Origin of the sequence: Inconstantimicrobium porci (assembly GCF_009696465.1) — a bacterium.
Lineage (GTDB): Bacteria > Bacillota > Clostridia > Clostridiales > Clostridiaceae > Inconstantimicrobium > Inconstantimicrobium porci.
On the sequence record NZ_VULX01000002.1, the window covers coordinates 115,344 to 173,014 of the forward strand.

71 protein-coding genes (2 of these 71 cut by a window edge) are annotated in these 57,671 nt (G+C 32.0%); 8 read left to right on the forward strand and 63 right to left on the reverse strand.

Annotated elements, in window-relative coordinates:
* The 3 genes in view from FYJ33_RS02870 to cdaA are tightly spaced (at most 26 nt apart) and all read right to left on the reverse strand, a layout consistent with a single transcriptional unit that may run on beyond the window.
* Positions 1–91, reverse strand: the start of a protein-coding gene (locus FYJ33_RS02870) for an NAD(P)/FAD-dependent oxidoreductase (protein ID WP_154530268.1). It extends 1,511 nt beyond the left edge of the window; 91 of the gene's 1,602 nt are visible here — the first part of the coding sequence; it begins with the start codon at positions 89–91; the stop codon falls past the left edge of the window.
* A gap of 26 nt (positions 92–117) precedes the next feature.
* A complete protein-coding gene (locus FYJ33_RS02875) occupies positions 118–1,329 on the reverse strand; it encodes a CdaR family protein (RefSeq protein WP_154530269.1) in 1,212 nt (403 codons plus the stop codon).
* Positions 1,299–2,138: a diadenylate cyclase CdaA gene (gene cdaA / locus FYJ33_RS02880; RefSeq protein WP_154530394.1), complete on the reverse strand. Its 840-nt coding sequence runs from the start codon at positions 2,136–2,138 to the stop codon at positions 1,299–1,301. Before cdaA ends, FYJ33_RS02875 begins: the two co-directional genes overlap by 31 nt.
* 192 nt (positions 2,139–2,330) lie before the next feature.
* On the opposite strand from cdaA, the gene FYJ33_RS02885 reads away from it, so the two are divergent.
* Together FYJ33_RS02885 and FYJ33_RS02890 are read left to right on the forward strand one after the other, a co-directional pair.
* On the forward strand, positions 2,331–3,281 hold the full coding sequence (locus FYJ33_RS02885; protein ID WP_154530270.1) for a hypothetical protein: 951 nt from the start codon (positions 2,331–2,333) through the stop codon (positions 3,279–3,281).
* A gap of 66 nt (positions 3,282–3,347) precedes the next feature.
* Complete coding sequence (locus FYJ33_RS02890) at positions 3,348–3,908, forward strand: cell wall hydrolase (protein WP_154530271.1); 561 nt, start codon at positions 3,348–3,350, stop codon at positions 3,906–3,908.
* 44 nt (positions 3,909–3,952) lie between these two features.
* Here the strand turns inward: FYJ33_RS02890 and iadA are convergent, their stop codons facing one another.
* The 9 genes from iadA to ptsP all read right to left on the reverse strand — a co-directional run bounded on the left by iadA (position 3,953) and on the right by ptsP (position 14,680).
* On the reverse strand, positions 3,953–5,131 hold the full coding sequence (gene iadA / locus FYJ33_RS02895) for a beta-aspartyl-peptidase (RefSeq protein ID WP_154530272.1): 1,179 nt from the start codon (positions 5,129–5,131) through the stop codon (positions 3,953–3,955).
* Between the two features lie 15 nt (positions 5,132–5,146).
* Positions 5,147–6,427: a tetratricopeptide repeat protein gene (locus tag FYJ33_RS02900; RefSeq protein ID WP_154530273.1), complete on the reverse strand. Its 1,281-nt coding sequence runs from the start codon at positions 6,425–6,427 to the stop codon at positions 5,147–5,149.
* A gap of 157 nt (positions 6,428–6,584) precedes the next feature.
* Positions 6,585–7,781, reverse strand: coding sequence for a DUF4652 domain-containing protein (locus FYJ33_RS02905; protein ID WP_154530274.1), 1,197 nt, complete (start codon positions 7,779–7,781; stop codon positions 6,585–6,587).
* Positions 7,782–8,016: 235 nt separating this feature from the next.
* A complete protein-coding gene (locus FYJ33_RS02910) occupies positions 8,017–8,538 on the reverse strand; it encodes a chromate transporter (RefSeq protein ID WP_154530275.1) in 522 nt (173 codons plus the stop codon).
* The gene (locus FYJ33_RS02915; RefSeq protein ID WP_154530276.1) at positions 8,538–9,074 is read right to left on the reverse strand and encodes a chromate transporter; all 537 of its coding nucleotides are present in this window, start codon (positions 9,072–9,074) and stop codon (positions 8,538–8,540) included. The genes FYJ33_RS02910 and FYJ33_RS02915 overlap by 1 nt, the downstream gene beginning before the upstream one ends.
* A gap of 69 nt (positions 9,075–9,143) precedes the next feature.
* Positions 9,144–9,308, reverse strand: a complete 165-nt coding sequence (locus FYJ33_RS02920) for a hypothetical protein (RefSeq protein WP_154530277.1) — start codon at positions 9,306–9,308, stop codon at positions 9,144–9,146.
* 242 nt (positions 9,309–9,550) lie between these two features.
* A complete protein-coding gene (locus FYJ33_RS02925; protein ID WP_154530278.1) occupies positions 9,551–10,255 on the reverse strand; it encodes an ABC transporter ATP-binding protein in 705 nt (234 codons plus the stop codon).
* Positions 10,256–10,267: 12 nt separating this feature from the next.
* Positions 10,268–12,763 carry an ABC transporter permease gene (locus FYJ33_RS02930; protein ID WP_206046597.1) on the reverse strand — a complete coding sequence of 832 codons (2,496 nt, stop codon included), beginning with the start codon at positions 12,761–12,763 and terminating at the stop codon, positions 10,268–10,270.
* A 300-nt stretch (positions 12,764–13,063) separates the two neighbouring features.
* A complete protein-coding gene (gene ptsP / locus FYJ33_RS02935) occupies positions 13,064–14,680 on the reverse strand; it encodes a phosphoenolpyruvate--protein phosphotransferase (RefSeq protein WP_154530280.1) in 1,617 nt (538 codons plus the stop codon).
* 329 nt (positions 14,681–15,009) lie between these two features.
* Here ptsP and FYJ33_RS02940 point away from each other — a divergent pair, with 329 nt between their 5' ends.
* The 3 genes from FYJ33_RS02940 to FYJ33_RS02950 all read left to right on the forward strand — a co-directional run bounded on the left by FYJ33_RS02940 (position 15,010) and on the right by FYJ33_RS02950 (position 17,555).
* Positions 15,010–17,034 carry a sigma 54-interacting transcriptional regulator gene (locus FYJ33_RS02940; protein ID WP_154530281.1) on the forward strand — a complete coding sequence of 675 codons (2,025 nt, stop codon included), beginning with the start codon at positions 15,010–15,012 and terminating at the stop codon, positions 17,032–17,034.
* 103 nt (positions 17,035–17,137) lie between these two features.
* Positions 17,138–17,326 (forward strand): hypothetical protein, encoded by a 189-nt coding sequence (locus tag FYJ33_RS02945; RefSeq protein ID WP_154530282.1) that lies wholly within the window; start codon positions 17,138–17,140, stop codon positions 17,324–17,326.
* On the forward strand, positions 17,319–17,555 hold the full coding sequence (locus FYJ33_RS02950) for a hypothetical protein (RefSeq protein WP_206046598.1): 237 nt from the start codon (positions 17,319–17,321) through the stop codon (positions 17,553–17,555). The genes FYJ33_RS02945 and FYJ33_RS02950 overlap by 8 nt, the downstream gene beginning before the upstream one ends.
* 51 nt (positions 17,556–17,606) lie before the next feature.
* On the opposite strand, the gene FYJ33_RS02955 is transcribed toward FYJ33_RS02950, so the two are convergent.
* Both FYJ33_RS02955 and FYJ33_RS02960 read right to left on the reverse strand, forming a co-directional pair.
* The gene (locus FYJ33_RS02955) at positions 17,607–17,825 is read right to left on the reverse strand and encodes a hypothetical protein (protein ID WP_154530284.1); all 219 of its coding nucleotides are present in this window, start codon (positions 17,823–17,825) and stop codon (positions 17,607–17,609) included.
* Positions 17,826–17,982: 157 nt separating this feature from the next.
* A complete protein-coding gene (locus tag FYJ33_RS02960) occupies positions 17,983–18,222 on the reverse strand; it encodes a hypothetical protein (protein ID WP_154530285.1) in 240 nt (79 codons plus the stop codon).
* A gap of 140 nt (positions 18,223–18,362) precedes the next feature.
* Between FYJ33_RS02960 and FYJ33_RS02965 the strand changes: the two genes are divergently transcribed.
* Entirely contained in the window at positions 18,363–18,758 is a 396-nt protein-coding gene (locus tag FYJ33_RS02965) for a PH domain-containing protein (RefSeq protein ID WP_154530286.1), read from the forward strand.
* A 327-nt stretch (positions 18,759–19,085) separates the two neighbouring features.
* Here FYJ33_RS02965 and FYJ33_RS02970 read toward each other — a convergent pair whose 3' ends face one another.
* From FYJ33_RS02970 to FYJ33_RS02990, 5 genes are all read right to left on the reverse strand, one after another.
* Entirely contained in the window at positions 19,086–20,120 is a 1,035-nt protein-coding gene (locus FYJ33_RS02970; RefSeq protein WP_154530287.1) for a ribonucleotide-diphosphate reductase subunit beta, read from the reverse strand.
* A 22-nt stretch (positions 20,121–20,142) separates the two neighbouring features.
* The gene (locus tag FYJ33_RS02975; protein WP_154530288.1) at positions 20,143–22,374 is read right to left on the reverse strand and encodes a ribonucleoside-diphosphate reductase subunit alpha; all 2,232 of its coding nucleotides are present in this window, start codon (positions 22,372–22,374) and stop codon (positions 20,143–20,145) included.
* A gap of 231 nt (positions 22,375–22,605) precedes the next feature.
* Complete coding sequence (locus FYJ33_RS02980; protein WP_235900754.1) at positions 22,606–24,450, reverse strand: sensor histidine kinase; 1,845 nt, start codon at positions 24,448–24,450, stop codon at positions 22,606–22,608.
* Entirely contained in the window at positions 24,428–25,111 is a 684-nt protein-coding gene (locus FYJ33_RS02985) for a response regulator transcription factor (RefSeq protein WP_154530289.1), read from the reverse strand. Before FYJ33_RS02985 ends, FYJ33_RS02980 begins: the two co-directional genes overlap by 23 nt.
* 103 nt (positions 25,112–25,214) lie before the next feature.
* Complete coding sequence (locus FYJ33_RS02990; RefSeq protein ID WP_154530290.1) at positions 25,215–25,913, reverse strand: tetratricopeptide repeat protein; 699 nt, start codon at positions 25,911–25,913, stop codon at positions 25,215–25,217.
* Positions 25,914–26,188: 275 nt separating this feature from the next.
* Here FYJ33_RS02990 and FYJ33_RS02995 point away from each other — a divergent pair, with 275 nt between their 5' ends.
* Together FYJ33_RS02995 and FYJ33_RS03000 are read left to right on the forward strand one after the other, a co-directional pair.
* Positions 26,189–27,049 (forward strand): YitT family protein, encoded by an 861-nt coding sequence (locus tag FYJ33_RS02995; protein WP_154530291.1) that lies wholly within the window; start codon positions 26,189–26,191, stop codon positions 27,047–27,049.
* A gap of 239 nt (positions 27,050–27,288) precedes the next feature.
* Complete coding sequence (locus tag FYJ33_RS03000) at positions 27,289–28,035, forward strand: hypothetical protein (protein WP_154530292.1); 747 nt, start codon at positions 27,289–27,291, stop codon at positions 28,033–28,035.
* 26 nt (positions 28,036–28,061) lie between these two features.
* Here the strand turns inward: FYJ33_RS03000 and cwlD are convergent, their stop codons facing one another.
* The 44 genes from cwlD to rplX all read right to left on the reverse strand — a co-directional run.
* Positions 28,062–28,757 (reverse strand): N-acetylmuramoyl-L-alanine amidase CwlD, encoded by a 696-nt coding sequence (cwlD, locus tag FYJ33_RS03005; RefSeq protein WP_154530293.1) that lies wholly within the window; start codon positions 28,755–28,757, stop codon positions 28,062–28,064.
* Between the two features lie 139 nt (positions 28,758–28,896).
* Positions 28,897–30,519, reverse strand: a complete 1,623-nt coding sequence (locus FYJ33_RS03010; RefSeq protein ID WP_154530294.1) for a Na/Pi cotransporter family protein — start codon at positions 30,517–30,519, stop codon at positions 28,897–28,899.
* A gap of 432 nt (positions 30,520–30,951) precedes the next feature.
* Positions 30,952–31,086, reverse strand: a complete 135-nt coding sequence (locus FYJ33_RS16605; protein ID WP_268891437.1) for a hypothetical protein — start codon at positions 31,084–31,086, stop codon at positions 30,952–30,954.
* Between the two features lie 12 nt (positions 31,087–31,098).
* On the reverse strand, positions 31,099–31,977 hold the full coding sequence (locus FYJ33_RS03015; RefSeq protein WP_328598644.1) for an aminoglycoside 6-adenylyltransferase: 879 nt from the start codon (positions 31,975–31,977) through the stop codon (positions 31,099–31,101).
* A 265-nt stretch (positions 31,978–32,242) separates the two neighbouring features.
* Positions 32,243–32,740, reverse strand: a complete 498-nt coding sequence (locus tag FYJ33_RS03020) for a GNAT family N-acetyltransferase (protein ID WP_154530295.1) — start codon at positions 32,738–32,740, stop codon at positions 32,243–32,245.
* A gap of 71 nt (positions 32,741–32,811) precedes the next feature.
* Positions 32,812–33,708, reverse strand: a complete 897-nt coding sequence (locus FYJ33_RS03025; protein ID WP_154530296.1) for a GNAT family N-acetyltransferase — start codon at positions 33,706–33,708, stop codon at positions 32,812–32,814.
* Positions 33,709–33,740: 32 nt separating this feature from the next.
* Positions 33,741–34,394, reverse strand: coding sequence for a class I SAM-dependent DNA methyltransferase (locus FYJ33_RS03030; protein ID WP_154530297.1), 654 nt, complete (start codon positions 34,392–34,394; stop codon positions 33,741–33,743).
* A gap of 21 nt (positions 34,395–34,415) precedes the next feature.
* Positions 34,416–35,324 carry a carbohydrate kinase family protein gene (locus FYJ33_RS03035; RefSeq protein WP_154530298.1) on the reverse strand — a complete coding sequence of 303 codons (909 nt, stop codon included), beginning with the start codon at positions 35,322–35,324 and terminating at the stop codon, positions 34,416–34,418.
* 452 nt (positions 35,325–35,776) lie between these two features.
* Complete coding sequence (locus FYJ33_RS16185; protein ID WP_235900755.1) at positions 35,777–36,871, reverse strand: GNAT family N-acetyltransferase; 1,095 nt, start codon at positions 36,869–36,871, stop codon at positions 35,777–35,779.
* A gap of 354 nt (positions 36,872–37,225) precedes the next feature.
* Positions 37,226–38,785, reverse strand: a complete 1,560-nt coding sequence (locus tag FYJ33_RS03045) for a glycosyltransferase family protein (protein ID WP_154530299.1) — start codon at positions 38,783–38,785, stop codon at positions 37,226–37,228.
* Positions 38,786–38,877: 92 nt separating this feature from the next.
* Positions 38,878–39,366, reverse strand: a complete 489-nt coding sequence (locus FYJ33_RS03050; protein ID WP_154530300.1) for an acyltransferase domain-containing protein — start codon at positions 39,364–39,366, stop codon at positions 38,878–38,880.
* 59 nt (positions 39,367–39,425) lie between these two features.
* Positions 39,426–39,794, reverse strand: coding sequence for a VOC family protein (locus FYJ33_RS03055; protein WP_154530301.1), 369 nt, complete (start codon positions 39,792–39,794; stop codon positions 39,426–39,428).
* A gap of 27 nt (positions 39,795–39,821) precedes the next feature.
* Positions 39,822–40,157 carry a hypothetical protein gene (locus FYJ33_RS16190; RefSeq protein ID WP_154530302.1) on the reverse strand — a complete coding sequence of 112 codons (336 nt, stop codon included), beginning with the start codon at positions 40,155–40,157 and terminating at the stop codon, positions 39,822–39,824.
* A 287-nt stretch (positions 40,158–40,444) separates the two neighbouring features.
* Positions 40,445–40,672, reverse strand: coding sequence for a carboxymuconolactone decarboxylase family protein (locus FYJ33_RS03065; RefSeq protein ID WP_154530303.1), 228 nt, complete (start codon positions 40,670–40,672; stop codon positions 40,445–40,447).
* Positions 40,641–41,075, reverse strand: a complete 435-nt coding sequence (locus tag FYJ33_RS03070) for an RNA polymerase sigma factor (RefSeq protein WP_154530304.1) — start codon at positions 41,073–41,075, stop codon at positions 40,641–40,643. Before FYJ33_RS03070 ends, FYJ33_RS03065 begins: the two co-directional genes overlap by 32 nt.
* 138 nt (positions 41,076–41,213) lie before the next feature.
* Positions 41,214–41,435 (reverse strand): GNAT family N-acetyltransferase, encoded by a 222-nt coding sequence (locus tag FYJ33_RS16610; RefSeq protein WP_268891438.1) that lies wholly within the window; start codon positions 41,433–41,435, stop codon positions 41,214–41,216.
* The gene (locus FYJ33_RS16615; RefSeq protein WP_268891439.1) at positions 41,425–41,592 is read right to left on the reverse strand and encodes a hypothetical protein; all 168 of its coding nucleotides are present in this window, start codon (positions 41,590–41,592) and stop codon (positions 41,425–41,427) included. Before FYJ33_RS16615 ends, FYJ33_RS16610 begins: the two co-directional genes overlap by 11 nt.
* Before the next feature lie 153 nt (positions 41,593–41,745).
* Positions 41,746–42,795, reverse strand: a complete 1,050-nt coding sequence (locus FYJ33_RS03080) for a nucleotidyltransferase domain-containing protein (protein WP_154530305.1) — start codon at positions 42,793–42,795, stop codon at positions 41,746–41,748.
* A gap of 421 nt (positions 42,796–43,216) precedes the next feature.
* Complete coding sequence (gene rpsI, locus FYJ33_RS03085; RefSeq protein ID WP_154530306.1) at positions 43,217–43,609, reverse strand: 30S ribosomal protein S9; 393 nt, start codon at positions 43,607–43,609, stop codon at positions 43,217–43,219.
* A 27-nt stretch (positions 43,610–43,636) separates the two neighbouring features.
* Complete coding sequence (rplM, locus tag FYJ33_RS03090) at positions 43,637–44,071, reverse strand: 50S ribosomal protein L13 (RefSeq protein WP_154530307.1); 435 nt, start codon at positions 44,069–44,071, stop codon at positions 43,637–43,639.
* Between the two features lie 162 nt (positions 44,072–44,233).
* Complete coding sequence (gene truA, locus FYJ33_RS03095; RefSeq protein WP_154530308.1) at positions 44,234–44,968, reverse strand: tRNA pseudouridine(38-40) synthase TruA; 735 nt, start codon at positions 44,966–44,968, stop codon at positions 44,234–44,236.
* Between the two features lie 17 nt (positions 44,969–44,985).
* Positions 44,986–45,798, reverse strand: coding sequence for an energy-coupling factor transporter transmembrane component T family protein (locus tag FYJ33_RS03100; protein ID WP_154530309.1), 813 nt, complete (start codon positions 45,796–45,798; stop codon positions 44,986–44,988).
* Positions 45,798–46,667: an energy-coupling factor transporter ATPase gene (locus FYJ33_RS03105; RefSeq protein WP_154530310.1), complete on the reverse strand. Its 870-nt coding sequence runs from the start codon at positions 46,665–46,667 to the stop codon at positions 45,798–45,800. Before FYJ33_RS03105 ends, FYJ33_RS03100 begins: the two co-directional genes overlap by 1 nt.
* Positions 46,652–47,497: an energy-coupling factor transporter ATPase gene (locus FYJ33_RS03110; RefSeq protein ID WP_154530311.1), complete on the reverse strand. Its 846-nt coding sequence runs from the start codon at positions 47,495–47,497 to the stop codon at positions 46,652–46,654. Before FYJ33_RS03110 ends, FYJ33_RS03105 begins: the two co-directional genes overlap by 16 nt.
* Positions 47,498–47,689: 192 nt before the next feature.
* On the reverse strand, positions 47,690–48,031 hold the full coding sequence (rplQ, locus tag FYJ33_RS03115; protein ID WP_154530312.1) for a 50S ribosomal protein L17: 342 nt from the start codon (positions 48,029–48,031) through the stop codon (positions 47,690–47,692).
* A gap of 15 nt (positions 48,032–48,046) precedes the next feature.
* Positions 48,047–48,994 (reverse strand): DNA-directed RNA polymerase subunit alpha, encoded by a 948-nt coding sequence (locus tag FYJ33_RS03120; protein WP_154530313.1) that lies wholly within the window; start codon positions 48,992–48,994, stop codon positions 48,047–48,049.
* Positions 48,995–49,095: 101 nt separating this feature from the next.
* Entirely contained in the window at positions 49,096–49,716 is a 621-nt protein-coding gene (gene rpsD / locus FYJ33_RS03125) for a 30S ribosomal protein S4 (RefSeq protein ID WP_154530314.1), read from the reverse strand.
* A 24-nt stretch (positions 49,717–49,740) separates the two neighbouring features.
* Positions 49,741–50,133, reverse strand: coding sequence for a 30S ribosomal protein S11 (rpsK, locus tag FYJ33_RS03130; protein ID WP_154530315.1), 393 nt, complete (start codon positions 50,131–50,133; stop codon positions 49,741–49,743).
* Positions 50,134–50,148: 15 nt separating this feature from the next.
* Positions 50,149–50,517, reverse strand: a complete 369-nt coding sequence (gene rpsM / locus FYJ33_RS03135; protein ID WP_154530316.1) for a 30S ribosomal protein S13 — start codon at positions 50,515–50,517, stop codon at positions 50,149–50,151.
* Positions 50,518–50,719: 202 nt separating this feature from the next.
* Complete coding sequence (gene rpmJ / locus FYJ33_RS03140; RefSeq protein WP_154530317.1) at positions 50,720–50,833, reverse strand: 50S ribosomal protein L36; 114 nt, start codon at positions 50,831–50,833, stop codon at positions 50,720–50,722.
* A gap of 40 nt (positions 50,834–50,873) precedes the next feature.
* Positions 50,874–51,092 carry a translation initiation factor IF-1 gene (gene infA, locus FYJ33_RS03145; protein ID WP_154530318.1) on the reverse strand — a complete coding sequence of 73 codons (219 nt, stop codon included), beginning with the start codon at positions 51,090–51,092 and terminating at the stop codon, positions 50,874–50,876.
* A 7-nt stretch (positions 51,093–51,099) separates the two neighbouring features.
* Complete coding sequence (locus FYJ33_RS03150) at positions 51,100–51,411, reverse strand: KOW domain-containing RNA-binding protein (protein WP_154530319.1); 312 nt, start codon at positions 51,409–51,411, stop codon at positions 51,100–51,102.
* A gap of 54 nt (positions 51,412–51,465) precedes the next feature.
* Positions 51,466–52,212 (reverse strand): type I methionyl aminopeptidase, encoded by a 747-nt coding sequence (map, locus tag FYJ33_RS03155; protein ID WP_277643279.1) that lies wholly within the window; start codon positions 52,210–52,212, stop codon positions 51,466–51,468.
* Positions 52,212–52,862 (reverse strand): adenylate kinase, encoded by a 651-nt coding sequence (locus FYJ33_RS03160; protein WP_154530320.1) that lies wholly within the window; start codon positions 52,860–52,862, stop codon positions 52,212–52,214. Before FYJ33_RS03160 ends, map begins: the two co-directional genes overlap by 1 nt.
* Positions 52,863–52,892: 30 nt before the next feature.
* A complete protein-coding gene (gene secY / locus FYJ33_RS03165) occupies positions 52,893–54,176 on the reverse strand; it encodes a preprotein translocase subunit SecY (RefSeq protein ID WP_154530321.1) in 1,284 nt (427 codons plus the stop codon).
* Between the two features lie 2 nt (positions 54,177–54,178).
* Entirely contained in the window at positions 54,179–54,619 is a 441-nt protein-coding gene (gene rplO / locus FYJ33_RS03170; RefSeq protein WP_154530322.1) for a 50S ribosomal protein L15, read from the reverse strand.
* A gap of 21 nt (positions 54,620–54,640) precedes the next feature.
* Positions 54,641–54,820, reverse strand: a complete 180-nt coding sequence (gene rpmD, locus FYJ33_RS03175; protein ID WP_154530323.1) for a 50S ribosomal protein L30 — start codon at positions 54,818–54,820, stop codon at positions 54,641–54,643.
* 12 nt (positions 54,821–54,832) lie between these two features.
* Positions 54,833–55,330: a 30S ribosomal protein S5 gene (gene rpsE, locus FYJ33_RS03180; protein WP_154530324.1), complete on the reverse strand. Its 498-nt coding sequence runs from the start codon at positions 55,328–55,330 to the stop codon at positions 54,833–54,835.
* Positions 55,331–55,347: 17 nt separating this feature from the next.
* Complete coding sequence (rplR, locus tag FYJ33_RS03185) at positions 55,348–55,710, reverse strand: 50S ribosomal protein L18 (protein ID WP_154530325.1); 363 nt, start codon at positions 55,708–55,710, stop codon at positions 55,348–55,350.
* Positions 55,711–55,740: 30 nt separating this feature from the next.
* On the reverse strand, positions 55,741–56,283 hold the full coding sequence (gene rplF / locus FYJ33_RS03190; RefSeq protein WP_154530326.1) for a 50S ribosomal protein L6: 543 nt from the start codon (positions 56,281–56,283) through the stop codon (positions 55,741–55,743).
* Between the two features lie 91 nt (positions 56,284–56,374).
* The gene (rpsH, locus tag FYJ33_RS03195; RefSeq protein WP_154530327.1) at positions 56,375–56,773 is read right to left on the reverse strand and encodes a 30S ribosomal protein S8; all 399 of its coding nucleotides are present in this window, start codon (positions 56,771–56,773) and stop codon (positions 56,375–56,377) included.
* A 33-nt stretch (positions 56,774–56,806) separates the two neighbouring features.
* The gene (locus FYJ33_RS03200; RefSeq protein WP_154530328.1) at positions 56,807–56,992 is read right to left on the reverse strand and encodes a type Z 30S ribosomal protein S14; all 186 of its coding nucleotides are present in this window, start codon (positions 56,990–56,992) and stop codon (positions 56,807–56,809) included.
* A 12-nt stretch (positions 56,993–57,004) separates the two neighbouring features.
* Entirely contained in the window at positions 57,005–57,547 is a 543-nt protein-coding gene (gene rplE, locus FYJ33_RS03205) for a 50S ribosomal protein L5 (RefSeq protein ID WP_154530399.1), read from the reverse strand.
* Positions 57,548–57,573: 26 nt separating this feature from the next.
* Positions 57,574–57,671 carry the end of a 50S ribosomal protein L24 gene (gene rplX, locus FYJ33_RS03210; protein ID WP_154530329.1) on the reverse strand. It continues 217 nt past the right edge of the window, so the window shows 98 of its 315 coding nt (coding positions 218–315); its start codon lies beyond the right edge, outside the window — the gene reads right to left on this strand; the stop codon is at positions 57,574–57,576.

Here is a 57,671-nt window from a genome sequence, read left to right on the forward strand (position 1 = left end):
CGCTTATTCTAAGCTTTTTAGCAGCCTTCTTCTTTAGAAGATCCACCTCTTCATTTATATTTAAGTGTAAATTGTTTATTCTTATTGACATCTTGTCCTCCATTAAGTTCTTTTGTTTTATGGTTTTTTTACTGCTGTAACAGAAATTTTATCAGGATTCTTTGTTTTAACTGTTATTCCTGATGGTACCCCTGTAATTGTATAATCAATAGAATTCTGTCCTTCCTTAACTGCTGAAAGATCAATTGACGCTTTTATAGTTCCATCCTTAATTGCTGAAACAGCACTTTCCTCACCATTTAAGACTATCGAAACACTCTTATCATAAGTAAGATCAAGTCCATCCGGAGCTTTACTTTCTGTAAGAGTAAGATTTATATTTTTAGTTATATACTTTTCTACAGTAACTGTAACTTCTACAGTTCTATCATTATTACTTACAGTAACCCCCTGCGGTATATGAACGTTCACTGACACATTCTTTGTGGAAGTTATCTGGGATAAATCTATAGCTTCAGTTTCAAGCTGTGAAATCTTTTCTAAAGTACTCTTTTCGCCAAGTACCTCTATCTCTTTTGATGTTGTTATTTCTTTAAGCTTAACATTATCAGGAAGCGTTCCCTTAGTATTAACCTTTATTTTAACCATTTTTCCCTTTGTAATACTAATATTTAAAGATGCAGTTGAAGGTGACAGTGATACTTTTGTAACTTCTGTACCGTTAGCGTTATATGCCTTTAATAATACAAGCTTGCTTATGTCACTTGATATATCTGTAAAGCTATCGGTAATTCTTACTTCTGTTACAGTGTTTACATAATCAGCTGCACCTGATACTTTTACTGTTGTTGGAGTTATTTCTGTAGTTCCTTTATAGAATCCCCTCTTCATATCTACAGATGAATAATTCTTTACAGGAACACTTTTCTCAACATAATCATCAAGAACAACAGAAACCCTCAAGTATTCATTATTTTTAATGCTGACTCCTGCTGGATAATTCACTATCTCTACAGGTATCTTATTTTCACCTTTTTTCAGTGCATATCCTTCTAAATTAACCCTAATCTTTATATCATCTTTCTTCACTTTATATACTTCATTTGCAGGTCCTTCAATTGTTACGTTAATCTTTAATTCCTCATCTGGCAGCATTGTAAGCTTAAGATCTTTAAGTATATCTTCATTAGCTATTTCAACTGGTACATTGTTTATCTTATATTCCCTTACCGGGTTCTCTATATTATTTATGTAGAGCCACAAACAAAATGAAGCAATTATACAGACAACTCTGATTATTATACTTTTCTTCTTACTGTCTTTATCCATGTCTTCACCCGCTCTTCCACTGATTTAACCTTCTTTTCTCTTCTCTTCTGCATAATCTTGATAAGTATATTCTTAAGTTTATCCTTATCAAAGTTTCTTGTAAGTCTTCCGTTAACAGCTAATGATATAGTGCCAGTTTCTTCTGAAACAACTATAATAAGCGCATCAGAGTTTTCTGAAAGTCCTAAAGCCGCTCTATGACGTGTTCCAAGCTTCTTATTTATTGATGTATTGTTTGTAAGGGGAAGAACACATCCTGATGCTAATATCCTGTCATTTCTAATTATTGTTGCACCATCATGAAGCGGTGTGTTAACAACAAATATATTTTCAAGTAGCCCTGATGTAACTTTCGCATCAAGAATTGTTCCATTATTTGATATGACTTCTCCAAGTCTTGTGCTCTGCTCTATTACTATAAGTGCACCAGTTTTTGTCTCTGACAGATTTTCTACAGCATTGGTTACTTCTGTTATTACACGTTCAAGAATCTTATCATCCTCTATAAGATGAACATCATCAAAAGCACTCCTGCCAATATGCTCAAGAGCTCTTCTTATTTCAGGCTGAAAAATAATTATGATAGACAAAACTCCTATTGTAATTGTCTTGCTGAGAATAAAATATAGCATATCAAGCTTCAATATATAACTTATAGGAATAAGTGCAAATATTAAAAGTATACCTCTAAAAAGCTGTTCAGCCCTTGTTTCGCGCATCAGCATATATGCTTTATAAAATATATATGATACTACTAAAATATCTACTACTGACCATAAAGATATGTTACTTATAGAATGTATAATCATATTCAAAATATCCAGCACAATATACACCACCTAACTTTACCTATATTAAAATTATACACTATTAAACTGTCAGTTAATATGGAGATTATTACTTTTTTTTTAATTTTACTTAAATGTAAAATTATCTTTTTTCCTTCTGTCATATATTCTTAACTTAATAAATATATTTAAATACAAAAGGAGGAGATTTTTTTGCCTGATACAATTTTAAAAACAATTAAAAAATACTGGTTTGTCATTTTAATCTTTATCGCTACACTAACATTTATATCCTATAAATATTTTTTTAATCCCGAAAAAAAATCACTCAATAATGTCTGCTGTGCAGTTAATGCTATAAACTCCGCTTCACTAAAAGATATGAAAGGTAGTATTATCAATGCATCGCCGTCAATATCTACACTTACAGATATTCAAACAAAACTTATAACTCAGAAGAATACACTAGACTCATTATCAATTTCTAAAAACTATCTAGCGCAGAAACAAACTCTGCAGCTTGCACTTTCAGAAAACATAAAGATATGCGAACAGACAATTGCAATATTGAAAAATCAGAACTCAAATGACCTTGCAACTTCACTTACCAATCTTCAAACAACATATACAATGTGTAGCAAGCACTATAGTACATGTATGAATCAAGGCTTTGACTGTGGATTCAATAATAACTTTGCAAAATTCTATAAAAATGCCTGCACGTATATAAACGAGATTATAAAGATCAAAAGAGATAATGATATAACAAGCAGCCAGAACAAAACATTTTTTAATACAATGTCAGATTATTTATCAAAGTTTAAGCCACTTACTGAAGATTTAAATCCAGCTATTAATCGTGTAAAAAGCGACCAAAGAACTCTTAATGTAATTATAAATGATGTATATGAAAAAGAGTCTTCACTGAGAGATATCAAGGATTCTTTTGCAACTATGTCATATCCTAAAGATTGTGCTTCATGCTATAACCTATTTAGCTCAACATTGGATAAATATACTGATTATATTTCATGTTTATTGGACACATTAAAGAAAGATATAAAAACTAATTCTGAGAGTTACGATACTGCAAATCAAAAATATTCTGATATGATGCAGGAATATAATAAGCTGAATGATAATATTAATAATTTTTCTAAGTAATGTATTAATTTAAATTCTTTGGTTATACTACCTTGAGTACAGGGTTAATCCCAAAGGAGGTTTTTTATGAGAAAAATCAAACTTACTTTATTCTTAATATTAACCTTTTTCAGCTTAAACTGTTTTGTAGCTTTTGCTAATGAATTGAAAAATAACAACATTAATATAAGAAAACTTACTTCTGACTCCGTAGATTTATATCACGAAAAAGATTCTGTTGTAGAAGTTATGAATTATAACAGTAAAAAAATATATTTATCAGAAGATGATATTTACTTAATGTCACAAATTGTATATGCAGAAAGTAAAGGTGAGCCATACGAAGGAAAGGTCGCTGTGGCCTCTGTAATTTTAAACAGACTTAATGATCCTAAATTTCCAAACAGTATCCAAGGTGTTGTTAAACAAAAAAATGCTTTTTCTTGTGTTCACAATGGAAATATAACTGTAATCCCAAATGAAGAATCGCGAAAAGCTGTTATAGAGGCAGTACACGGATCAGATCCTACTTCTCAGGCTGTATTTTTTTATAACCCTGAAACAGCCACATGTTCTTGGATGAAAAACGTAAAAAAGACCAACGTAAAAGCTATAGGACATCATGTGTTTTTTCAAGTAAAATATTAAAAATAAGGTCACCCATTTTAGGATGACCTTATTTTTATCTTTATTTATATTTTTTCAAATGTTCCATATTTAAGGACTTTTCCATCTCTCATCAGAATCTTACCTCTGCAAATCACAGTCCTTATCTCAAGAGTTTTTTTATCAACAAATACTAAATCAGCATCCTTACCCTCTTCAATTCTTCCTTTATGATTAAGTTTAAAGATATCAGCAGTATTGCTTGTTATAACCTTAATTGCATCTTCAAGTGGGATATCTTCATTAAACACTGCATTTTTTACTTCATCAAACAATGATTTTACTGAACAGATTCCAAGCCCTATTAACTGTCTCTTCTCGTTAAACAAAGGCATACTGCCGTTGCCATCAGATGAAAAAGTTATATGTGTAATATCAAACCCCTTTTTATAATACAAAGAAAGTGCCATTGATGCAGTAAGCTCATCCTCTTCTAAGTATTTAGGATCACTGCTTGTTGTAGCATCAATATATCCTCCTATATCAGCATAATTCATAGCCTCATCAAACAATTTCCTACTTCTGTTAACATGCGTAGGCAGAAGCTGACTGACTGGAATTTCTGTTTGCTTTATCACTTTATAAAGGTACTCCATTCCCCTTTCACCGCTGCCAAGATGCACATTTACCACACCAGCTTTGCCCGAAAGAAGTCCTCCTACTCTTGATTTTGCAACAGTCTTAACAAAATCCTCATAAGTAGGCTGAGAACTCCTATTATCAGATAAGGCAACCTCACCAACACCAATTATTTCGCTTATAAGCATTAAATCACTTTTAGGTGTGCCCGTAATAGTATTAACAGGAATCTCATAAGATCCTGTATAACAAAATGCCGTAATCCCTTCTTCATTAAGAGCTTTTGTCTTTGCTACAAGACTTGGCATATCACGACATATATTATCAGTTCCAAGGCAGCCAATGACTGTAGTTATTCCAGCCTTAACAAATTCACTAAAAGCAAGTTCAGGAGTCCTAGTATTGAATCCTCCTTCTCCGCCACCACCAATAATATGCACATGTGAATCTATAAATCCTGGCAGTACACATAATCCTTCTGCATCTATATTCGCAATTTCTATATCATTACTAGTTATATTAATGCTTGGAGAAATCTTTCCTATTTTATTACCTGCAATAAAAATATCCTTTTTTCCACACTTTTGTGGTGAAAAAATTTCTGCATTTCTTATTATAGTTAGCAAACTATCACATCCTTTTTATTTTAGGATGTCCTTTATGTTAGTATTAATATACATTGAATCTGGATATTTATCACAAAGCTCCTCTGCATATTTTTTAGATTTTTCTGCATTTGTAGATTTATAATATACTGCTAATTTATAAAGAACTTCTTCCATATAATTAGCTTCTTCCTTTGTTTTATCTTTGTTTTCCTTTTCGTATTCTTCGAAATACTTTACCGCTTCCTCTATATTGTTCATTTTTTCATAGTTATTAGCAATTATAAACTGTATATGTGGTTTAAGATAACTGCTGTTACTATATTTATATGCATTCAAAAGTACAGCTTCAGCCTTATTGTATTTTCCAGCTTTAAAAAGTTTTGTTCCATCTTCATAAAGCTTCACAACACCTTTATCATTCATATATGCTTCTGCCTTATCATAAGCATTTCTTTCAGTAATTCCTAAGAAATTCTTATCCACATCTGTTATTGATTTTTCCACATATTTATAGTCACCATCATCTATAGCTGTTAATAACTTTGAAGCATCTATAGTTTTAGCTCCTTTTTTTGACTCTTCCTTAACTTCTTCTTTTTTAGCTTGTTCCTGTTTCTTTGCTGCTTCCTGTTTTTTAGCTTCTTCTACTTTCCTTTTAGCTTCCTCTGCTGCCTTTGCTGTCTGATCAACTTTTCTTGCAGCTGTGTAATTCTTAATCTTAGGTACTGTAAAAGCAAATGCTCCAATGACTGCTATAATAACAGCTACAGGTATACATAGCTTCTTTATGAAAGAATAATTTCTGTTTCCACCATATTCATTAAGTATCTTCTTATTTTCAAGTGCTGTTTTATTATTTTTATCCACAAACATAACCTTCTCAAGATATTCCTGTGCCTTTTCAAAATCTCCAGTCTTTATTGCACATAAGCATAGTGAATTATAGACATTTATCATGTTAAAATCACTTTCTGCGCAATAATTTAGTTTATTTATTGCCTCATGAATGTTAAGCTTTTTTATTTCCACAATAGCTTCTTTATATGCTTCCATTCTAAACTTATCTTCTCTAGAATCATTTATGTACATCTCTGATATATCGTCTCCGTTTAATGATACATTAACTTTCCATATGTTAAGCGCCGAAGTAAGATTTCCTTTTTCATAATAAATAATACCTTTTAGGTTATAAGCTGCAGAATTTTTTTCACTTCTATTAATTGCTTTATCACATGCCATCAATGCTCTATTTATGTAACCTGTACTATATAATTTCATCGCTTTATCATATAATTGCTTATCTTTTTTATCCAAAATAACACCCCATCATAATTTATAACAAAACTATTATACAATATACTAAATTGAATATGAAACAAAAATACATAATAATGATCATACATGCATTGATCATTGATCACCGATCCTTGAGAATTTTTCTTAGAATTCACTTATAGAAATATAGACATCTTTATAATGCTATCATCTTTATTGTTTCCTTGTATTCATTCATAGTCTCATCTGTATATTGTGCTATTGTTATTTGGAGTTTTTTGTTTCCTTTTGATTGAATCTTTTTTATTCGCTCTCTTTTTGAAGATGGCTGGAATTCCAGTTTTGTCATATCTGTATTTATATTGATTGAATATATTTGCTGTCCTGTTACAAGAGTTCCATATGCTGAGCCAGTTACTACAAGAATCCTATCATTATCAAGCCATTCTGTCTGAAGTATTGTAGTCTGACTTTCCTTTTCATTCTTCAGCTTATATTCAGTAAAAGCTCCCTTAGGATTTTTAATAATAAGACTTGCGTATCCTTCCTCTTCAGCATATTCCCCTTTTCCTAGCACGCATGCAGAATACTTATTTTCTTTGTTAACTTCCCATGGAGTCTGACTCTCACTATTCATGCTTTTGATAACACTGTCTGATGGTACATCTTTAGAAAATATATCTACTGTTTTTTCTGTACCTTTTTCACTATCTTCAGGTTGGCTACCTTTATTTTCTTGTTTTTTTAGCTCTACACCTTTATCTTTCTCTGATGACTTATTTGCTTCTTCCTTCTTATCATCAATAGCTTCTGATTTTTCATTAACAGATGCTTCTGCTGATACACTTGCATTCTTATTTACTGCTGATTGCTGCATATTAATAATCTTAGGAATAGCTATAACAGATGATGATAGTGTTATAACTGCAATTAATGCAGCTACTGCAATCCATCTGTTCTTTTTCAATTTATAACCTGCTTTTTCTGTTAAAGACATAGGATATTTTTTCTTATCTATCTTTGACATAATACTCCTCCTTGAACTTACAAATCCAGGATTGTAATCATGCAGAATACTTTTAAAATCATCATTTATCTTTTTTTCGTAATTATATTTTTTTCTGCACGAATCACAATCTTTGATATGCTTAATCATTTCTTCTCTTTGCTCTCTAGTAAGATTGTTATCAAAAAATTTATAATTAGATTTATACATATAAAGCTTGTTATAAGCAGTTATAAATGTTTCCTGTGTGAGATCTTCAGCTGCTTCCTTATCCTTGATCATGTTGTATATAATATGAAGTATTGTAAGTTCGTATTTGTTAATTATGATGTTAAACTGCTCTACTTTTAATACTTCATTTATTAGTTCCTTATCTCCATCCACCATAAGACCGCCCTTTTTAATTTTTTAAATATGCCTTTATCTTATATACGAATTATTCTTATTGTAGTTTACATTTATTGATATTTTTAGATATTTTTTATTTAGTTTCAAAAAAAGAATAGGTAATAATGAATTTTATCCAATTCTATTCGTTATTATCTATTCGCTATTTACTAGTATAATTTATTTATTTTTATAAGTATTTCAAACAATATAACAGACTCGTAATTTTGATATATTAATAAAATATTAGCCCTAATAACGCCGCAATTACTATTGTTAATATAGGATGGACTTTCTTGGACACAAGCATTGCTCCTGTAATAAGAGTTATAATTATGGCCTGATAATTAACATATGCATCTTTGGCAAGTGAAATAAATGAGTTAAGTATTAGAGCTATTATGGCAGGCTTCATTCCTAACAGCGCTGCCTTAATAACCTTTGAATCTTTAAATTTACTTACTGCCTTCTGTAAAATTGAAACAAGAATAAATGATGTAATACTTATTCCTATTGTCGCAACAATACTTCCCAGAACACCATTAACTTTATATCCTGCAAAAGTTGCTGCATTAATGGCTATTGGTCCTGGAGTCATCTGTGATATTCCGATAATATCCACAAAATCTGTTTTGCTTATCCACTTATTCACATCTACTATTTCTCTTTCTATAAAAGGCAGCATAGCATATCCGCCGCCAAAGCTGAATGCACCTATCTTAAAAAACACAAAGAACAGTTTAATTAATACTGGCATTACTCTACCTTCTTTCTAAGAAAAATTAATCCATAAAGAGCTGATCCAATTATTATGTAGATAGGATTAACTTTAAAATAAAGAAGTATAAACAATGCAACAGCAATTATGATAAAATTTCTTGAATTTTTGTCTATAGCTTTTGAAAGACTTGCCACAGCTATAAGTACAAGCATTGGTACTGCTGCACTTATCCCCATGAACGCTTTGTTTACATAATAATTATTTCTAAACTGCATGAAGTATGCTGCCACAAGAAGTATTATCGAAAATGATGGTAGTACAGCACCTAAAAATGAAAGTAATCCGCCTATAACTCCAGCAATCTTATATCCTACAAATATAGATGCATTTACTGCAAATGGCCCCGGAAGACTTTGCGAAAGTACTATAATGTCCATAAATTCATCTTTATCAAGCCACTTTTTCTTATTTATCATCTCCTCTTCAATAAGTGGAATCATGGCAAATCCACCACCAAAAGTGAAAAGTCCAATTTTAAAGAAGGTTGCAAAAATCCCAAAAAGTTTTTTCATTAAATGAATCACCTCTTATCTTTTGTTTTAACTATACTCTTCCTTTATTATGGACATATTAACTTCAATTTATTTGCTATTATCTTCAAAAAAAGACAGCATAAGCTGTCCATTTTTCATAACATATATGCAGTCACATTTATCTAGTACATCATCATCAAGCTGATGTGTGATTATGATACAGCTCGTTCCCTTTAAGTTAAAGATACTATCAAAGATAGCTTTGGCTGTCATATTATCAAGACTTGATGTTGCTTCATCAAGAATCAGAAAATCTGATCCGCGTTCAGTACAGAAACATATGATGCACTGTTTTCGCTATTGAAGCTTTGTACATCTCTGCCTATGATACTTAAAAAAATATCTTCAAGTTCTTTAAGTTAAAGTGTTTTGAAGAGAGATGTGCTCTCTTTTTGGAACTCCTCAAGGGAGTTCAATCCTTAACTCTTCGTCCTTCGCTCTTAGTTCTTAACTTTCTAGATTGCTTCTTCTTCCTGTTCTAGCACTTCTTTTGATACTATCTGTCCATCAAGAAGTCTGATAATTGAAGTTCCATATTCTGCTGACTTTTCTGAGTGTGTAACCTGCACAAGTGTTTTGCCATATTCCTTATTTATCTTTCTGAAAAGCTCCATTATTTCTGCACCAGTCTTTGAATCAAGGTTTCCGATTGGTTCATCAAGGAAGATTATTTCTGGTTCAAAAATAAGAGCTCTTGCTATTGCTACTCTCTGCTGCTGTCCACCTGAAAGTTCTCTTGGTGTCATCTTTCTCTTTGCTTTCATTCCTATGATATCAAGGATTTCATCAAGCTTCCCTTTATAATCCTTAAGCTTCTTTCCATCAAGTATAAGTGGAAGCATAATATTATCTTCAACTGATAAATTAGGTACAAGATTATAAAATTGAAATACAAATCCTATTTTATTTCTTCTAAGTTTACTCATTTCTTTTTCTTTTACTTTACTAAGATCTTTTCCGTTAATCTCAACTGAACCTGATGTAGGCTTATCTAGTCCTCCTAGAAGATAAAGTAATGTTGACTTTCCACCACCTGAAGGCCCCATTATAGAGACGAACTCGCCCTTTTCGACAGTAAAACTTATATTTTTTAAAACTTCAACGCTTTCCTTTCCAACTTTGAAACTCTTTTTTAAATTAGTAACTCTTATTGCATCCATATTCTTTTCCTCCTACTCATATCTTATTTCCTGAATTATTGATAACTTTCTATTCTTAATTAATGCTGGTATTGTCGCAATGAGGATTATTACTAATGATGCAATAAAATACTGTGGCACTACCTTAAAGTTCATTTCAATATCAAGCGGCATATTTAAAACATTTAAGAATCTTGATAAAAGTGATAATCCTAAAGTCACATAAGACACTGATATAATTACTGCCCAGACAACTGATAATATTGATTCAATAATTATCATTTCTGTTATTTTCCATCTGCTCATTCCTACTGATTTAAGTACTGCTATCTCTTTCTTTCTCTGCATAAAGCCAATGCTTATATTATTAAAGATTCCAATGGCAGCTATAAATATTGCCATGTAGCTGAATATGCTTAAAACGATAAGCATTTGATTATTTGCTTCTGTATTAGCTTTTTGATCTTCTTCAACTGTACTTACAGTAGCCCCATATTTCTTAACCACACTCTTTAATTCTTTCTTTGCTTCATCATGTTTTTCATCTGTATATAAATATAACTGATCTGCTTCCTTTAGCTTATAAATGTCTTTAAGGACATTGTTCCTTACAAGTGCAATTTGTCCCATATTATAAAGTTTTCCGTTGATGATACCTGCAACTGTAAGCTTTTTACTAATTCCATTTATATTAACACTTACCTTATCCCCTACCTTTACCTTAAAGACTTTATTCATTGCTGTTGTAATCATTATTGAATCATCTGACTGCAAAAACTTCTGGTACTCTTCTTTATACTTTGTATTAAGATCAAAATATTTGTTATAAGTTTCATAATTATCATCAATACCTTCTACAACATAATTACTGTTATTTATAACAGCTCTAGTCTGTATCTGGTGGATGATAGTGCTCTTTATATTATCATTTTTCTTAATATCTTCTATTATTTTCTCTGTATTTGTTGTCTTTTCAGCAGAATCTGATGGCTGTATTTTACTGATACACAAGTCATATCTCATATCCTTATAAGCACCTGTAACTGCCTTTTCTACTGAAGAAGAAACTGAAGTCATCATAAATACTGAAAGAAGTGAAATTATTATAAGTGTAACATTACTCATTAAAACCTTTGATGTCCTAAGATTATTTAGTGCAAATACTGCTGCCTTACTTTTACCCTTAGCTACCTTATATAATAATGATGAAATAACATCTATTATCTTAGGGTACATCAGTACGAGTCCTATTACAGATAAAATTACGAATACTCCACACAAAGCATCTGCAGCTTCTGATTTTATATTGTAAACTATAACTGAAACAATAATGATTGTAAGTCCCGCTATAAACCTCTTATAACCAATCCTATTTGTAACGCTGACTTCATTTAGTATTATGTCTTTAACCTGCATTTTTCTTATCTTCTTTACTGGAATTATTGCAGAAATGAATGATAATACTACTGCAAATATCATGCCTGCTGCTAGATATTTAGGCTCAACAGATAACTTTGATATTATTCCGTACTGCTTTAATGGAGAAGTCAAATAATTTACAAGATAAAGTCCAAGAACTCCAAATAAGTCACCAACTATTCCCCCAACTATTCCATAGCCAACACTTTCTAAAAATAATATCTTCTCAACCTTTCCTCTTGTTGCTCCCTGGCTAAGGAATGTACCTATAACTGAAAGCCTTTCTGTTACTATAAGCTTAAATGATCCATAAATTATTATGCCACTCATAAATGCTACTATAATCAACATTACATAAAGTACATTTGTGAATGATGACATCTGATCCTTAACTGCATCTTCATTAAACAATTCTTTTGCAGTATACTTTGTATTATTTTTATTAAATTCTTTTACGCTGTCTTTAATATTATCTTTATCTGCTTTAGCTGAAATAAAATTATATTTTCCTTCTGCTTTAAACTCTTTTACTAGAGTTTTATAAGGAACTATTATCGAATATCCTGTACTTTTATCAGGATAAAATACACCTTCATTTGAGCTTATTGCTTTTACTGTATATTCTTGTTCCTTTCCATTCATAAAAATTTTAACTTTATCATTTATCTTTAATTTATTATCTGAACTTATTCTTTTAGAAATGATACAGCTGTTACCGTCAAAGTCATTGATATTTCCTTCAACAAGCTGTTTATCATTTATATTTTCTTTTTCTCTTGCACGTATTGTAACAAATTTAGTATCTTTGCTGTCATCCTTACTATCTTCAACAGCTGAAGCAACTATTTCTGCTTTTAAATTTTTTATCCCTTTTAATTTAATATCATTTTTATCGATAAAAAGCTGATTTTTATCATTTGAAGAAATGACTATCTGCTGATCTTCAAATTGTGCTAGTTGCGGCTTTACTATACTGTTTATACCAACATTAACTGCTCCCATGCTGGCAACAAACATGCCTGTACTTAATGAAATTGCAATGATCAAAAGAACAAACCTTAATTTCTTTTCCATCATGCATCTTGTTATATACTTGAAAAATATCTTCATTTCGTCCCCTCCCATGTTAATTATTGTATCAACATTATATTTATATTTCATTAAGCAAATCTTAATTTTTCCTTAATTACCCACAGAGTGTTTCTTGTCACAATCTAACATAATTTATATTTATAAATAATACAAATTAATATCAAAAAAGCTCCCGCTTATAAAAGCGGAAGCTTTTTCATTAAATATAATTTGGGATTATATTCGTGTTATCAGGTATTTTAAATCTATGTTAAAATATCTTCATTAAAATTTGTTAGTATTTTATGTTAAATTGTTAGTTTATTTATATCTTTGTAATTAGTTTTCCATTATAAGCTTCTTAGCGTTTAATATTGATGTTGCACTCATTGAGAATTCATCTAATCCGTATTCTACAAGAGTTGGTATAGCAGTTTCGTCTCCTGCCATTTCTCCACACATTCCACACCATTTTCCTTGTGAATGAGCTCCATCTATAGTCATCTTTATTAATCTTAATACAGCTGGATGCATTGGGTTGTATAGGTAAGATACCTTTTCACTCATTCTATCTGCAGCTAATGTGTATTGGATTAAATCGTTAGTTCCGATTGAGAAGAAGTCAACATGCTTAGCAAGTTCATCAGCCATAACTGCTGCTGCTGGAATTTCAACCATGATACCCCATTGGATAGTATCTGAGAATTTCTTTCCTTCTGCAGTTAATTCTGCCTTACATTCTTCTACTACAGCTTTAGCCTGTTCAAATTCCTGTATTCCAGAAATCATTGGGAACATTACTCTTAAATCTCCATAAACTGAAGCTCTAAGTAAAGCTCTTAATTGAACCTTGAATATTTCTTTTCTATCTAAGCAAAGTCTGATTGCTCTGTATCCTAAGAATGGGTTCATTTCTTGTGGTAATGGTAAGTATGGAAGAGTCTTATCTCCACCGATATCTAAAGTTCTTATAACAACTGGTCCGCTGATTTTTTCAAGAACGTGCTTGTATGCTTCATACTGTTCTTCTTCTGTTGGCGCCTGATCTCTGTCCATGTATAAGAATTCAGTTCTGAATAGACCTATACCGTCTCCACCGTTAGCTATAACCTGATCAACGTCAGAAGCCTTACCGATATTTCCGCAAACTTCTACTCTCTTACCTGCTTTAGTTACAGTTTTAACTTCGATAAGTTTCTTTAATTCTTCTTGTTCTGCCTGGAATTTAGCTTTTTTAGCTTCGTATTCAGCAATAACTTCTTCTGATGGGTTGATTATAACATCACCAGTTAAACCATCAACAATTATCTTGTCTCCATTTTTAACACATTCAGTTATATCTCCAAGACCAAGTACAGCTGGAATTTCAAGAGTTCTAGCCATGATAGCTGCATGTGAAGTTCTTCCACCTATGTTAGTTATGAATCCTGAAACCTTAGTTCTATCAAGTTGTGCTGTATCTGATGGAGTTAAATCGTGAGCAACTACTACTGTGTTTTCTTCAGTGATTGCGAAATCATCTCCACCTCTTCCTGCAAGGTTAGAGATTATTCTCTTAGAAACGTCCTTTATGTCAGCTGCTCTTTCTCTCATGTAGGCATCTTCCATAGATTCGAAGATCATTACAAATGTATTAGTAACATTTTCAACTGCCTTCATAGCGTTGATTGAATTGTTTTCTATTTCTAAAGACATAGCTCCAGTGAATTCTGGGTCATCTAATAATGTGATGTGTGCTTCAAAAACTGCTGCCTTATCTGCTCCCATTGATTCTTCAGCTTTAGCCTTTACAGCTTCTAATTGCGTATGAGATGCTTTTAATGCCGCATCTAATTTAGCCTTTTCAGCTTCTATGTCATTAACTTTAGCGTCTGTTATTACTATTTCTTCGTGAGCCTTTATAAATACTTTTCCAATAGCATATCCTTTTGATGCTGCTATACCTTTTTTATTCATCTAAAATTCCTCCTTAGATTTAAAATATCCTTTTACTATTATACAAGCAAATACCATGCCAAATTTTAAAAAATAATTTATTTTTTATTACATTTATGTATTTTATCATATTTGCACACAACTTTCCATGATTTTATTATTACTTTATATATAATGTATTATGCATATAAATGCTTCTTTATAAAATTGTTGATAAATTTTATCAACTATTTTATAAAGAATTATATATTTTTACCCCTAACCCATGATATAATGTTCTTAAGTAAAACATGATAAAAAATATCAACATATTTTATTTTTGATACTTTTTATCAAAAAGGAGAATTATTATGATAACTCAAGAAATAAAAATTCTTGCAACTAATGGCATTCACACAAGAATAGCTGCAATGATAGTCAATAAAGTTGCCCAAATTTCAAATAAATCACATGTTCAGCTGTACATAAAAAAGGTAGGCCTTAAAGACTGGCTGGGAATAAGCATGCTAGCACTTGTTTCTTTAAAAATAAAATGTAACGAATCAATAATAATTGGTGCCAAAAAATCTGGAGACGAAACAATAGAAGCACTAAATGAATTAAAATTATACATAGAAACAGTAATTAACAAAAGCGACAACGCCACTACTTCAATGAATAGCATTGATAAATTTATAGAGGAAAGTGCAATCGTTACTGACCAGATTATAAGCGAATCTCCAATAGGTATAATAGTTATTGATTTAAATTCTAACATTATAAATATTAATAATTACGCTTCAAACATCCTTAATATTAACGGAAAAGAATGCATAGGAAAAGATATTTACAAAATACTTCCACATTCGGAACTTCCTAAAATACTTACATCAAAAGATAAAGAACTTGGTAAGATTCTTTATCTTGGTAACAAGACATGTACAATAAATAGAAGCCCTCTTCTTTCCCACGATAAAATTATAGGAGCTGTTGCTGTATTCCAGGATGTCTCAGAACTTGTAGGTGTAAAAGAAGTTAATGAAAAGTTGCAAAAGATACTTGCTTCTTCACATGACTTGATCTGTTTTGTTGATAATACAGGTGTAATAAATTACTGCAACCCTGCATACAAACAATGTTTTTCTTCTGCAGATTCCGAAATAGGCAAAAATATTTTTGATATGCCTTCACACAATATAATTATTCAGTGCTTTAAGGATAAAAAGAAAATTGAAAATGTGCTCCAAACTAAAGACGGTATTGATGTTATGACTACAGCTGAGCCCATTTTTATTGATAATAAATTTAACGGGGTTATCTCAACATCTAAACCTGTAAATGAACTTAAAGAATTAATGAGCAAACTTCAGAAGTCTCAGGAAGAACTTGATTATTACAAAGATGAACTTATGAAACACACTTCGCTTAAAGGATCATTTAAAAATATCATAGGTGTAAGCAAGGCTATGCACAATATTTTATTTATGTGTGAAAAAGCCTCAAGAACAACTTCTACTGTGCTTATACAAGGAGAAAGTGGTACAGGAAAAGAACTTATTGCAAGTGCCATCCATAACAACAGTCCAAGAAAAGGCAAACCTTTTATAAGAGTAAACTGTGCAGCAATTCCTGAAAATCTGCTTGAAAGCGAACTTTTTGGTTACAAAAAAGGGGCTTTTACAGGCGCATTAAAGCATAAACCAGGTAAATTCCAGCTAGCAGATGGCGGTACAATCTTCTTGGATGAAATAGGTGATATGCCTCTTTCTATGCAGGCAAAACTTTTAAGAGTCCTTCAGGAAAAAGAAATAGATAGTCTTGGTGGTTTAAAACCTCAAAAAATAGATATTAGAGTAATTGCAGCAACAAATAGAATCCTTCCTGAAATGATTGAAAATGGCACATTCAGAGAAGATTTATATTACAGACTTAATGTTGTGTCAATAAGCCTACCATCGCTAAAAGACAGAAAAGAAGATATTCCTATTCTTGTTGAACACTTTATAAGCAAAATAAACGAATCTCTTCACACTACAGTTACAGGAATAGATCAAAATGTACTTCCCATGCTTTGTAACTATTCATGGCCAGGAAACATTAGAGAGCTTGAGAACATCATCGAAAGAGCCATTAATCTTTGTGATGGGCACATACTTACAGCAAGAGATTTTCCTTCATACATATGTTCTAAAACTCATACAGCTATTACAAACCAGTCACAAAACTTAATAAATGTATATAATGATGAGCTCCTGCCATTTGAAGAGTACGAAAAGCAGATAATTGAACTTGCCATGAAAAAATATAAATCATACAACAAAGCTGGAAAAGCACTTGGTCTTACTCATAGAACAATATCACTTAAGTGCCAGAAATACGGAATAGATAAGCAATAAAAAATTTACAATCGTCCCTTGTCATCCAAAATTCGATATTGAAGAAATTTATATATTATTTTTTGGGTTTATAATCTGTGGCTTAATGCAGCCTTCTCATACAATGATTTCTGTAATAATTGCTGCATCATGCGCATCATCAATGGCTGGTTCATGTTTTGATACTATTATTGCAAACATAACAACTGATGAAAAAGGAAAGACCTATTCTTATATATTTTTCATTCTTAATGCTTACTTTTCAGATTGCGTATTCGCAGTTCAGCTTTTCAATGCCGCTGCAGGTGAATAAGGTATTCGGAAATGTTTATGGTCCAAAATATTATGGTTTTCTTGGCAGTTTCAATGCTGTAATAGTAATAATTCTAACACCTCTAATTACATCTTTAACTAAGAAATTTAGAATAATTTCGGTTATAGCATGCGGTGGTCTACTATATGCAGTTTCTTTAGCAGTATGTGGTGCTCTTATCATGTTCCTATTAAACGGAATGTACGAGAAATTGATGAATAATAAATAATAAAACGGCTATAATGGATATTATACTCATTATAGCCGTTAACTCTAAATTTTAAAATCTAAATTCTAAATTAGTACAAATGGAAACTCCTAGTCCAATGCTCTTCATAAGATTTCTATAAATCAGTTCATGTACAAAATCACTTGGATGCAGTTCATCATTCATACAGTTTTCCTGAATAATTATATCTTCAATTGTCCTTCCTGTGAAAAGCAGATAGTCCTGCACGTAGATTTTACTATTTCGTAAGGATTCTCTTGTTCGTTTCACTCCCAAGAGGGACTTAATTTCTAAATTCAATCTTCACTTCGTTTGATTTCATTAAAAAATTAATGCCTCCTCATTATGATAAAGCCTGTTTGGGAATGATTCATTCTGCACTGTTGACGGAAGACCTGTCATTAAAATTATTTTTTTATTCTTTTCTTTAAAATATCGCACTATATGTAAGATTATCAAAAGGAAACTTATCCTTAATATATTTTTCAAATAAACCATACCAGCTTTTCTCGCCGTATCTCCTGCAGTAAGTTCTTTTTTCAGTAGTAATTATTTCTTCATCACTTTTAACACTATCGGACGCACCTGCCCCTGCTGCAATACTATCTCCTATTACATTTATCTTTATGCCTCTTCTAAACATTGAAATAAAACCTTCATTAGTCATAATATACAATTCCCTTCTATATAACCTCATAATTAATATTATAGTTCTTTTCTATATTACTCAGATTAAATTTTAATTAATTTGCATTTTTATTCCATAATATTATAAAATATAACAAAAGAACTTAGGAGGTTTTTTACATGTCACGATTATGGGAAGCAAAATCACAACACTTTGGATTACCACTATCTTTCACAAAATATTATGTAGAAGATGGAATATTATTCATGCAGAAGGGACTGTTCAGCACAGACTTGGAACAGGTAAGATTATATAGAGTTGTAGATTTAAGTTTAAGAAAAAACTTATTAGATAGAATATTTGGTCAGGGAACTATTATTGTCAGTTCCAAGGATAAAACTATGCCTACTCTTGAATTATTACGAATACCTCATGCTGAAGAAGTATTAAGATCATTAAACAAATGGACAGAAGAAGAACGTAGACGAGCAGGATATAAAACTAGAGAAATCATTCGAGACAACGACGATTCAGAAACTGACGAATACGATGATGATGATAAAAATTATGATTGATACATTAGAAATGAAACACTAAAACTATAATATATCTTGAAGAATGATCATTGATCAATGATCGATGACCAATGAAGGATTGAACTCCTACGGAGTTCCTAAAAGAGGATAATCCCTCTTTAAAACTCTCCTTAATTATCAATTATATAATCACTAGGTGGAATTGCGTTGAGCAATCACACAGGAGTCTTGGAGGGTCTCCCTCCATCATGATCAAAATTCGTGAGCTCGCGAATGAATTTTTTCCTCAATTTTAAATTTTAAAATCTAAATTCTAAATTACACTGAAAAAGACAGCTTCACAAAAAGCTGTCTCTTTTAATCATTCTATAAATCATCTACTAATACTGCTGCTTTAGCGTAAGCTGTTGATCTTGCTTCAAAGAAATCTGTCTTTACTGAGTTTGCATCTGCATGGATATCTACCCATTCAGCTGGATTTCTGTCATATCCTTCGTATACTGGTTCAAAGCCTATACCTTTAAGTCTTATGTTTCCAAGGTATTTTATATAACTTTCAATCATATTTTCGTTGATTCCCTGAATTCTGTTACCTATTACGTAACGTCCCCATTCGATTTCATGTTCAACACCAGTCTTTATCATTTCTACAAGTTCAGCCTTAAATTCTTCTGTAAATAGTTCAGGCTGTTCCTTCTGAATTTCTCTGATTATGTTTCTGAATAACCATAAGTGAGTATTTTCATCTCTGTTTATGTATCTTATTTCCTGAGCTGATCCAGGCATCTTACCGTTTCTTTCAAGATTGTAGAAGAACATAAAACCTGAATAGAAGTATACACCTTCTAATATATAGTTAGCCATAATACTTCTTAAAAGATTTTCAGTTGTAGGATTCTCTATAAAAGTATTGTACTGATCTCCAATAAATTTGTTTCTTTCTAATAAAACTTTGTCGTCTTTCCACTGATATAATATCTCGTTTCTCTTTTCAGGCGAGCATATTGAATCAAGCATATAGCTATAACTCTGAGAATGCACAGCTTCCTGGAAAGCCTGAATAGTAAGACAAAGGTTAATCTCACTAGCTGTTATGTAGTTATTTATATTTCCAAGGTTCGCAGTCTGTATTGAATCAAGAAAGATTAAGAATGATAGTATTTTATCATATGCTGTTCTTTCCTCTTCTGTAAGCTTTGAATAATCCTTAAGATCCTGTGAAAGATTTATTTCTTCAGGAATCCAGAAGTTATTCATTGCCTGTCTGTACCAGTCTGAAGCCCAAGTATATTTCATATTGTTAAAGTCATTAAGGTTTGTTGTATTACCATTAATAACTTTCTTTTTAGAAATTTCTATATCTCCATTTTCATTAAAAAGCGGTTTTCTATTTACGTTCATAGCTGCTTCTCCTTTAATCTTTCTATGCAGAGCAACCTTCACAGTCACTTACTGTAAGAGATTTTGATCTCACATAATATATACTTTTAACCTTATTTTCACAAGCTGCTATATAAAGATTCATTATCTGTCTCATCGTATAATTTGTAGTTATGTATAAGTTAAAAGACTGTCCCTGATCGATGTGTCTTTGCCTTATTCCGTTAATCTTTACACACCATTCTTGATCTATGTTATAAGCTGAATTATAATACCAATAATTATCCATAGATAAATTAGGTGCTGTTTTAGGTGTCATGCTTCCCTTCTTTTCTTCCATCCAAAATCTTGCTATAATTGGATCAACACCTTCTGAAGTACCAGCTATTGTTGCTGTTGAACCATTTGGTGCCACAGCAAAAAGATATCCATTTCTCATACCTTTAAGCTTAATTTCACTTTCAAGCTCAAGCCATTCCTGAGAATCATAGTTCCTTAAGGCAAAATATCTTCCTGTATCCCAATCTGAACCTTCAAAATAATCATAAGCTCCCTTTTCTTCTGCTATCTTCATAGAAGCTTTTATTGCATAATAATTTATCTTCTCATATACCTTATCTGCAAATTCTGCATGCTTTTCGTCTGTAAAATGAATCTTGTTGTTTACAAGCATATGATGATATCCGCTTGTTCCAAGTCCTATTGCTCTGTATTTCTTGTTAGTTATTTCAGCAAATTTAACAGCATAGTAATTAAGATCAATTACATTGTCCATAGCTCTTATCTGAGTCTCAACAACATATTCAAGTTCCTTATCATTAGTTACATCTACATTTCCAAGAACTATTGATGAAAGGTTACATACAACAAAATCACCAGGCTCAGTCTTTTCAACTATTATTTTGTCTCCATCTTTAGTTTCTATAACAGCATCTTCAATTTTCATAGAGCTCATATTCTGCATTATTTCAGTACATAAATTAGATGAATATATCATACCTTTATGTTTATTAGGATTCATTTCATTTACTGTATCTCTATAGAATGCAAATGGAGTTCCTGTTTCTGCAGCACTCTTTATGATAAGTCTAACTATATCCTTAACTGACATAACTCTTTTTTCTATTCTGTCATCATTTACACAGTCATAGTACTTTTCTTCCCACTCTTTTCCGTAAAAATCTTCAAGACTGTATCCCTTAACCTGTCTTATTTCATGTGGACACATCATGTACCAATTTGCATCTATATCTTCTTTAGCAAGCTTCCAGAAAAGATTAGGGTAACAAAGTCCAGGGAATACGTCATGTGCCTTCTTTCTATCGTCACCATTATTTGTTCTAATTTGTAAGAATTCAGGTAAATCTTTATGCCAAGCATCAAGCCATACAGCTACACTTCCGTTTCTTACTCCAAGCTGGTCAACTGCAACTGCTGTATCATTGAAAAGCTTAATCCATGGAATAATTCCAGCTGATGCTCCCTTAAAGCCTCTTATGCTTGATCCAAGAGCTCTTACCTTTCCAAAGTAGATTCCCATTCCACCGCCAAACTTTGATACCTTAGCAAAATTATCCAATGATTTATATATTCCTGAAAGGCTATCGTCTACAGTATCTATAAAGCATGAGCTAAGCTGATATAATGGCTTTCTGGCATTAGACATTGTTGGTGTTGCCATAGTAGCTTTAAGAGAACTTAAAACATCATAAAATCTCTTTGCAAAATAGACTCTCTTCTCTTTCTTTTCAGGTATTGCAAGATGCATAGCTATTCCCATAAACATTTGCTGAGGAAGCTCAAGCACTTTTCTATCAAAGTTCTGTACTAGATATCTGCTATGAAGAAGTTTAATACCACTATACGTGAACAAAGCATCCCTCTCTGGCTTAATTTCTTTTTCAAGCTCATCTATTTCCTCTTTAGTATAATTCTCTAATATGTATTTTCCGTATAACCCCTTATCAGTAAGATCAACTATAAAGTCATATAATCCTCTATATAAATCTGCATCTTCACATAAGTTTCTATTTTTTCTTACTTCCATATACATCTTATAAACGTAAAGCTTTGCTGCAGCTTCAAGCCATTTTGGTTCTGTTTCAGTAGTAAGCTCTAAGAATATCTGAATCATAGAATTAAGAGTCTCTTCGTCACTAGCATTATCCCTCTTAATGTTTTCATAAGATTCATAAAACTTATCTTTTATATATAGGCCTTCATTATCTTTTATATCTAAAATAGCACTTTCGCATAATCCTAATAATCTGTCCATGTTACCCCTCCATACAAGATATCGTATATTGCATAATCTTATCACAATATGTGGGGCAGTTCAATGAAAATAATTGCTAACAAATAACGTCTTTCGCATGGTTACAAGAGAACTACAAGATAAAAATTTTTTGTACATTAAAATCAAACAGATTAGTGGATAACGAATAACTAATAACGAACAGATAAAAATAAGCATCTCATGCTTTGACTCGCATGAGATGCTTATTTTTTAGAAATTTTTATTTAAATATATGAAAACTTTAAACATGTCTCCTTCAATATCAACTTTCATTCTTCCACAATGTAGTTCTACTATAGATTTTGCAATAGCCATGCCAAGTCCTGAACCTTCTATTTTTGAAGTTCTTGCTTTATCTCCTCTTGCAAATCTTTCGAATACCTCATCAGAAGTAAAATTCATTTCATAACATGATACATTTTTAAATGAAATGATTATGTTAGTTAGATTCTCACTAATATCAATATATATTCTTGTATCCTTCATGGCATATTTATATGCATTAATAATTAGGTTTTCAAAGACTCTCGACATCTTTTCGCCATCAATATTCATATGTAGCCTTTCAAATTTAGAAGTAACTTTAACCTCCAAATTCTTTTCACTGTACAAAGTTGATGATTCTCCCACACACTGATTCAAAAGTTCCACAAGATCAAGTGAAACCTTATTTAGATGAATCTTGCCTGATGATAATTTTGATACTTCAAAAAGATCAAAAATAAGATTCTTAAGCCTAGTAGTCTTTCTGTCTAGTATATCAAGATATTGTTTTCTCTCATCATCAGTAATCTTACGAGTCTTAAGTATATTTACATAATTAATTATGCTTGTTAGTGGTGTCTTAAGATCATGAGATACATTTGTAATCAGTTCAGTCTTCAAACGTTCACTTTTTAAGCTTTCATTTAAAGCCCTGTCATAACCTTCATTTATATTCTTAAGTTTATTGTAAATTCTCTTGTATCCGAATCCAGTTCTTCTTTTGAATCTTTCAAAATCTCCACTTTCAATATCATCTATGGCTGTTTCTACATTTATAATAACGATATTATAAATCAGCACAATTATAGATGAAGCTATAAGTATATCAATGAATGATGATTGAACTGAAAAAACAGCTTTTAATAATATTAGAATAATTATTACAGCGATATTTGTATTAAAAATCACCGCATATCTTTTCTGATACTTATATAGCTGTATGTAAAGATTGCACACATAGAAACATTTATCTATAACATAATCCTGTCTAAGCTGCCCTGCTACTCCTTTAATCCCAAACTTAAATAAACTAAATATAAACTTACTCAATATACAAATTAAGCATACAGTTACACCTACTAAAATAATTATTTCAGATGTAAGCTGACTCTTTTTAATAAGCAGTACACTACCCTTATTCTTTTCTTTAAACATTATTGCTTTGTAATCAGGATTATCCAGCTTTACTGTTCTACAATAAAAATTGTCATCGATACTGTTCATATTATTTAGGATAGCAATCTTCTGACTATCAAGCTGTCTTGTAAAAGTTAAAATATGATACTGTTCATCAGTCATATTTCCATTTGCAAATGCTCTCTGATTTTCTGACTCTATAATCGGGAAATAATTTCTACATATCTTTGAAAGCACACCATTTTCATTTGAAACAATTATGTTATCTCTCTTATCTATTATAAGTATACCTGGCATTTCTTTGTATGAATTCTGTAGCCCATTAATAAGCTTAATCTTATTTAAAGGCTTGGAAAGATCATTTACATCATCAAGTACTGATTTAACAGAAATCTCTCCCTTATCAAACTGTTCAGATGCTTTTTTATAATTAATATTTTCCTGCATACCTTCTATCTCTTCATAAGATGATACAGCTAACTTTTGGAATAATTCATATTTATTAATTTTTAAATCTTTCTGTGCACTGACAAGAATACCGTCTACTCTCTGCATTACCCATGTAAATGCCCATATGGTAAATATAAGTGCTATTACGTCTAATAAAGTAATTTTTGAAAATATTCTTATCTTACTTGTCGATTTTGTATCCAACACCCCACACCACCTTTATATATTCGGGCTCCTTAGTGTTAATTTCTATTTTTTCTCTTATCCTTCTAATATGAACTGTTACAGTATTATCACTTTTATAAATTGGCTCTCCCCATATCTTTTCATATATTTCTTCAATAGAAAAAACCTTTCCCGGATTCTGGGCAAGAAGCTCAATTATCTTAAATTCAGTGGCAGTAAGCTTTACTTCTTCTCCACGTACTTCAACTCTTTTTAAATCTTTGTAAATAACAAGATCTCTTATGCTTATCACATTACCGTTATTTTCAGAAAGAGGCTTTTCATATCTTCTTAGCTGTGACTTAACTCTTGCAACAAGTTCAAGATAATTAAAAGGCTTTGTCACATAGTCATCAGCACCTATATTAAGTCCTAAAATCTTATCGCTATCTTCACCTTTTGCTGAAAGCATTATTATAGGAATATTATTCTTCTCTCTTATCTTCATGCATGTTCTTATTCCATCAAGTTTTGGCATCATTATATCAAGTATGATTACATGTATTTCATGTTCATTAAGTATATCCAAGGCTTCAATACCATCTCCAGCCTTATATACCTTATAGTTTTCTCCTCTTAAATATATTTCAATGGCATCTCTTATTTCTTTTTCATCATCAACTACTAATATTGAGTACATATATATCTCCCCCTATCTTATATAATACATAATAAAAATAACAAAAGTCGCATTTATAAATTAAGAATTAATTAATTTATTTGGAGTTTTAATGAAACTACACTTACTTAAGCAGTCTGCTAAATCTTTCATCTCCTCTTACAGGATCAAAATCATGTTCATCTTTTGCAGTTTCCTTAACCTTAGGATCCACTTCTATTGCTTTCTTAAAATACTTCACAGTATTCTCAATGTCTCCACGTCTTCCATAAATACTTGCAATGCCATAATATGACCATACATATTTCTCAACTTTCAGATTCTTATTATACCACTCAATTGCTTCATCATAGTAACCTAATAGTTCATAGGCAAGCCCTTTATTAAACATGGCATATCCATAATCGCTCTTAAGCTGAAGTGATCTATCAAGATCTTTCATTCCCTCATCAAGAGTCCTGCTTTTAAATATCTTGGTTATGCCAAGCACATTATATGCAATATAATTATCAGGGTCTTCCTTGATAACTTCTTCTGCAAGTTTTATAGCATCATCATATTTTCTAGCATAAAATAATGCATCCGCCTGACCTGCTTTCTGATCTAGCTGCTGCTGTTTTTTCTTTTTTTCTTCAATTTCTATTTTAATTTTTTTCTGATCTTCTTTTTCCTGTTTCTGTTGCTGTTCTATCTTAGCCTGCATTATCTGCTTTTCTTTTTTATTATTTATTCCTGCCGTAATAATTATCACTATAGCCACAACTGCACATACTGCTAATACTGTAGACTTGACTTTTCTACTTCCAGGAAGCTTTATTCTCATCTAATCATCTCCCAATCTTATCTAAACTCTAACACTAATTGTAAAATATGATACTTACTATGTCTACATGGTTTTTAACTTATTACTATAGTTTTGCATAATTATTGCCCATTATCTAAAACTATTATTATTAGCAGCAGATAATAATAGCATGAATTTTGCAAGAAATCTTGTAAAAAATGCTTTTTATGATTGAAATCTATTTACTTTGAATTTATTTACTATATAATTATTTTGGAAGTTATTTTTAAAAAACTAATTTAAAGGGTGATATTATGAATTATCTAAAAAGCAAAAGGGACTATTTATTAGACATATTTATCATTATTCTTGGTGCGTTTATAGCATCGATTGGTGTAAATTTATTTTTAAGTCATGCAAAACTTCTTAGTGGTGGTGCAACAGGTGTAGGACTTATCATTCAATATATGACAGGCTTTCAGGCAGGTTTCTCAGTATTCCTTATCAACCTTCCTCTATTTATAGTAAGCTACTTTAAACTGAACAAGAAGTTCACAATCTACTCAGCTATAGGAATGGTTGCTTTATCATTATCACTTGTAGTAACATCTCCTATATCTCATGTTTTAAATATTAATAATGATTTACTTTTATATTGTATATATGGTAGAGTTTTCTGTGGATTGGGATACGGACTTATATTTTCTAGGAATGGATCTACAGGTGGTACTGACATAATTACAATGCTGATAAGACAGAAATACTCAAGCTTTAATATAGGCAGCGTAGGCTTTTCATTAAATCTTATAATAGTAAGTATAGGTGCTTTCTTATTTGGCCTTCCTAAAGCTTTATACACATTAATATCAATGTTCATTCAGGGCTTTGTGCTTGATAGGGTAATAAGAGGTGTCAGCCATAAAAACCTTCTTTTCATTATTACAGAAAAAGAAGATGCTGTTATCGATTATGTAATGAATAATCTTCATAGAGGCATCACATCACTTGCAGCTGAAGGAGAATATACACATAGTAAAAGAAGAATGCTTTACTGTATCCTTACTCCTAGACAGATGATTGAACTTAAAAGAACAATTCATTTAATTGATCCAAAGGCCTTTGTAACTGTTGTAGATGTATCTGAAGTAAGAGGCAAGGGATTTGCCAATATCTAAAAGAAATATGAAAATAGAATGAATACTATATTTAGGATAGAATCAGTTCGCAATGCGTACTGATTCTTTTTTTATGGAGGTTTTAACTTTAAAACTCTGTTATTTAATCTCTAAAGATTTTTAAGAACATATTAATGTACTACTTTATATAAATTAATTCTAAGATATAGACTGTTATCATAATTTAATAATTTGCAACATAATAATTAAATATATTAAAAATATTGCAGGAGTATTCAATGAAAGAGTTAAGTTCACGTAAAGTATATCTTGTAATTTTATATACCTTAATAATAATATTATTATTTTTAATCTGTTATGATATCTTCATCTTTATAACTAAAAAGTACTCAAATAAAGTTCCTTTTAATGCTATACGTGTTTCGCCAATCACTGGTGAACATATTTTAGTAAGCAATACTAAATTTCCTTTAATCGAAATAAATTATGACAATGGCAATTTTGATAATTTATCTTATATAAAATATGCTGACATTACTGTTGAAAAATTCAATTCTTCTAATAATATGATTGACTACACTGCTTATCTATATGATAAACAGATAAGGACTTCCGACAATATAAAATCAATAAGGTCTATTTCTACTGGTTCTTTTCCAAAGCTTAGCTTTGATAATAAAACTTGTATAAATAAAAATGAATTAAAGAAAGTTGATGATATCAATATAAAATACAATGATAACTTGAGCACTTCATTTTCTTACAGTAATAATCACTATAAAAAATCAGATACATTATCACCTGACTACGCAAATATAGTAGTTGAATATGTACCTGATAATACTGATATAAACCATATATATGATGCTCCATTTTCAGGCCTTCTTTTCTCAAATGGATTCTGTTCATCATTTAAATACAATGGAAAGCAGTGCATATTTGATGACAAGAATCATATTTCATTTGCTGAAGGCAAAACATATTGGATTATACTCCCAAAAGGAGCTTCACTAAAAACAAATTAAATTTTAACTTTATTCCCTAGGAAATATTAATTTTCTAGGGATTTATTCTTTTTTATATAAGTATCTATTCCTTTATTGACAGCTTCTGCAATTTTTTGCTGATATTCATCGCTTTTAAGCTTTTGTTCTTCTTCATAGTTAGACATAAAACCACACTCAACTATGACACATGCACATTTCTTTTCGCCTCTTAATATCTTATACATATTTTTAGCTGGTTTAGCCAGTCTATTGTTAGATGGATCTACTTCATCTTTTAATGTACTCTGAAGTATATCAGCAAGAATTTTACTATCCGCATTTTCTGCATGCCATACCTGTGCACCTTTATACTTTTCTTGAGGAAACATGTTCTGATGTATACTTACAAATACAACACAATTTGTTTCTTCCTGCATCTTAGCCCTCTTAGTAAGATCCTGAACCTTTTTCTCATGTATACTCTTACCAAGATCATACAACCCAGTATCACTGTCTCTTGTCATTACAACATTATAATTATTCTTTTTAAGCTCATCCCTCAGCTTTAAGGCAATCTTTAAATTTATATCCTTTTCATGTGTACCATCCTTTGCTACAGCACCACCATCAACTCCTCCATGACCAGCATCAACAAGAATAGTCAATTTACTGTTTTCCTGGGCATATACAGATTCTGTAGGTACAAAAACTAATACAGCACACATAACTAAAATCAACATAAATACTTTTTTATTTGTCATATCTTTCTCCTCCAAAAACAATACTATTTTTAGTATGTTCTTCTTTTGAAAAATCATGTATGAATTATAGTATATGCATTCCAATTCTCTTATCTATAAAAAAAGCACCGTTTGCTATAAACAAACAGTGCTTTTTTTATTAGTTGTTTTCTATGACGCTTCCTGCAATATTTTCAGCATGGTCACTTATTCTTTCGAAATTGCTTAGAAGATCGATGAATAATGTTCCTGCATATGCATTACATTCTCCATTATTTAATCTCTTTATATGATTATCTCTGTATTCCCTTTCAAGAGTATCAACTCTTACTTCAACTGCAAATATTGAATCTGCTTTCTTTGGATCTCTTGTTTCATAACTTTCAATTGCTATGTTAACAGATGTAAGAGTGTATTTGAACATATTATCAATTTCTTTAAGTGCCTGATCTGAATAACGAACATTCTTTACTATCTTTTCAGTAGTAAGGTCTGCTACATTTTCTGCATGATCTCCTATTCTTTCAATATCATTAATAACATGATACGTTGCACCAACTATGCTTCTTTCTTTTTCTGACAAATCACACTTAGAAAGCTTTATCAGATACTCTGTAATTGATTCTTCAAGGATATTGATTGTCTTTTCATTCTCATAAACTTTTTCTACAAGAGTATTATCATTTGTCTTGAATGCTTCTACTGCCATTTCAAGATTTTTTCTTGCTATGTTTGCCATTCTTATAGTTTCTTTTATTACCTGTCCTGCTGCAATTACAGGAGTCTGTAATAATCTGTTTTCAATAAACTTAGGACCCTTCTTATCTATTTCATCATGTCCTGGTATTATTTTATTTACTACATAAATTAAATACTTAGTTAATGGCAGTAATAAAATTGTATTTGAAATATTAAATATCGTATGTACATTTGCTATTTGTCTCTTAACTGATTCTGGATCAGTTCCAGGAACTATATACTGTACTATTCCAGCAAGCTGTCCTCTAAATGGAATAAATATAAATGCTCCTAATGTGTTGAAGAATAAATGTATAAGCGCAGCCTTATGAGCTGTTTTATTTGTTCCTATACTTGCAAGCATAGCTGTAATACATGTTCCTATATTGCATCCAAATAGAACAGGTATTGCGATACCTACATTTATATGACCAGTTGCTGTTAAAGCAATAAGTATACCTGTTGTAGCCGATGAACTCTGAAGAACTGCTGTTAATGCAAGTCCTGCCAACATTCCAAGAATCCAATTATCACCGATAGCTACAATTATATTTGTAAACTGTGGGGAATTTGTCAGTGGCTTCATTGAATCTGACATTAAACCCATTCCCATGAATAATATACCAAATCCAAGAATTATGTTTCCAAACTCTTTCCTCTTTTTTCCTTTAGCTGAAAGTACAATTACTGTACCTACACCAACAAAAATTGGGGCTACTGCATCTAAATTAAAAGCAACTAATTGTGCTGTTATAGTAGTACCAATATTAGCACCCATGATAATTCCTGCTGCCTGAGTTAAATTCATCAAGCCTGCATTTACAAATCCTACGACCATTACTGTTGTAGCACTTGAACTTTGAATAACTGCTGTAACTATAGCACCAACAAGTACTGCTGATACTGGATTTGAAGTTACTTTTTCTAATATGTTTTTAAGCTTATCTCCAGCTGAGTTTTCAAGACCATCTCCCATAAGGTTCATACCATATAAGAAAAGTCCAAGACCGCCTATTAATTGAATAATTATTTTAGTAGCTTCCAAACCTATCTTTCCTCCACATATAAGTTTTTTTCTTATCACAGTTAATTATTTTACTCTATAGTTAATGTTTTGTTAAGATAACAAACATTTTTTTAACCTAATCTTAATATAGATATTTTTTTATTTTATATACATATCTAGAATTTTTCGTGCAATTATAATACTACCATAAAAACAATAAAATAGAAACAATATATAATATTACTTTACAGTATAATATTTTTCCAAATATATTAACACTATAATTAATTATATATTTAATCATCAAGAACAGCAATTGACATTTTATCCAATTAATGCTTTTCCCAAGATAAGTATATCTTAATATAGTTGACTCAAATAAATTTAATTTCTAAAAATAGAACAATTACCAATAAAATAATCGATACCTTATTCATCTTCATTACTGCTACATACTCTCTTATAAATGCACTAAAGGTTATCATAAAATATAAAACTACTGTCATAACACCGCAAAACACCATTCCTAAATCTTCTAGGTTCAATTAATATTGATATCAAAGTTATTGCAGTCATTATTATGCTTATAACAATAAAAAAGTTCATTTATATCTCCAATTAATATATATCCTCTGCATCTTTTGGAAGCTGTCTTACATGTTTTAAATATCCCATGCAGTTTTCAGCTTCTTTAATATTACATTCATAGCCTAGCCCCTTACTCACTTCATTCATGTTGTATATGAACAAGCTGCACATCTTCATTACAGCATTCCAAATATCATCAACATCTGCAGAAGAATATGTTTCAAGGAACTTGTTCCATTCATTCTCAGAAAGATATCTGTACATATACTTTCCTGACTTACCTATGCTACATTTAAAGTCATTATTTATACCTATTTTCCAAGAAAGAAGTTTAACCAGCTGAGGACGTACACAATAATTAAGCATGTCCATTGCATATGTTGGTTCTTCTCTCCATAATCCTTTTGCCACATTATCAAGACACCACCAGAATTCATTGCAAATTGCTAAAAACTCTTTTTGTGTTGGTCTCTTCACATAATGATCCTCATCAGAAGCCTTTGGAATATCAGGAAGAATTCCTTCTTTATCAAGAAGCACTATACAAAGCTTATCCTTTAACACTTCCTGTTCTGCATATTTTAATGTAACAACATGAAGATCAAGCCTATTTCCATCAGCAAACTGCATCAGCCATCCATAACACTCCTGCTTATTAGTTTCATCTTCATAATATGGATTTTCATCTGGATACTGCATAAAAAGCCTTTCTCCAAATCTATCAATCCACTTTTTATCATCAATAAAAGGCTTTGTACTATCAACCACATACACAATATCATAATCCTGAAAAATATCTTTAACAGCATTAGAATTAGTTCTAGATCCATTCATATAAACAGCCTTAATTCTATCATCACTCTTAGCAGTATTAAGAATTAAATCCATCATTTCTTTTTCTTTTCTCACTATAACATCCCCTTAAATCTATTAATTACTATTATAAATTAAAATTCAGCTGTTAAACACAATGTCAAACGTCATAGGCATAAAGTAAAGAAATAATTCATGTGACAAGCGCATGAATTATTAATTGTAATGGCAACTTTGCCTCCAAACCTTTTCAATATGCAATCACAGAGTTTTGGAGTGTAACCTCCATTTTGAAACTCCCTTGGAGTTTCATCCTTACTTTGTGCTTTTGACCTTTGACGTATGACTTGTGAGTTTTGACCTATTTTATATAATATGTATCTAGCTGCAGCTCTTTGCCGCTTTCTGTTACTATGTCTTCATGTTCCCCTTTAACTGCGCCTAGTTTTTCTGCTAATCTCTGACTTGCAGTGTTTCTGCTGTCAGCTTCATAGATAAAGCTTTCTATTGTATAGTTTGCTTTAAGATAATCTATGAATGATTTTATTGCTTCATAAGCATAGCCTTTATTCTGATGTCTTTTAGCAATCCATACTCCAAGTTCAGGAGTATCAGTATCAAGCCCATGGGCCTCTACATCTCCAACAAATGATTCATCCTCTGCATCTAGTAATATAAAAATCATGCTTGTGCGTTCCTGATTAAGCTTAATGAACCAGTTAAAAAACTTTTCTGCATCATCTCTGCTTTTAAATGAATCAGGATACTGGTATCTTGTTATATCTTCACTGAACTCCTCATAATACTGATCAAGATATTCGTAGCTTAACGGTACAAATTTTAATCTTTCTGTGTTCATTTGTTTCCTCCAAATAATAAAATATTGTCTATATTATAATGTAGAATACATAGATAACAAATATTTTTTAATTAAGCATGTGATGTTGTTGGGAACATCAGCTTTTCATCATCAAATATTGATTCGCCACATTTGTTTATAAATAATGTTGTATCCTCTTCATGATGTTCTTCACATATCATGCCTTCATTATCTTTTGGTGTAAATCCTAAATATACAGGACACTTATGACCTTGCGCTATAATGTTAAGCACATCTTTTATATCAGCATCAGTCTGTCCTAATATATCATGGCACCATATTTTATCATCTTCATATTCAACAACAGCCACTAAATCGTAACCCTTAATATAATATACATTTTCCTTCATGCAGTCCATTGCATAAAATGATAATATAGCATAATTTCCCGTCATATATAATTTTGAAAAGCTGTTTCCTTCTTTGTCTTTATCTATTACAAGCTGTATATTCTTTTCATCATTCATATCAAGTTTTTGATATTCCTTTGCTACTGATGATGGATTCATATACTTATAATGATACTCTTCCTTTTTAATAAATCCAAATTTGGGATAAAAATCGAGTACACTATCATTAGCAAATAGATATACTGCATCACATTTATCTTTCCACTCATCTACAATGCTTTCAATAAGATATCTGCTAAGCCCTCTTTTTCTGTATTTCTTATCAGTCATCACTGTACCTAACTGTATGTAAAATCTTTTCTCACCATTATGATAAAAAGTTATCTTATTTACAGAAACATTGGCACATATTTCATCATTCATATATAACACATGAGGTTCATATTCTCCCCCTACTCTATTAAATGATATGCCGAAGCTTTTATTGGCTAGTTTATTAAAGCTATCAAACAGATTCTTATTATCTCCTATATTGTTTGAAAAAATGTACTTTTCTCCGCCTATAATTACTTCCGTATTATTTTCTGCTAATCCCATACTATCTTTCTCACCTCATTAATTCCATTAAATTATGCTTTAGCAAAATAATGTGCATACCCTTCTGACTTGTTTTGTTTAAGAAGTTTAAAACCATTATTCACTAAACATGCTTTAACAAATTCTTCTGTAGGATAATAGTGATATCCTTCTAATGCTACTTCACCATACTTTACTGGTAGATTAATCTTAACTGCTTCATTAAATTTATCTTTTATAACTTCCTCATCTTCTAATTCAACGGTAAAGTATAAAATTCCATTTTCTTTTAATGATTTCTTAAAGTTACCTATAACAAGCTCCCAATCTTCAGGGAATATATTTTCCATTGCATCCATACAAATTACAGCATCAAATTTATTTTCAAATGAAATCTCCTGCATACCTAGCAGTTTAACATTAACATCTTGATACTTCTTCTTTGCTGTTTCAAGCATTTTTTCTGATTGATCTATTCCTGTGATTATAGTATCGTATTTTTTCATGATTGAAAAATATTTTCCTGTACCACAAGCTGCATCAAGTATGTCTGGACATTTAGGTAAAGTTTTCAAAAGACTTTCTAGATTTTCTTTATGTACTGATTCTATTCTCCCCCAATTCAAATCATAATCTTTTGAAAATATTTCATTGTACCTTTGCACAGCCATATTCCTCTTGTATGCAATAAATTCTTTCCTATCCATGTATACCTCTCCCTATAACTATTATTTTAAGACTCGATAATAATTTTCTACTATTGACTCGTTAGGGAAACCTACTGATGCGCCATTTTCTCCTATCTTGTATGATGCAAAAATCTCTGCTTTCTTTAAAGCATCAAGTGGCTTGTCCCCTTTTAAATAATAATGTACAAATGCTGTACATAATGCATCCCCTGCACCAACAGTGTTCACTACAGGTCTTATGTCAGGTGCCTCTACCATATACAGCCTATTTTCTTCGTTTACATATAATGCTGCTCCTTCTTTTCCTCTTCCTACAATTATTATCTTATTGTTATACTTTTCAGCAACTGCCCTAATAAAACTCTCAAGATCTCCTGGAACTTTCTCATCACTAAAGAAAAGAATATCTGTATATTTCATAAAGTTTTTGTTTTTTTCATTATTTATGCTATCAAGCACTTGAACATCACATACTGTAAGTTTATTTCTTTTTCTACATTCCTTGATCAGTTCATAATTAAAGCTAAAATTTCCAAACACAATTGCATCATACTGATCAATATCTTTAGTATTAAGTACTTCTGGTGATATACTTTTTTCATAAATGTTCTTCATATCACTCTCAATAAGTCTTTTCCCACTTTTATCATATAAAATTACAGAATGTGGAGTGGCCTTAAGACTATCATCTATATAATACGTTCCAATACCTTCTTTATTAAGAAAACTGCGAATTCTTTGACTTTCATCATCATCTGAAAGAAGTGATATTACATCAACATGATCTTCTAATGTTTTAAAGGCCTTACTTACATTAGCGCATACGCCACCAATAACCGAACTAATTCCAAAGCTATTGACTTCAATTGGTTCATATTTTACAGGAAATCCTTTCACTTTTACTGATATATCTATACATAGTGCTGCTGATACTAAAATTTTTGTCATCCTTACCACCCCAAATACTTATTAGTTATAATATTATATACTTTCACATAGGCATATGGATAAATTAGAATTTAATAATAGATTAGAAATCAGAACTAAGAGAGAAGAGAAAAGGAAGAAACTCCTATTGGAGTTTCGAGCCAAGGAATAAGCGAACATATCAGATCAAAGATTTGGAATACCTGCTTGGTCAAGACGTAAGCGAATATGCCAAATCGAAGATTTGGAATACCTGCTTAAATAAGAGAACATGTTCCTCTTAAAAACTCTTTAAAGATTATAACTTTAGAGGTTTGGAGGATATGCCTCCATTGATATTCAGAAATTAGTAAGTATAGCGAGCTAATTTCATCCTGTTCTCTTATCTCTGCTCTCATATCTCTAATCTCTATAAATTCCAGTTTGTCGAGTTCTTCGTGCTCTAATTTTTTATTTATTTTAGTAATATTATTCTAATTCCACTGCCATGGCATTTTTAATTTCATCATATATGGAAACTTTTTATCATATTCATCAGCTTTAGCTGTATAACTATTACATTCTTCATATACAGCTGCTTCATAGAACTTTCCTTTAACATCTTTAAGTCCATCCTTTACAAGTTCAATTCCCATAAATGGATCAAAATTTTCGCCATCACAAGTTGTTATTCCAAAATTATCACATGTCTTAAAGCCATGACGTGGATAATAGTATGGTTCTCCAAAGATAATTATTGCTTTATGTCCTTTTTGTCTTGCAATCTCCATTGTCTCTTCAAGGAGTCTGCTTCCTATACCTAAATTCTGATACATAGGATCTACACATAGCGGTCCAAAAGTTAGCACATCAATCTTTTTGTCGCCATCCATCACATATGACATGGCATAAAAAATTTCTCCTACAATTTTACCGTCAATCTCTGCCACTCTGCTAAGCTCTGGCAGATAATCTTTGCTTTCTCTCAATAAATGAACAAGATAATGTTCATTACAGCCAGGCACATGAAGATTCCAAAATGCTCTTTTAGCCACAAGTTCAGTTTCATAATAATCGCTTTCTCTTTCTTCTCTGATTATCACTTTTTCTTTAAGACTTCCTGTATTATCCGCATATCTGTACTTTTTAAACAATGGTCCTTCTTCCCCCATGCCATCCTCTACAAAGTTATTTTTTCTAAGGACTTTCTTTGATATTTCATTATCTATATCTGTCTGTGCAGTTACACAAAGTACACCCTTCTGCTTCATTGCCCATTCAGTCACGTCATAAACAGCTTCAGTTGCATATCCTTTACGTCTATATTCTTCGTCTATACCATATCCTATTTCAACAATTCCTTTTTCATCTGGCCCACCTTTAAAACATATACCTCCAATTGATGTACCTTCTTTAAGCTCAATCAGCCAGTCTGCTCCCCATTCCTGATGTTCTAAGTCATTCTTCATGCACTTAATCATTTCTAAGTATGCCTTCTTCATCTCTTCATCTTGTTCCGCTTTATACAGTTTGTCCATTTCTTCCATTGTTCTAGGTCTTATTCTAAGTCTTTCAGATTCAATAATCATTATTAATACTTCCTTCCTAAATATAAAATCTTTTTTAGAAAGTAAAACATAATGTGATACTCAAATATTCTATTTTTTATATAAAAAAAGCCACACCAATCGATGTGACTATAAATTTACAATTTTATTCACAAAAAGATCAGAAATATGAATGCACCACAATAAAACCATAAATAATATGGTCTTTTACTTTCCATGATGCTAATATATTAAATTAGCCTAGTACTACCTCGCTTAATTTAACTCTTTTCATATTCCATTTCTCCTTTCATCTATAACATAATATTATAATAACATAAAATATTTGTTTTTCAAATATTTGTTTTTCAAATATTTGTTTTTCAAATATTTTCTTTATAAAGCATTATATTTCTTTTTTATTATTTTAGTTATATACTGATACCCCATAACTCCTGCAATTATAAAGAAAGGTCCATACACAAGCAGATATCTGGCACGTGGCTCAAAAATCATCTCAAAGACAGTTATTCCTATCAACGAAAGATATAATGACTGTTGTTCTTTGCCTTCAATTCTAAACTTAGAATAACTGATTACAAAGCCGATCATCAGCATAAGGTTCAACAACCATACTGATTGCTTTACTGCTGCAAAACCTCCATAATATCTACCGGAAACCCAGAAGATATTTCTAAGAAATGGTGATATCACTGAATCCTTATTAGGAAATTCCTTAACGTAAAACTCTCCTTCTTTACCATAAGCAAACGTTCCATCATTAAAATTAATAAGTGCTTTACGAATTATATGCATCATAAAATCTATGCCATTATAATTAGCGATTCTTTCTTTAATAACTTTCATATTTCCTGCATTTCTTGACTTAACATCAGGGAAGTCAAAAGAACACTTTACATCTTCAGCATAATACACACCATCAGTTACATTGTTTAGTCCCATCATAGCAAAATGCATCATACCCATTTCTTTATTCTTGTCCAATTTAAATCCTAATGATTCTCTATAAAACTGATTTGCTGCAGATGATACTATTACTACTACCGCTATAACTGCTATAACAAATGCTGATTTTTTTAGTTTTTTCTTATCTGCTTCTGATATCAAATGAGCTGATTCTATAATAAGCACTGCAATAAACACTATTAAAGTCTGTGGCTTTATATGATAGCCTATAAATGCAAGTACCGAAACAGCTATCCATTTTATGTAAGCACACTTACCATTCTGTATAAAGTGATATATTCTTAGAATTAATATAGGAATAAGAATCCCCATTGAATCTGAATATGGTATAACAAGCCATGGAGATGTTCCAAGAAGTATAACATATGCTATCCATCCAACCCATGATAAAGTAAGTGACTTTAGCCAGTCTTTTATAGTTAAAAATATCAGTAGTCCTGCAGCACTTGATAAAACACATTGAACAACAGCTAAAGCTATAAGCTGGTTTTCATTATCATTAACACAAAAAAAACTGCATATCTTGATTATTCCCGAAAAGATGCCTGTTATAAATATGTTATTAGGGTACCTTGAAAAATATAGATTATCAAGATTACCAAATTCACCTCTAACTATTCTCTGCGCATTTAAAAATACATTTCTGGCATCCCAGCCAGTAAAAAATGTTATCCTGCTGCATATAAATATTTGTATTATCAATAACAGTATAACAGTAACTGTTATTTTAATCTGCCAGTTTCTAGACAACATCATCTCTATTAAATTGTATTTTTTATATAATACAATTGTTAATGTAGCTAATATTACAAATGTAATAATTATCAATCCAATATTAGACATGATGAATTTCTGCTTATCACAGTAATCCTGAAAAGATAAAAAGATCACATCTAGCAAAATAAAAATAAACATTCCAGTAAATATTGCTTTTACGCTTTTCTCAGTTAAAAGTATTATTTTCTTCATTACAATTTACCCCATATTAATTTTTCCCATGTTTGTAATTATATCATACCACATTCCTCTTTTTAGGCCTCCTTATGAAAATATATTAGTATTTATATAAGGTTATTTCCAGGATGAACAAGCACTGCATCAGATGGTATATGAATTCTTATTACTTTTTTACTTGCTTTTTCATATTCTAGTTCACCAATCCTGAAAAGATTATGTGATATCTGCCTTGCTGTCCACCAGTCCCTGTCAAACTGCATCGTTCCATATCCATCATTATGTTCATTGATGAATCTTGTGAAACACTTCATTGTATCAGCAAATATCTTATCGCTTATTCCCTTATTTTTATACATGTCATAAGACATTTCAGCACAATGCAACATACATGTAAGGATCTTGAGTCCATCAGGATCATCACCTAACATTGCTTTTATTTCTTTTCTCCCATCATCCCATGACGATCTTGAAAATAACTTTGTTAATGATGATTCAGCTTTTGTATAATCAATCTTTTTGTCTAGATCAATTACTTTGTCTGTAACACATTTCTGAAGACAAATAACTCTGCATATTTCATTTATTTTCCCCAATGACAGCAACTCCCCCTATAACCAATATCATTTAATCAACGATGTTAATATCTTCCTTTTTATTTCTGTATAAGATGTACTGCAAAGCCACCTATATCTCCATCAAAATAAACAAAAGTGCACTTTCCATCCTTATCAAATTTCTTAGTTTCCTCTACAGTCTTCATACCTCTATCTTCAAAGTACTTCATAGCCTTTTCACAGTCATTAACTGCAAATCCAATATGGCCATTAGTGCCTCTGCCATTCTTCTTCATAATTTCAATGAGACTATCATTAAAGTATGATACAGGTGTTTCGTTAATCTGAAGACCCATAAGACTTAAAAACTTCTCTGCAAACTGTAGAGCTTCTTTATCATCATTTGCGTTGATACCTACATGTGCAACTTTCATATCAAATAATTCAACTGCATTCTTTTCTGCCATTTTTATTCACCCCTATTGTTAAGATAACTATTTTACTTCTCTTCCGCCCCATTCAACAACTGTAAATCCTCTACGATGAAATTCTTTAATATCAGGTTTTTCAATCTCTACAGGCTTATTTAATTTTTTATAAGCCATAAATACTCTTAATACACTGTCTGGTTTAGGATCTACCTTTAGCTTAGCACTGTTTGTATATGATTTTCCTTGAAATGTTATCAAGTTATATGGGTTGTCCTGCATCTTAGGAAGCCAGTATACAATAAATTCATTATATTCTTTTGGTGTTAATCCCATCTCTGATAGTTTGTCCTGAAGAAATACTGCTGTATCCTTTCCTTTTACAACAAATCCTCTGCTCATATCATATTTTGTGTCATTTTTCCCTTCCCAAAAAAGATGTGAATTAGTTACCTCTTATGGTATCTATTATTGTGCCAATAATAATTACTATTATCCCAACTGCAATAATAATTGCTATTATTATTTTTGTAAGTGTATTTTTTTTCATATTATCTCCCCTTTGCACATCCCACTTAATTCCATATCACCATATATTTCTATAACAAAATAGACCGATACATACTAATATCTGAATTACTATGTATCAGCCTTGTTTATATGTTTTCCGTATCAGTTAATTTCACTAACTACTTTTCTTCTTTTAGATATGGCAGTGCCTCAGCTACCTGAATGCCTATTATCGGCATAGGGAGAAGCATTGCACTCTTTATATCCTCCGTAGACGCTCCAAGCTGCTTAGCTCTTGCTATATGAAAAGGAAGCCCTCCATACATCCTTGCTGTTACAAGCACTGATATATATGCAAGTTCATGAGTCTTTTCATCAAGAGTGCTTTTCTTTGACATCTTCATCATAAAAATATCCCTTTTCAGTAAAATCCAATTTTTCTATTATCCTTTTTGTACTCTTCTGCAAATTTTCGCGTTTCTTAGAAAAAGTGATCCAGACTCTACATGAACACGGATTTTTTTCATTAAGAATACTGCAGTGATCTGCAAAGAAAGAATCTATATTCATTCTAGCCCTATAAAGAAGTCCCTTTGCTGCTCCCTTCGTTATATTTAGTATTCCAGCAGCATTATCTATATCAAAACCATACATATCAACTAGTGAAAATATACTTCTTTGATTTAAAGTAAGCTTTCTTACCATAGCCAGAAAACATCCATTCTGCATATCTCTGATTTCTTCATCTACAATAATCTCCTCTTCAGGCTCAACTGTTATGCTGGCAAGAAGCTTCCCTTCACTCTCCAAAGTTTACCAATCTTCGGTTTCAACTAAGTACTTATTTTTATCTTTTCGTGCTTTATTAATGAATTCATGAAAGCATATAGTCCTTAGCTATTATAGTAGTTCTGATAGATTTCACTTATATCCACGAATTTTCTCCAATCATTTCTTTAGCTTTAAAACAGCTACAATCTCATCATCACACATCTGACCATTTTCAATAAATCCCATAGAGTTATACAGTGATTTAGCTGCAACATTTTCTGGTTCGTAAGAAAGCCAACAGTACCCGGCTTGTCCGCAAGGATTAGTATGTATATAGTCAATCGCAGTTTTTAAAGCTTTTCTACCCAAGCCTTTCCCCTGATATGACTTATCTATCATAAATCCCAAAAGGCAAAGCAACTCTTCCTGAAGTTATAGTTGTATAAGCTTCAAGGATACTTTCTGTATTTGTTGCCACAAAATCCTTCTGATCATCATTTACTGAAAGCTTGATCACCTTCCAGATATTTTTATCATCCACTTTCTTTAATTCCATAATATCTGCCCCTTTAATTCCCCTATTGCTATTTTTATTTTTTTATGATAAGGAGTTTTTGTAACATACATTTACATATTACCTCAATAAATCAAATTGCACTACAATTCTATCCTGAAACAACAAGTAATGTACCACTGTATTCTTTACTAGCTACTTTATGCACCTTCTATCAGCTTGTATTCCTAGTTTCTTGTATTCTGCAAGATATACCTCTTCTAATTCACGAAAGCCATCAGACAACTTAGAGAGATTGTCTAAATCAAGATACTTTCCTATGTTAAATTCAGGCATTCCACACTCTTCTGTCATTTCCTCAATATATTCCTGTATACAGCATGATGCAAGTACTGCTAACTGTATATCATTATTTTCTACAGCTCTTCGTACCTTGTTTTTGTAATTAGAAACAAGCTCTTCATATGAACCTCTAACAGAGTCAGCAGATGGCAGCTTGATTTTAACTATACTATCTTTCATATTCTTAAAAAATATTGATGTAGATTTTAGAACTTCTTGTGCATAGTTCTTAATGTCTACGTCACTATCAGCTTTTATTGCATTCCAGTATAACTCTGAAAAATTATTAGGACATTTCATCTTTTCAATTTCCTGAATACGCTGCTTTATGCCATAAGTATAATAAGTGTTATTTAACAGACAGATAACATCTGTAAGCTCCATTAGCATTTCAGACAATAGTGTCTTCTTATCCTCTGTCTTATCACTTATCATAAGATCTGTAAAATACCTTTTTGCTCTATCTAAGTTTTCTTCTGCAGATTCTATCTTATCTTTAGTAATAGGCTGCTTTATATTTTCTTCAGCTTTCTTCTTTAGATTATTCCATCTATTCTCTACCTCTTCTGATGCATACCATACTGGCTCAACATCAATAATATGTGCTGCCCATGTACTTCCTACTTTACTTGCAATGTACTTCCAATCCATAGTATAAAAATCATATCCTACATCAAGATCATCATATTCATTTATAAAGCACATGTTAAACCACTTATCAGAATCATCTGATTTAATTATCACAAGATCAAGATCTGAATATTTATCAAAATCACCTGACTTGCATGAACCAGTAAGTCCAATAAAATCAACATCGTTCCTGTATTCACTTTCAATTTTCTTAATAAGCATATCAAGAAGTTTCCTATTTCTCTTTTCAACCATAATCTTTTCATCAACCATCTTTTAAACCCTCCTGTATTGTTTTAATTTATCCCATAATTAAAATATACTCCTTTATAACAGAAAAATATATGTAGCAAATTAGTCAACTTATTCTTTACCATAGCAAAAAAGCCCTGTATTGTATAACAGAACTTTTTTGCAAAATTATATCAGTTTCCTTTTTTAATCTTAATCCTTAAAATAATACTATCAAATATGTTGATGAATGGAATAAATTGAAGTACACCATGTAAAACTGCATTACACACAGGTATCAATCCTTCCCTATTTGCTTTTACAACACCAGATATTCCACGTAAAGTTCCAGCAAAACCAATTACACAATTAAAACATATTATAAAAATTAACAGTATTATTTTTACATAAAAAAAATCCCACAGGTAAAACCTGTAGGATTTTGTACATATATTTCGAAGAACTATCTCTTTGAGAACTGTGGAGCTCTTCTTGCTTTCTTAAGACCTGGTTTCTTTCTTTCAGTCATTCTTGGGTCTCTTGTTAAGAATCCAGCTTTCTTTAATTCTGGCTTTAATGTTTCGTCAGCTTTAACAAGTGCTCTAGCCACACCGTGTCTGATAGCTCCTGCCTGACCGCTAACTCCACCACCGTGAACGTTAACTAATACGTCATACTTAGCTTTAGTTTCAGTAAGAACTAAAGGTTGGTTACAGATAACTCTTAAAGTTTCTAAACCAAAGTATTCATTTTCATCTCTCTTATTTATTATAACTTTACCTTCTCCAGGTACAAGTCTTACTCTTGCAACAGATCTCTTTCTTCTTCCAGTTGCCATGTATTGAACTTTTGCCATTTCAATTCCTCCTCCCGAATTCGCTTATTAGTATCTTAATTCAAGTACTTCTGGTTTTTGAGCTTCGTGATTGTGCTCAGCACCTCTGTATACATTTAATTTCTTAAGCATTTGTCTGCCTAGAACACCCTTTGGAAGCATTCTTCTAACAGCTTCTTCAAAAGCAAATTCTGGTTTCTTATCTAAAACTTCTCTGTATGGAGTTTCTTTTAATCCGCCTGGATATAAGCTGTGCTTTCTTAATAATTTTTGGTCTAATTTCTTACCAGTTAAAACAACTTTTTCAGCGTTTATAACTATAACGAAATCTCCACAGTCAACATTAGGTGTAAATGTTGGCTTATTTTTTCCTCTTAATATTGAAGCAACCTGGCTAGCAACTCTTCCTAGTGGCTTACCTGCTGCATCTACAACATACCATTTTCTTTCAACTTCTTGTGGTTTTGCGATGTATGATTTCATCAGTATTCCCTCCCTAAAAATTTTTAATGCTTTAATGCATTTATATCTTCTGTCTCTATTAGCTTTATGTCATGATCCACGTACTGAACCGTATGTACATAATTCAACAACATTAAATATTATAATACACGCTTACGGGTGTGTCAACATTTTTTTGTATTTTTAATAAAAAACTTTTTCCAGGCATAATCCACATGCAGGTGCACAGTGACCAGCCCTTCTTCTATCCTTTGAATCAATTATTTCCTTAACTTGCTGCGGTTCTATCTTACCTGAGCCAACCATAACAAGTGTACCTGCTATTATTCTAACCATATTATATAAAAATCCATCAGCAGAAATATAAAATTTTATATGTTCCCCATATGTTTCGATTCTAAGTTCACTTACAGTTCTCACTGATGTCTTTACAGATGCTCCCTGTGTCTTAAATGCTGCAAAGTCATGCTTTCCTATAAAGTATTTACAAGCTTCTTTCATTTTATCTACATCAAGTTTATATTTAACATGATAGACTAAATTTCTTTCTATAGCTGAAGGCATATACCTATTAAGTATTGTATATGAATAAGTCTTTCCTTTAGAATCATATCTTGCATGAAAATCTTCATCTACCTCTTCAGCCTCAAGCACAACTATGTCGTTAGGTAGCATATAATTTAATGCACCTCTGAACTTAAATACAGGCACTCTGTCTCCTACATGGAAGTTTGCTATATATTCTTTAGCATGTACTCCAGAATCGGTTCTGGAGCATCCTATAACTTCTACCTTTTCACCTGTCACTTTAAAAACAGCCTCTTCTATTTTTTCCTGGATAGTAACATCGTGTGGCTGCTTCTGCCAACCATGATATTCTGTACCATCATATTCTAATTTAATTCGTATATTTCTCAAAGTATCACCCAAATAATTTATTTTAATGCAAATCTAACGTAAAATCCTACTGCTATAAGTGCAAGAATAAGCAGGAACGCTACATAATCTATCGCTGCATATGAAAGTTGCTTCATTCTTGTTCTGCCTTTGCCGCCTCTATAGCATCTTGCTTCCATAGCCATAGCAAGTTCATCAGCTCTTCTAAAAGAACTAATAAATAATGGAACAAGTAATGGAATAAGATTTTTTGCCTTCTGAATAATGTTTCCTGATTCAAAATCAGCACCTCTTGCCTGTTGTGCCTTCATGATCTTATCTGTCTCGTCCATCAATGTAGGTATAAATCTTAGTGCTATTGTCATCATCATAGCAAGTTCATGTGCAGGAACTCCAATCTTCTTCAATGGCTTTAAAAGACTTTCAATACCATCTGTAAGTTCTATTGGTGATGTTGTAAGTGTTAATAGAGATGTCCCTAAAATAAGAAGTACCAGTCTTAAACTCATGAACACTGCTGTATTAACACCTTCCTTATAAATCTTTATAAAGCCTTTATGAAATAGGAGCGAACTTTCTGTACCTGTAGTCATAAATACATTAAGTGCTGCTGTAAACAATATTAATATAAATACTGGTTTAAGGCCATTATAAAGCATTTTAAATTTAATCCTGGAACTTATTATAGCCGTTCCTAAATACGCAAATACAGCAATATAGCCCACATATTTATTAATTAAGAATAAAGCTACAATAAATAAAATGGAACTTAATATCTTTGTTCTCGGATCAAGCCTATGAACAAATGAATCTCCAGGTATATACTGTCCTATAGTAATTTCCTTAAGCATTATACCTCACCCCTCTGTCCTGATTTTAATGCTTTTAAGATAACTCTCTTAGCTTCTTCAACAGTTATCATATCACCTTCAAGCTTAAATCCTTTTTCCTTAAGTGCTCTTTCAAGATATGTAACCTGTGGAACTGCAAGTCCTATGCTTTCAAGCATATCTATATTTTTAAAGATATCTCTTGGTACTCCATCAAGTACAGCTTTTCCTTTGTTCAAGACTATTACTCTATCAGCTATCTTGGCAACATCTTCCATGCTATGGCTTACAATGATTGTAGTCATGTTATATTCCTTGTGCAGCTGTTTTACCTGAGCAAGTATTTCATCCCTACCTTTAGGGTCTAAGCCTGCTGTAGGCTCATCAAGAATAAGAACCTTAGGCTCCATAGCAACAACACCTGCAATAGCTACTCTTCTTTTCTGACCACCACTTAATTCAAATGGAGATTTATCTTTATATTCTTCATAATCAAGTCCAACCATACTCATAGCTTTTTTAACTCTTTTATTTATTTCCTCTTCACTTAAGCCTAAATTTCTAGGACCGAACTGTATATCCTTTTCAATAGTTTCTTCAAATAACTGATATTCTGGATATTGAAATACAAGACCTATCTTTTTTCTTATTTCAGTTAGTTTTACATTCTTCTCAGTAATATCTACTCCATCAACTACTATTCTTCCTGAAGTAGGCTTAAGTAATCCGTTAAGATGCTGGATAAGTGTAGATTTACCTGATCCTGTGTGACCTATAAGTGTGACAAATTCACCATCTTTTATCTCAAGATTTATATTATCAAGTGCTTTTTTCTCAAAAGGACCACCTGCCATATAAATGTGCACTAAGTTTTCTATCTTAATTGACATAACGCATTCACCATCTCATCTATATTTAATATTTCTATACTTATATCTATTCCTGACTTCTTCAGTTCATAAGCAAGCTCAGTTACCTGTGGTACATCAAGTCCTAAGTTCTTCATAAGTTCAACATTAGAAAATACTTTTCTAGGTGTACCTTCAAGTTTTATCTCCCCATTATCCATAACAACAATTCTATCAGCCTGAGCTGCTTCATCCATATAGTGAGTAATAAGTACTATTGTAATACCATTTTCCTTATTAATCTGTTTGATTGCATTAAGTACTTCTTTTCTTCCAGAAGGATCAAGCATAGCTGTAGGCTCATCAAAAATAATGCATTTGGGTTTCATTGCTAATATACCTGCAATAGCTACTCTCTGCTTCTGTCCTCCTGATAATAGATGTGGCGCATGTTTTCTATATTCATACATACCAACCTTCTTTAAACTTTCATCTACTCTTTTTCTGATCTCAGCAGGCTCAACACCAATGTTTTCTGGCCCAAAAGCCACATCTTCTTCAACTATTGTAGCTACAAGCTGATTATCAGGATTTTGAAATACCATACCTGCAGTTTTTCTTATCTCCCATAGATTACTTTCATCTTCAGTATCCATTCCATCTACATAAACCTTTCCACCAGATGGAAGCAGCAATACATTCATATGTTTTGCTATTGTAGATTTTCCTGATCCGTTATGACCCAATACAACAAGAAATTCTCCTTTTTTTACTGACAAATTAACCCCATTTAAAGCTACTTTTTCTTTCTGTTCATTATCTATATATTTATGAACAAGATCTTTACATTGAATTATAGTAGAGTTATCCATGATATTCCCCTCCAATTGTTCAAAACTACTTACATATTAAATTATCCATTATTCTTAGTTAATTTAATATATAAGCAGTATATTTTGAAATCCTTATGATAAATTATGTGTTCAAGTTAATTCTTTGTCAATATTTTTTGGATATTAAAATAGGGATTAAGATAACACTTAATCCCTTATCTGCGAATCCTACTATACTAATTCAAGGATTACCATTTCAGAAGCGTCGCCTCTTCTTGGTCCCATTTTAATCATTCTAGTGTATCCACCGTTTCTTTCAGCATACTTTGGAGCTATGTTATCAAATAATTCCTTAACAACATCCTCTTCAGTTACGAATGCTAAAGCCTGTCTTCTAGCGTGAAGATCTCCTCTTTTTCCAAGAGTTATCATCTTTTCTGCTAAACATCTAGTTTCTTTAGCTCTAGTTACTGTTGTTTCTATCTTACCATGCTTTAATAAACTTGTTGTAAGGTTTCTAAGCATAGCTCTTCTTTGGTCAGTTGGACGACCTAACTTACGAGTTCCTGCCATGACACTGCCTCCTTTTTACTCTTCGTTTAATCTTAAACCTAAGCCTAATTCTTTTAACTTTCTTTCTACTTCTTCAAGAGATTTCTTTCCAAGATTTCTGACTTTCATCATATCATCCATAGATCTCTGAGCTAATTCCTGAACAGTATTAATACCAGCTCTCTTTAAGCAGTTATATGATCTAACTGAAAGATCTAACTCTTCAATAGTCATTTCAAGAGCTTTTTCTTTCTTGTCTTCTTCTTTCTCAACCATTATTTCAACATCATTAGTGTTATCAGTTAATGTTAAGAATAACTTAAAGTGTTCTATAAGTATTTTTGCAGATAAGCTTATTGCTTCTTCTATCTTAACTGTTCCATTAGTCCAAACTTCAAGAGTTAACTTATCGTAATCAGTATTCTGACCTACTCTAGTGTTTTCTACTGTGAAGTTTACTCTCTTAACTGGAGTGTATATTGAATCTACAGCTATAGCTGAGATTGGAAGATCATCAGTTTTATTTCTGTTCTGAGTAACATAACCTCTTCCTCTGTTAACAGTGATTTCCATATATAATCTACCATCATCGTCTAATGTAGCAATATGGACATCTTTATTAACAACTTCTACATCTCCATCTGTCTTTATATCAGCACCTGTAACAACTCCAGGTCCTTTTGCATCTATATAAATTGTCTTAGGGCCTTCTCCTGTCATCTTAAGCGCTAATGTCTTAATATTAAGTATTAATTCAGTTACATCTTCCTTAACACCCTGAACAGTTGAAAATTCATGTACAACTCCATCAATCTTAATTGATGATGCTGCAACTCCTGGTAAAGAAGATAATAATATTCTTCTTAAAGCATTTCCAAGAGTTATTCCATATCCTCTTTCAAGAGGCTCAACAACAAATTTGCCATATGTGCCATCCTCATTAGATTCAACACATTCAATTATTGGCTTTTCTATTTCTAACATCCACGAACCCTCCTTGTATTAAAATGGCAACTTATCTTTGAGGGCAACTGATTCTATATTTGCAAAAGAGAAAAAATATTCCCTTTGCAAACATCAATCTATTACTTGCTGTATAACTCAACGATTAGAGTTTCATTTACTGGTACGTCTATGTCTTCTCTTGCAGGTACTGCAACAACAGTTCCTTCAAAATTATCAGCATTAGCTGTTATCCATTTTGGTAATGGCTTTGGATTTTCTGCAAAAGTCTTGAACTTTTCAGTAGCCTTGCTATTATCGCAAACTGTAATAACATCATTTACGCTTAACTTATATGATGGGATATCAACTTTGTGTCCGTTAACTAGGAAATGTCCATGAGTAACTAACTGTCTAGCTTCATTTCTTGATGCACCGTATCCTAATTTGTAAACAACATTGTCTAATCTCATTTCAAGAAGAACTAATAAGTTTTCACCTGTTATTCCTCTCATTCTTTCAGCCTTTTCATAGTATTTTCTGAACTGACCTTCAAGAACTCCGTATATTCTCTTAGCTTTTTGCTTTTCTCTTAATTGTAACCCGTAGTTAGACATTTTCTTTCTGCTAGCTCCGTGTTGTCCTGGTGCATAGCTTCTTCTAGCGAATGCACATTTATCTGTATAACATCTATCCCCTTTAAGGAATAATTTCATACCTTCTCTTCTACATAATCTACATGTAGCTTCAGTATATCTTGCCATTAATTTACACCTCCTGCTATTGTACTAAACTCTTCTTCTCTTAGGTGGTCTACAACCATTGTGTGGAATTGGGGTAACATCTTTAATTAAAGTTACTTCAAGTCCTGCTGCCTGTAATGATCTTATAGCAGCTTCTCTACCAGCACCTGGTCCTTTTACGTAAACTTCAACACTCTTTAAACCGTGTTCCATTGCATCTTTAGCTGCTGCTTCAGCTGCCATCTGTGCTGCAAATGGAGTGCTCTTTCTTGATCCCTTGTATCCTAGAGATCCAGCACTTGACCATGATAAAGCATTTCCTGAAACATCTGTTAATGTTACGATAGAGTTATTAAATGTTGATTTAATATGTGCTGCACCATGCTCTATGTTCTTTCTTTCTCTTCTTCTTCTAGTCTTTTTAACGTTCTGAGCCATTACCTTACCTCCTTACTACTTTTTCTTGTTTGCCATAGTCTTCTTAGGACCTTTTCTTGTTCTAGCGTTAGTCTTAGTCTTCTGACCTCTAACTGGAAGTCCTTTTCTATGTCTTATTCCTCTATAGCATCCTATTTCAACTAATCTCTTTATATTTAAAGCAACTTCTCTTCTTAAGTCACCTTCAACGTTTATGTTATGATTAACGTATTCTCTGATTGAATTAACTTCCTCTTCTGTTAAGTCTTTAACTCTTGTATCTGGATTAACACCAGTTGTAGCTAATATTTTCTTAGAAGTAGGTAGTCCTATTCCATATATATATGTTAGACCTATTTCAACTCTTTTTTCTCTTGGTAGGTCGATACCTGCTATTCTTGCCATTAAAACTTACACCTCCTGGTATTTGAAACTTTTGAAACTAATGTTATTATTATTAAAAATATTAGAAAATTTTGAAGTTTCCTTCAGAATCAGCCGCTTCTAATACTTTAATTGGTTTATTTAATGCCTATATAATTTTATTTGACTTTTGACAAAAAGTCAAATAAAATTCTTCAGCAACTATTATAATTTATTTAATCTATTAGCCTTGTTTTTGTTTGTGCTTAGGATTTTCACAGATTACCATTACTCTTCCTTTTCTTCTTATAACTTTGCATTTTTCGCACATAGGCTTAACTGATGGTCTTACTTTCATCGGTAACCCTCCTCATTAATGATAAGCCTAAATTAGGCTCTTATTTTGCTCTCCATGTTATTCTTCCTCTTGTAAGATCGTAAGGAGAAAGTTCAACTGTTACTTTATCTCCTGGAAGAATTCTAATGAAGTTCATTCTTAATTTTCCTGAAATATGAGCTAATATTGTATGCCCACTTTCTAGTTCTACTTGAAACATTGCATTTGGCAGTGCTTCTAATACAACTCCTTGCATTTCTATTACATCACTTTTTGACATAAGGTAATCAACCCTCCTTGACATTACCATTGAGTTTCAAAAACCTCTTAATTATTAAATCTAAATTTTTATCTTTTTCATGAATGCTTTTCTGAATTTCTTCATCAAGCACATCAGTAAGAGATAAATGCTTAAACTTTTTTAATTTAGGTTTTTTTGTGGTTTTTGTACTTCCATTGACTAATAATACAGAATCCTTCGAATATTCTCCTATTATTATATACAAGTCACCTTTATCGTGTCCTGCTTCTGAAAGTACCATTCTGCCAATAAGTTCTTTCTTAACCAAAGCATTCACCTCGATGATTACCTTAGCCATAAATCAACATTATCTATCCTAATGTGAATTATAACTAAGCAAAAGGTTCTATTATTATACTAATGTAAGTATTTCGGGCCCATTAGTTAATATAGCCACTGTATTTTCATAGTGTGCTGATAATTTCTTATCAGCAGTAACAACAGTCCATTCATCATCAAGAGTTATGACTTTATGTGTTCCAACGTTAACCATTGGCTCAATTGCCAAAGTCATTCCTTCTTGAAGTATTGGGCCTCTGCCAGCCCTTCCATAGTTAGGGATATCCGGATCCTCATGAACATCTCTACCAATGCCATGACCGACGTAGTCTCTGACTACTGAAAAACCATTGCCCTCAACATACGTTTGAATTGCATTTGATATATCAGAAAGTCTATTGCCTGGCTTTGCAAATTCAATTCCTTTGAAGAAACTTTCCTTTGTAACAGCGACAAGCCTTTTTGCTTCGTCTGATACATTTCCTACCATAAATGTTCTTGCAGCATCACTTTGATAACCATTTAAACATACTCCACAATCAATACTTATTAAGTCTCCATCCTGTAATACGTATTTACTTGGAAATCCGTGAATTACCTGTTCATTAACAGATATACAAGCTGCAGCAGGAAATCCATATAATCCTTTGAAAGATGGCTTTCCACCATGCTTTACAATATAGTCTTCTGCAATTTTATTCAATTCTGCTGTAGTTATACCGGGTTTCACACTGTCTTCTACTCTAAGTAATGTTTCAGCTAAAAGTCTTCCAGCTTTTCTCATTAAGTCAATTTCCAAATTATTCTTAATAATAATCACTAGATTACACCTTCAAGAAGCTTACATATACTTTCAAAAACTTGATTAATTTCCTGTGTTCCATCAACTACTGATAACATATCTTTATCTTTATAAAAGTTAATTAATGGCTGAGTTTGTGACTCATACACATCTAATCTCTCTTTTACTGTTTCTTCAGTATCATCTTTTCTTTGGATTAAATCAGCTCCACAAAGATCACATTTTCCAGCAATCTTTGTAGTATTGAATTTTATGTGGTAACTAGCTCCACATGAAGGACATACTCTTCTTCCTGTCATTCTCTCTAATATAAATTCTTTCTGAACGTCTATTAAAAGAGCAGTGTCTAATTTTTCTCCTCTTGCAGATAAAAATTCTTGAAGAGCTTCTGCCTGTTCAACTGTTCTTGGAAATCCATCTAGTAGATATCCGTTCTTACAGTCATCTTGAACCAATCTGTCCTTGACCATGTTTATAGTCACTTCATCTGGTACTAGCTTTCCAGCGTCCATATAGCTCTTAGCTTCTATACCAAGAGGAGTATTTTCAGAAATATTCTTTCTGAATATATCTCCAGTTGATATGTGAGGTATAGAATACTTAGTGCTAATTGACTTTGCTTGTGTTCCCTTACCTGCACCAGGAGGTCCCAATAATACTATTTTCATATTGGTTTCATCTCCTATCTTATTTGTTATTTAATTAAGGAATCCATCATAATGACGCATAATAAGTTGAGACTTTAATTGTCTTGAAATTTCTAGTGAAACACTGACTAATATCAGCATTGAAGTTCCACTTAATCCAATATTCTTAAAAGCAGTATGCTGTTCAAGTATTATTGGAAGTATTGCAATTAATGCCGCGAATATACCGCCAAACAGTGATATCTTTCCTAAAACTTTTTCTAAATAAATTTCAGTTTGTTTTCCAGGTCTAACTCCAGGAATAAATCCAGCAGATTTATTCATATTTTCAGCCATTTCATCTGGCTTGAAAGTAATTTCTGTGTAGAACCATGTAAAGAATATAGTTAAGAAAGCATATAATACAAGGTACCACCATTTACTTTCGTTAAATGGACTGTACTTTCCTGTAAGTATTGCTTGCGCCCAACTCTTATCTGCAAAAAATTGAGCTATAACCTTTGGAAATTCCATTACTGACATCGCAAATATAATTGCTATAACTGCAGTACCTATTAAACTGAATGGAATATGAGTTGACTGACCTTTATAAGTTTTAGCGCCAACTGCTTTACCAGCATATTGAACTGGTATTCTTCTTTCAGCTAAAGAAAGGTAAACTACTAAAAATAGTACTAATATTACTCCAACAATAAGTAAAGCCGCTTGAACAACGTCAATACTTTCTGTTTTCTTTAATGAAGCAACCTGATTAAACATAGCTGGTATTTTAGAAACAATGTTAACAAGAATTAATAATGATACACCATTACCAAGTCCTCTAACTGTTATTCTATCACCAAGCCACATACTGAACATTGCTCCAACTGTCAAAGTACCAAGTATCACAATTATGTTTATAACTGACAAATCTGTCAAAGCATTTGCGTTGTGTAATGTAACATATACTGCCCATGCAAGAACTACACTTAAAGGAATTGATAAGTATCTAGTGATATTTTGTATCTTCTTTCTACCATCGTCTCCTTCTTTTTGTAATTGTTCAAGCTTAGGGATTGCAACTGTTAAAAGTTGCATAATAATTGATGCATTAATATATGGACCTACTCCAATAGCAAATATACTAAACCTGCTAAGAGAACCACCCGCAATTAAATCATAAAATTTTATTAAACTACCAGATCCTTCAGTTACTTGCTTCAATATCTTTGAAGTATCAATTCCAGGAACAGGAATGTGACTTCCTATCCTAAAAATTGCTACCAAAAATACTGTCCACAATATCTTTTTTCTTAAATCTGGTGTCTTCCAAGCATTACGTAGAGTCGATAGCATGATTAGATCACCTCAACTTTTCCTCCAGCCGCTTCTATTTTTTCAACCGCTGATTTAGATAACTTGCAGCCCTTAACTGTTAAACTCTTTTCTAAGTTTCCGTTTCCTAGAATCTTTACTCCATCTAGTAATTTACTTACTACTCTTCTTTCAAGTAAAAGTTCTGGTGTAACTTCTGTACCATTTTCAAATATATTTAATCTATCAACATTGATGCTGATTATTTCCTTAGTGAATGGATTCTTGAATCCTCTCTTAGGAAGTCTTCTGTATAAAGGCATCTGACCTCCTTCAAATCCAGGTCTTACTCCACCGCCAGATCTAGCGTTCTGTCCGTTTTCTCCTCTACCAGCGTTTCTTCCCCAGTTTGAACCAGTTCCTCTTCCAACTCTCTTAGGAGCCTTCTTGCTGCCAGCAGCAGGTCTTAATTCATGAAGTTTCATTACAAATACACCTCCTCGTTATTATAGTTCTTCAACGTTTAATAAATAATCTATCTTATTTATCATACCTCTTACCTGAGGAGTATCGTTGTGTTCTACTGTTTTACCTATTTTCTTAAGTCCAAGGGCATTTGCAGTAGCGATATGATCTTTTTTTCTTCCAATTAAACTCTTTTTAAGAGTAACTTTTAACTTAGCCATTGCATATACCTCCTAACCTAATATTTCTTCTACAGATTTGCCTCTTAATTTTGCTATATCTTCAGCTGTTCTTAAGCTAGCTAATCCGTTGATTGTTGCGTTAACCATATTTCTTGGATTGTTTGATCCTAAAGACTTAGCTCTAACATCTTTAACTCCGGCAAGTTCAAGTACAACTCTGGCAGGACCTCCAGCGATAACTCCTGTACCTTCGCTAGCTGGCATTAATAATACATTGCCTCTACCGAATACTCCATTGATTTTGTGTGGAATTGTTGTTCCAACTAAAGAAACTTCTACAAGGTTCTTCTTTGCATCTTCAATTCCTTTTCTGATTGCTTCTGGTATTTCTATAGACTTACCTATTCCTACTCCAACGTGTCCGTTCTCATCACCAACAACTACTAGAGCACTGAATCTGAAATTTCTACCACCTTTAACAACCTTAGTTACTCTGTTTATATAAACTACCTTTTCTTTAAGGTCTAGTGTGCTAGGATCGATTCTCATGTATTTCCCTCCTCTTTCTAGAATTTTAAACCTGCTTCTCTTGCACCTTCAGCTAATTCTTTAACTCTTCCGTGATATACGTATCCACCTCTGTCGAATACTACATCTTCAATTCCTTTAGCAAGTGCCTTCTTTGCAACTAATGCACCAACTGTTTTAGCTGCTTCTTTGTTGCTTCCAACTTTACCTTCAAATTCTTTATCTAAAGATGAAGCTGCAACTAATGTTACTCTATTAACATCATCTATAACCTGAGCATAGATATTTTTGTCACTTCTGAATATAGCAAGTCTTGGTCTTTCAGCAGTACCGAAAACCTTCTTTCTAACTCTAAGGTGACGTTTTTGTCTAGCTTCTTTTCTGTCTACCTTTTTGAACATTAAGGTTCACTCCCTTCTGTTTATTTACTATTATTTCTTACCAGTTTTACCTTCTTTACGTCTGATAACTTCATCAGAATACTTAATTCCCTTACCCTTATATGGTTCTGGAACTCTCCACTTTCTGATATCAGCTGATACAGCTCCAACAAGTTCCTTATCGATACCTTCTACGATAACTTTTGTAGTTCCGTCGATCTTGAAAGTAACTCCTTCAACTGGCTCAACTTCTACTGGATGTGAATATCCTAAGTTCATTACAAGTTTCTTTCCTTGTAATTGAGCTCTGTAACCAACACCTACTAATTCTAATGTCTTAGCATATCCGTTTGTTACACCGATAATCATGTTATTTATTAAAGCTCTTGTTAAACCATGAAGCGCTCTATGATTCTTATTATCGCTTGGTCTAGTTACAACAACTTCGTTGTTTTCAATTGCTATATTTATGTCCTTATGCATAGCTTTTACAAGCTCTCCCTTAGGTCCTTTTACTGTAACAACGTTGTCTGGTGTTACAGTAACAGTTACGCCTGCAGGTACAGCTATTGGTAATCTACCAACTCTTGACATAATTGCACCTCCTGTTTATTTGGCATTAGATGATTAATCTATATCCTGTATTATGTTCTTTTTACTTCAATCTATTATCTTGCTATTTGTATTACCAAACGTAGCAAATTACTTCTCCACCAAGACCTAGTTTTCTAGCTTCTCTATCAACTACTAGACCATTTGATGTAGATATTACTGCGATTCCAAGTCCGTTAAGAACCTTAGGAACTTCGTCCTTCTTGCAGTATACTCTTAATCCTGGCTTAGAGATTCTCTTTAATCCAGTTATAACTCTTTCATTACTTGCTCCGTATTTAAGAGTTAATCTTAGCATTGGTACAACGCCATCATTGTACTCCTCTACTTCTTTAATATAACCTTCTTGTAGTAATATATTTACAATAGCCTTCTTAACATTTGAAGAAGGTACTTCAACAACCTCATGTTTAACAGCGTTTGCATTTCTTATACGAGTTAGCAAATCTGCGATTGGATCTGTCATAGCCATTCTATTGTGCCTCCTTTCATATATCGAATAATTTTACCAGCTTGCTTTCTTACATCCAGGAATTTCTCCCTTATAAGCAAGTTCTCTGAAACAGATACGGCATATTCCATATTTCTTTAATACTGCGTGTGGTCTTCCACATATTCTGCATCTTGTATAAGCTCTTGTCTTATACTTTGGCTCTTTGTTCCACTTTTCAATTATTGCCTTACGTGCCATGAAATCCCCTCCTTATTTGTTAGCGAATGGCATACCAAGGAATCTTAATAATTCTCTTGCTTCTTCATCAGTGTTAGCAGTTGTAACAAAGATAATATCCATACCTCTAACTTTATCTATCTTATCATATTCTATTTCTGGGAATATTAGCTGTTCCTTAATTCCTAGTGAATAGTTTCCTCTTCCATCGAATGATTTATCAGAAACTCCTCTGAAGTCTCTAACTCTAGGTAGAGCTATCGAAACTAACTTATCGCAGAATTCATACATCTTTGCTTTTCTAAGAGTTACCTTACATCCTAAAGGCATATTTTCTCTTATCTTGAAGTTAGCAACAGATTTCTTTGCTCTAGTTAATATTGGCTTTTGACCAGTTATTAAAGTTAAGTCAGCAACAGCTGATTCTAGAACCTTAGAATTATCTTTAGCTTCTCCTACTCCCATGTTTATAACTATCTTTTCAAGCTTTGGAACTTCCATAACGTTCTTGTATCCGAACTTATCCATCATAGCTTGTTTTACTTCATTTTCATACTTTTCTTGAAGTCTTGTCATCATTTGAACTACCTCCTTTCAGCTGCTTAGAATGTTTCTCCGCACTTCTTACATACTCTTACTTTTGATCCATCTTCTAATATCTTATTAGAAATTCTAGTTGCGCTCTTGCACTTTGTGCAGT

Coding starts and splice junctions, on each gene's coding strand:
- FYJ33_RS02875 (WP_154530269.1), bottom strand. CDS start 1,329: ATGGATAAAGACAGTAAGAAGAAAAGTATAATAATCAGAGTTGTCTGT.
- cdaA (WP_154530394.1), bottom strand. CDS start 2,138: ATGATTATACATTCTATAAGTAACATATCTTTATGGTCAGTAGTAGAT.
- FYJ33_RS02890 (WP_154530271.1), top strand. CDS start 3,348: ATGAGAAAAATCAAACTTACTTTATTCTTAATATTAACCTTTTTCAGC.
- FYJ33_RS02905 (WP_154530274.1), bottom strand. CDS start 7,781: ATGGTGGATGGAGATAAGGAACTAATAAATGAAGTATTAAAAGTAGAG.
- FYJ33_RS02910 (WP_154530275.1), bottom strand. CDS start 8,538: ATGCCAGTATTAATTAAACTGTTCTTTGTGTTTTTTAAGATAGGTGCA.
- FYJ33_RS02915 (WP_154530276.1), bottom strand. CDS start 9,074: ATGAAAAAACTTTTTGGGATTTTTGCAACCTTCTTTAAAATTGGACTT.
- FYJ33_RS02920 (WP_154530277.1), bottom strand. CDS start 9,308: ATGACAGCCAAAGCTATCTTTGATAGTATCTTTAACTTAAAGGGAACG.
- FYJ33_RS02925 (WP_154530278.1), bottom strand. CDS start 10,255: ATGGATGCAATAAGAGTTACTAATTTAAAAAAGAGTTTCAAAGTTGGA.
- FYJ33_RS02930 (WP_206046597.1), bottom strand. CDS start 12,763: ATGAAGATATTTTTCAAGTATATAACAAGATGCATGATGGAAAAGAAA.
- ptsP (WP_154530280.1), bottom strand. CDS start 14,680: ATGAATAAAAAAGGTATAGCAGCATCAAAAGGATATGCTATTGGAAAA.
- FYJ33_RS02940 (WP_154530281.1), top strand. CDS start 15,010: ATGATAACTCAAGAAATAAAAATTCTTGCAACTAATGGCATTCACACA.
- FYJ33_RS02945 (WP_154530282.1), top strand. CDS start 17,138: ATGATTTCTGTAATAATTGCTGCATCATGCGCATCATCAATGGCTGGT.
- FYJ33_RS02960 (WP_154530285.1), bottom strand. CDS start 18,222: ATGACTAATGAAGGTTTTATTTCAATGTTTAGAAGAGGCATAAAGATA.
- FYJ33_RS02965 (WP_154530286.1), top strand. CDS start 18,363: ATGTCACGATTATGGGAAGCAAAATCACAACACTTTGGATTACCACTA.
- FYJ33_RS02970 (WP_154530287.1), bottom strand. CDS start 20,120: ATGAACGTAAATAGAAAACCGCTTTTTAATGAAAATGGAGATATAGAA.
- FYJ33_RS02975 (WP_154530288.1), bottom strand. CDS start 22,374: ATGGACAGATTATTAGGATTATGCGAAAGTGCTATTTTAGATATAAAA.
- FYJ33_RS02985 (WP_154530289.1), bottom strand. CDS start 25,111: ATGTACTCAATATTAGTAGTTGATGATGAAAAAGAAATAAGAGATGCC.
- FYJ33_RS02990 (WP_154530290.1), bottom strand. CDS start 25,913: ATGAGAATAAAGCTTCCTGGAAGTAGAAAAGTCAAGTCTACAGTATTA.
- FYJ33_RS02995 (WP_154530291.1), top strand. CDS start 26,189: ATGAATTATCTAAAAAGCAAAAGGGACTATTTATTAGACATATTTATC.
- FYJ33_RS03000 (WP_154530292.1), top strand. CDS start 27,289: ATGAAAGAGTTAAGTTCACGTAAAGTATATCTTGTAATTTTATATACC.
- cwlD (WP_154530293.1), bottom strand. CDS start 28,757: ATGACAAATAAAAAAGTATTTATGTTGATTTTAGTTATGTGTGCTGTA.
- FYJ33_RS16605 (WP_268891437.1), bottom strand. CDS start 31,086: ATGAACTTTTTTATTGTTATAAGCATAATAATGACTGCAATAACTTTG.
- FYJ33_RS03020 (WP_154530295.1), bottom strand. CDS start 32,740: ATGAACACAGAAAGATTAAAATTTGTACCGTTAAGCTACGAATATCTT.
- FYJ33_RS03025 (WP_154530296.1), bottom strand. CDS start 33,708: ATGGGATTAGCAGAAAATAATACGGAAGTAATTATAGGCGGAGAAAAG.
- FYJ33_RS03030 (WP_154530297.1), bottom strand. CDS start 34,394: ATGGATAGGAAAGAATTTATTGCATACAAGAGGAATATGGCTGTGCAA.
- FYJ33_RS03035 (WP_154530298.1), bottom strand. CDS start 35,324: ATGACAAAAATTTTAGTATCAGCAGCACTATGTATAGATATATCAGTA.
- FYJ33_RS16185 (WP_235900755.1), bottom strand. CDS start 36,871: ATGATTATTGAATCTGAAAGACTTAGAATAAGACCTAGAACAATGGAA.
- FYJ33_RS03045 (WP_154530299.1), bottom strand. CDS start 38,785: ATGAAGAAAATAATACTTTTAACTGAGAAAAGCGTAAAAGCAATATTT.
- FYJ33_RS03055 (WP_154530301.1), bottom strand. CDS start 39,794: ATGGCAGAAAAGAATGCAGTTGAATTATTTGATATGAAAGTTGCACAT.
- FYJ33_RS16190 (WP_154530302.1), bottom strand. CDS start 40,157: ATGAGCAGAGGATTTGTTGTAAAAGGAAAGGATACAGCAGTATTTCTT.
- FYJ33_RS03065 (WP_154530303.1), bottom strand. CDS start 40,672: ATGATGAAGATGTCAAAGAAAAGCACTCTTGATGAAAAGACTCATGAA.
- FYJ33_RS16610 (WP_268891438.1), bottom strand. CDS start 41,435: ATGATAGATAAGTCATATCAGGGGAAAGGCTTGGGTAGAAAAGCTTTA.
- FYJ33_RS16615 (WP_268891439.1), bottom strand. CDS start 41,592: ATGGAATTAAAGAAAGTGGATGATAAAAATATCTGGAAGGTGATCAAG.
- FYJ33_RS03080 (WP_154530305.1), bottom strand. CDS start 42,795: ATGGTTGATGAAAAGATTATGGTTGAAAAGAGAAATAGGAAACTTCTT.
- rpsI (WP_154530306.1), bottom strand. CDS start 43,609: ATGGCAAAAGTTCAATACATGGCAACTGGAAGAAGAAAGAGATCTGTT.
- rplM (WP_154530307.1), bottom strand. CDS start 44,071: ATGAAATCATACATCGCAAAACCACAAGAAGTTGAAAGAAAATGGTAT.
- FYJ33_RS03100 (WP_154530309.1), bottom strand. CDS start 45,798: ATGCTTAAGGAAATTACTATAGGACAGTATATACCTGGAGATTCATTT.
- FYJ33_RS03105 (WP_154530310.1), bottom strand. CDS start 46,667: ATGTCAATTAAGATAGAAAACTTAGTGCACATTTATATGGCAGGTGGT.
- FYJ33_RS03110 (WP_154530311.1), bottom strand. CDS start 47,497: ATGGATAACTCTACTATAATTCAATGTAAAGATCTTGTTCATAAATAT.
- rplQ (WP_154530312.1), bottom strand. CDS start 48,031: ATGGCAGGAACTCGTAAGTTAGGTCGTCCAACTGACCAAAGAAGAGCT.
- FYJ33_RS03120 (WP_154530313.1), bottom strand. CDS start 48,994: ATGTTAGAAATAGAAAAGCCAATAATTGAATGTGTTGAATCTAATGAG.
- rpsD (WP_154530314.1), bottom strand. CDS start 49,716: ATGGCAAGATATACTGAAGCTACATGTAGATTATGTAGAAGAGAAGGT.
- rpsK (WP_154530315.1), bottom strand. CDS start 50,133: ATGGCTCAGAACGTTAAAAAGACTAGAAGAAGAAGAGAAAGAAAGAAC.
- rpsM (WP_154530316.1), bottom strand. CDS start 50,517: ATGGCAAGAATAGCAGGTATCGACCTACCAAGAGAAAAAAGAGTTGAA.
- rpmJ (WP_154530317.1), bottom strand. CDS start 50,833: ATGAAAGTAAGACCATCAGTTAAGCCTATGTGCGAAAAATGCAAAGTT.
- infA (WP_154530318.1), bottom strand. CDS start 51,092: ATGTCAAAAAGTGATGTAATAGAAATGCAAGGAGTTGTATTAGAAGCA.
- FYJ33_RS03150 (WP_154530319.1), bottom strand. CDS start 51,411: ATGGCTAAGGTAATCATCGAGGTGAATGCTTTGGTTAAGAAAGAACTT.
- FYJ33_RS03160 (WP_154530320.1), bottom strand. CDS start 52,862: ATGAAAATAGTATTATTGGGACCTCCTGGTGCAGGTAAGGGAACACAA.
- secY (WP_154530321.1), bottom strand. CDS start 54,176: ATGCTATCGACTCTACGTAATGCTTGGAAGACACCAGATTTAAGAAAA.
- rplO (WP_154530322.1), bottom strand. CDS start 54,619: ATGAAACTTCATGAATTAAGACCTGCTGCTGGCAGCAAGAAGGCTCCT.
- rpmD (WP_154530323.1), bottom strand. CDS start 54,820: ATGGCTAAGTTAAAAGTTACTCTTAAAAAGAGTTTAATTGGAAGAAAA.
- rpsE (WP_154530324.1), bottom strand. CDS start 55,330: ATGAGAATCGATCCTAGCACACTAGACCTTAAAGAAAAGGTAGTTTAT.
- rplR (WP_154530325.1), bottom strand. CDS start 55,710: ATGTTCAAAAAGGTAGACAGAAAAGAAGCTAGACAAAAACGTCACCTT.
- rplF (WP_154530326.1), bottom strand. CDS start 56,283: ATGTCAAGAGTTGGTAGATTACCAATAGCTGTACCTGCAGGCGTAACT.
- rpsH (WP_154530327.1), bottom strand. CDS start 56,773: ATGGCTATGACAGATCCAATCGCAGATTTGCTAACTCGTATAAGAAAT.
- FYJ33_RS03200 (WP_154530328.1), bottom strand. CDS start 56,992: ATGGCACGTAAGGCAATAATTGAAAAGTGGAACAAAGAGCCAAAGTAT.
- rplE (WP_154530399.1), bottom strand. CDS start 57,547: ATGACAAGACTTCAAGAAAAGTATGAAAATGAAGTAAAACAAGCTATG.